This is a genomic window from Pseudomonas sp. PDM30, from assembly GCF_019218985.1.
Taxonomy (GTDB): Bacteria; Pseudomonadota; Gammaproteobacteria; order Pseudomonadales; family Pseudomonadaceae; genus Aquipseudomonas; species Aquipseudomonas jessenii.
Genome location: NZ_JAHUWM010000004.1, coordinates 288,358 through 346,028, shown reverse-complemented (window position 1 = coordinate 346,028; position 57,671 = coordinate 288,358). Strand labels below are relative to the sequence as shown.

The 57,671-nt window shown below is 61.0% G+C and carries 51 protein-coding genes and 1 pseudogene (2 of these 52 only partly in view); 33 read left to right on the top strand and 19 right to left on the bottom strand.

What is annotated here, in order from left to right; all coding sequences use genetic code 11:
- The 3 genes from KW840_RS12120 to KW840_RS12110 form a co-directional block, all read left to right on the top strand.
- Nucleotides 1–98 carry the final stretch of a polyhydroxyalkanoic acid system family protein gene (locus KW840_RS12120; RefSeq protein ID WP_150811973.1) on the top strand. It extends 178 nt beyond the left edge of the window, so the window shows 98 of its 276 coding nt (coding positions 179–276); its start codon lies beyond the left edge, outside the window; its stop codon occupies nt 96–98.
- Between the two features lie 245 nt (nt 99–343).
- Nucleotides 344–766, top strand: a complete 423-nt coding sequence (locus tag KW840_RS12115; protein WP_057712367.1) for a phasin family protein — start codon at nt 344–346, stop codon at nt 764–766.
- Between the two features lie 10 nt (nt 767–776).
- Entirely contained in the window at nt 777–1,613 is an 837-nt protein-coding gene (locus KW840_RS12110; RefSeq protein ID WP_090452655.1) for a phasin family protein, read from the top strand.
- Nucleotides 1,614–1,805: 192 nt separating this feature from the next.
- Here KW840_RS12110 and KW840_RS12105 read toward each other — a convergent pair whose 3' ends face one another.
- The 10 genes from KW840_RS12105 to KW840_RS12060 form a co-directional block, all read right to left on the bottom strand.
- Nucleotides 1,806–2,426 carry a TetR/AcrR family transcriptional regulator gene (locus KW840_RS12105; protein WP_218495254.1) on the bottom strand — a complete coding sequence of 207 codons (621 nt, stop codon included), beginning with the start codon at nt 2,424–2,426 and terminating at the stop codon, nt 1,806–1,808.
- 59 nt (nt 2,427–2,485) lie between these two features.
- A complete protein-coding gene (phaC, locus tag KW840_RS12100; RefSeq protein WP_090452657.1) occupies nt 2,486–4,168 on the bottom strand; it encodes a class II poly(R)-hydroxyalkanoic acid synthase in 1,683 nt (560 codons plus the stop codon).
- A gap of 115 nt (nt 4,169–4,283) precedes the next feature.
- Nucleotides 4,284–5,138 (bottom strand): poly(3-hydroxyalkanoate) depolymerase, encoded by an 855-nt coding sequence (phaZ, locus tag KW840_RS12095; RefSeq protein WP_057712363.1) that lies wholly within the window; start codon nt 5,136–5,138, stop codon nt 4,284–4,286.
- A gap of 157 nt (nt 5,139–5,295) precedes the next feature.
- Complete coding sequence (phaC, locus tag KW840_RS12090) at nt 5,296–6,975, bottom strand: class II poly(R)-hydroxyalkanoic acid synthase (RefSeq protein ID WP_057712362.1); 1,680 nt, start codon at nt 6,973–6,975, stop codon at nt 5,296–5,298.
- Between the two features lie 259 nt (nt 6,976–7,234).
- Nucleotides 7,235–7,606 (bottom strand): gamma-butyrobetaine hydroxylase-like domain-containing protein, encoded by a 372-nt coding sequence (locus KW840_RS12085; RefSeq protein WP_218495253.1) that lies wholly within the window; start codon nt 7,604–7,606, stop codon nt 7,235–7,237.
- Between the two features lie 213 nt (nt 7,607–7,819).
- The gene (gene hslU, locus KW840_RS12080) at nt 7,820–9,157 is read right to left on the bottom strand and encodes an HslU--HslV peptidase ATPase subunit (RefSeq protein ID WP_150811968.1); all 1,338 of its coding nucleotides are present in this window, start codon (nt 9,155–9,157) and stop codon (nt 7,820–7,822) included.
- Between the two features lie 54 nt (nt 9,158–9,211).
- Nucleotides 9,212–9,742 (bottom strand): ATP-dependent protease subunit HslV, encoded by a 531-nt coding sequence (hslV, locus tag KW840_RS12075; protein ID WP_007975582.1) that lies wholly within the window; start codon nt 9,740–9,742, stop codon nt 9,212–9,214.
- 286 nt (nt 9,743–10,028) lie between these two features.
- Nucleotides 10,029–10,736 carry an SPOR domain-containing protein gene (locus KW840_RS12070; protein ID WP_150726570.1) on the bottom strand — a complete coding sequence of 236 codons (708 nt, stop codon included), beginning with the start codon at nt 10,734–10,736 and terminating at the stop codon, nt 10,029–10,031.
- Between the two features lies 1 nt (nt 10,737).
- Nucleotides 10,738–12,474 (bottom strand): arginine--tRNA ligase, encoded by a 1,737-nt coding sequence (argS, locus tag KW840_RS12065; RefSeq protein WP_218495252.1) that lies wholly within the window; start codon nt 12,472–12,474, stop codon nt 10,738–10,740.
- Nucleotides 12,475–12,710: 236 nt separating this feature from the next.
- Nucleotides 12,711–14,930 (bottom strand): primosomal protein N', encoded by a 2,220-nt coding sequence (locus KW840_RS12060; RefSeq protein ID WP_090452665.1) that lies wholly within the window; start codon nt 14,928–14,930, stop codon nt 12,711–12,713.
- A 289-nt stretch (nt 14,931–15,219) separates the two neighbouring features.
- Here KW840_RS12060 and rpmE point away from each other — a divergent pair, with 289 nt between their 5' ends.
- The 3 genes from rpmE to KW840_RS12045 all read left to right on the top strand — a co-directional run bounded on the left by rpmE (nt 15,220) and on the right by KW840_RS12045 (nt 17,714).
- Nucleotides 15,220–15,438, top strand: coding sequence for a 50S ribosomal protein L31 (gene rpmE / locus KW840_RS12055; protein WP_008047849.1), 219 nt, complete (start codon nt 15,220–15,222; stop codon nt 15,436–15,438).
- 35 nt (nt 15,439–15,473) lie between these two features.
- Nucleotides 15,474–16,262: a thermonuclease family protein gene (locus tag KW840_RS12050; protein WP_218495251.1), complete on the top strand. Its 789-nt coding sequence runs from the start codon at nt 15,474–15,476 to the stop codon at nt 16,260–16,262.
- 183 nt (nt 16,263–16,445) lie between these two features.
- Complete coding sequence (locus KW840_RS12045; protein ID WP_008047852.1) at nt 16,446–17,714, top strand: malic enzyme-like NAD(P)-binding protein; 1,269 nt, start codon at nt 16,446–16,448, stop codon at nt 17,712–17,714.
- 230 nt (nt 17,715–17,944) lie between these two features.
- Here KW840_RS12045 and KW840_RS12040 read toward each other — a convergent pair whose 3' ends face one another.
- Nucleotides 17,945–20,383 carry a penicillin-binding protein 1A gene (locus tag KW840_RS12040; protein ID WP_371318462.1) on the bottom strand — a complete coding sequence of 813 codons (2,439 nt, stop codon included), beginning with the start codon at nt 20,381–20,383 and terminating at the stop codon, nt 17,945–17,947.
- Nucleotides 20,384–20,601: 218 nt separating this feature from the next.
- Here KW840_RS12040 and KW840_RS12035 point away from each other — a divergent pair, with 218 nt between their 5' ends.
- From KW840_RS12035 to gspM, 24 genes and pseudogenes are all read left to right on the top strand, one after another.
- Complete coding sequence (locus tag KW840_RS12035) at nt 20,602–21,666, top strand: pilus assembly protein PilM (RefSeq protein ID WP_218495249.1); 1,065 nt, start codon at nt 20,602–20,604, stop codon at nt 21,664–21,666.
- A complete protein-coding gene (locus KW840_RS12030; RefSeq protein ID WP_218495248.1) occupies nt 21,666–22,232 on the top strand; it encodes a PilN domain-containing protein in 567 nt (188 codons plus the stop codon). Before KW840_RS12035 ends, KW840_RS12030 begins: the two co-directional genes overlap by 1 nt.
- On the top strand, nt 22,229–22,852 hold the full coding sequence (locus KW840_RS12025) for a type 4a pilus biogenesis protein PilO (protein ID WP_218495247.1): 624 nt from the start codon (nt 22,229–22,231) through the stop codon (nt 22,850–22,852). Before KW840_RS12030 ends, KW840_RS12025 begins: the two co-directional genes overlap by 4 nt.
- Nucleotides 22,849–23,376 carry a pilus assembly protein PilP gene (locus KW840_RS12020; RefSeq protein WP_218495246.1) on the top strand — a complete coding sequence of 176 codons (528 nt, stop codon included), beginning with the start codon at nt 22,849–22,851 and terminating at the stop codon, nt 23,374–23,376. The genes KW840_RS12025 and KW840_RS12020 overlap by 4 nt, the downstream gene beginning before the upstream one ends.
- 13 nt (nt 23,377–23,389) lie before the next feature.
- The gene (gene pilQ, locus KW840_RS12015) at nt 23,390–25,459 is read left to right on the top strand and encodes a type IV pilus secretin PilQ (protein ID WP_218495245.1); all 2,070 of its coding nucleotides are present in this window, start codon (nt 23,390–23,392) and stop codon (nt 25,457–25,459) included.
- 4 nt (nt 25,460–25,463) lie between these two features.
- Complete coding sequence (gene aroK / locus KW840_RS12010; RefSeq protein ID WP_057712350.1) at nt 25,464–25,982, top strand: shikimate kinase AroK; 519 nt, start codon at nt 25,464–25,466, stop codon at nt 25,980–25,982.
- 151 nt (nt 25,983–26,133) lie between these two features.
- Nucleotides 26,134–27,234, top strand: a complete 1,101-nt coding sequence (gene aroB / locus KW840_RS12005) for a 3-dehydroquinate synthase (protein ID WP_218495244.1) — start codon at nt 26,134–26,136, stop codon at nt 27,232–27,234.
- 10 nt (nt 27,235–27,244) lie between these two features.
- Nucleotides 27,245–28,846 (top strand): AAA family ATPase, encoded by a 1,602-nt coding sequence (locus KW840_RS12000; protein WP_218495243.1) that lies wholly within the window; start codon nt 27,245–27,247, stop codon nt 28,844–28,846.
- A 349-nt stretch (nt 28,847–29,195) separates the two neighbouring features.
- On the top strand, nt 29,196–33,641 hold the full coding sequence (gltB, locus tag KW840_RS11995; protein ID WP_218495242.1) for a glutamate synthase large subunit: 4,446 nt from the start codon (nt 29,196–29,198) through the stop codon (nt 33,639–33,641).
- Nucleotides 33,642–33,673: 32 nt separating this feature from the next.
- On the top strand, nt 33,674–35,092 hold the full coding sequence (locus KW840_RS11990; protein WP_007997363.1) for an FAD-dependent oxidoreductase: 1,419 nt from the start codon (nt 33,674–33,676) through the stop codon (nt 35,090–35,092).
- Between the two features lie 253 nt (nt 35,093–35,345).
- Nucleotides 35,346–36,413 carry a uroporphyrinogen decarboxylase gene (gene hemE / locus KW840_RS11985; protein WP_057712346.1) on the top strand — a complete coding sequence of 356 codons (1,068 nt, stop codon included), beginning with the start codon at nt 35,346–35,348 and terminating at the stop codon, nt 36,411–36,413.
- 290 nt (nt 36,414–36,703) lie between these two features.
- On the top strand, nt 36,704–38,170 hold the full coding sequence (gene gbpA, locus KW840_RS11980; protein WP_057712345.1) for an N-acetylglucosamine-binding protein GbpA: 1,467 nt from the start codon (nt 36,704–36,706) through the stop codon (nt 38,168–38,170).
- Nucleotides 38,171–38,247: 77 nt separating this feature from the next.
- Nucleotides 38,248–38,796: a cytochrome b gene (locus KW840_RS11975; RefSeq protein ID WP_218495241.1), complete on the top strand. Its 549-nt coding sequence runs from the start codon at nt 38,248–38,250 to the stop codon at nt 38,794–38,796.
- Nucleotides 38,797–38,800: 4 nt separating this feature from the next.
- Entirely contained in the window at nt 38,801–39,343 is a 543-nt protein-coding gene (locus KW840_RS11970; protein WP_218495240.1) for a hypothetical protein, read from the top strand.
- 8 nt (nt 39,344–39,351) lie between these two features.
- A complete protein-coding gene (gspD, locus tag KW840_RS11965) occupies nt 39,352–41,271 on the top strand; it encodes a type II secretion system secretin GspD (RefSeq protein ID WP_218495239.1) in 1,920 nt (639 codons plus the stop codon).
- Nucleotides 41,272–41,275: 4 nt separating this feature from the next.
- A complete protein-coding gene (gene gspE, locus KW840_RS11960) occupies nt 41,276–42,748 on the top strand; it encodes a type II secretion system ATPase GspE (protein ID WP_218495238.1) in 1,473 nt (490 codons plus the stop codon).
- A 3-nt stretch (nt 42,749–42,751) separates the two neighbouring features.
- Nucleotides 42,752–43,956 (top strand): annotated as a pseudogene (gspF, locus tag KW840_RS11955) (type II secretion system inner membrane protein GspF).
- A 3-nt stretch (nt 43,957–43,959) separates the two neighbouring features.
- A complete protein-coding gene (gene gspG, locus KW840_RS11950) occupies nt 43,960–44,415 on the top strand; it encodes a type II secretion system major pseudopilin GspG (protein ID WP_057712339.1) in 456 nt (151 codons plus the stop codon).
- A 3-nt stretch (nt 44,416–44,418) separates the two neighbouring features.
- Nucleotides 44,419–44,886: a type II secretion system minor pseudopilin GspH gene (gspH, locus tag KW840_RS11945; RefSeq protein ID WP_154910322.1), complete on the top strand. Its 468-nt coding sequence runs from the start codon at nt 44,419–44,421 to the stop codon at nt 44,884–44,886.
- Entirely contained in the window at nt 44,879–45,262 is a 384-nt protein-coding gene (gene gspI, locus KW840_RS11940) for a type II secretion system minor pseudopilin GspI (RefSeq protein ID WP_057712337.1), read from the top strand. The genes gspH and gspI overlap by 8 nt, the downstream gene beginning before the upstream one ends.
- Nucleotides 45,255–45,797, top strand: a complete 543-nt coding sequence (locus tag KW840_RS11935; RefSeq protein ID WP_154910323.1) for a type II secretion system protein GspJ — start codon at nt 45,255–45,257, stop codon at nt 45,795–45,797. Before gspI ends, KW840_RS11935 begins: the two co-directional genes overlap by 8 nt.
- Nucleotides 45,794–46,645, top strand: coding sequence for a type II secretion system protein GspK (locus tag KW840_RS11930; protein WP_218495237.1), 852 nt, complete (start codon nt 45,794–45,796; stop codon nt 46,643–46,645). Before KW840_RS11935 ends, KW840_RS11930 begins: the two co-directional genes overlap by 4 nt.
- A complete protein-coding gene (gene gspL, locus KW840_RS11925) occupies nt 46,642–47,748 on the top strand; it encodes a type II secretion system protein GspL (protein ID WP_218495236.1) in 1,107 nt (368 codons plus the stop codon). The genes KW840_RS11930 and gspL overlap by 4 nt, the downstream gene beginning before the upstream one ends.
- On the top strand, nt 47,745–48,176 hold the full coding sequence (gene gspM / locus KW840_RS11920; protein ID WP_218495235.1) for a type II secretion system protein GspM: 432 nt from the start codon (nt 47,745–47,747) through the stop codon (nt 48,174–48,176). Before gspL ends, gspM begins: the two co-directional genes overlap by 4 nt.
- Here gspM and KW840_RS11915 read toward each other — a convergent pair.
- A complete protein-coding gene (locus KW840_RS11915; RefSeq protein ID WP_218495234.1) occupies nt 48,169–49,449 on the bottom strand; it encodes an MFS transporter in 1,281 nt (426 codons plus the stop codon). The two genes, gspM and KW840_RS11915, sit on opposite strands and share 8 nt — an antisense overlap.
- Nucleotides 49,450–49,567: 118 nt before the next feature.
- On the opposite strand from KW840_RS11915, the gene KW840_RS11910 reads away from it, so the two are divergent.
- From KW840_RS11910 to KW840_RS11900, 3 genes are all read left to right on the top strand, one after another.
- Entirely contained in the window at nt 49,568–50,470 is a 903-nt protein-coding gene (locus tag KW840_RS11910) for a LysR family transcriptional regulator (protein ID WP_218495233.1), read from the top strand.
- A gap of 98 nt (nt 50,471–50,568) precedes the next feature.
- Nucleotides 50,569–50,952, top strand: a complete 384-nt coding sequence (locus tag KW840_RS11905; protein ID WP_057712330.1) for a type II toxin-antitoxin system PemK/MazF family toxin — start codon at nt 50,569–50,571, stop codon at nt 50,950–50,952.
- A gap of 708 nt (nt 50,953–51,660) precedes the next feature.
- Nucleotides 51,661–51,924, top strand: coding sequence for a DUF6124 family protein (locus KW840_RS11900; protein WP_218495232.1), 264 nt, complete (start codon nt 51,661–51,663; stop codon nt 51,922–51,924).
- A gap of 110 nt (nt 51,925–52,034) precedes the next feature.
- Here the strand turns inward: KW840_RS11900 and KW840_RS11895 are convergent, their stop codons facing one another.
- The 7 genes in view from KW840_RS11895 to KW840_RS11865 are tightly spaced (each overlapping or abutting the next) and all read right to left on the bottom strand, a layout consistent with a single transcriptional unit that may run on beyond the window.
- The gene (locus KW840_RS11895; RefSeq protein WP_154861171.1) at nt 52,035–53,261 is read right to left on the bottom strand and encodes a beta-ketoacyl-ACP synthase; all 1,227 of its coding nucleotides are present in this window, start codon (nt 53,259–53,261) and stop codon (nt 52,035–52,037) included.
- Nucleotides 53,261–53,989, bottom strand: a complete 729-nt coding sequence (gene fabG, locus KW840_RS11890) for a 3-oxoacyl-ACP reductase FabG (RefSeq protein ID WP_102671137.1) — start codon at nt 53,987–53,989, stop codon at nt 53,261–53,263. The genes KW840_RS11895 and fabG overlap by 1 nt, the downstream gene beginning before the upstream one ends.
- Nucleotides 53,989–54,447, bottom strand: a complete 459-nt coding sequence (locus KW840_RS11885; RefSeq protein WP_057712326.1) for a hotdog family protein — start codon at nt 54,445–54,447, stop codon at nt 53,989–53,991. Before KW840_RS11885 ends, fabG begins: the two co-directional genes overlap by 1 nt.
- Nucleotides 54,444–55,640 carry a beta-ketoacyl-[acyl-carrier-protein] synthase family protein gene (locus tag KW840_RS11880; RefSeq protein ID WP_218495231.1) on the bottom strand — a complete coding sequence of 399 codons (1,197 nt, stop codon included), beginning with the start codon at nt 55,638–55,640 and terminating at the stop codon, nt 54,444–54,446. The genes KW840_RS11885 and KW840_RS11880 overlap by 4 nt, the downstream gene beginning before the upstream one ends.
- Complete coding sequence (locus KW840_RS11875) at nt 55,637–56,254, bottom strand: hypothetical protein (protein ID WP_218495230.1); 618 nt, start codon at nt 56,252–56,254, stop codon at nt 55,637–55,639. Before KW840_RS11875 ends, KW840_RS11880 begins: the two co-directional genes overlap by 4 nt.
- Nucleotides 56,254–56,979: a class I SAM-dependent methyltransferase gene (locus KW840_RS11870; protein ID WP_090452726.1), complete on the bottom strand. Its 726-nt coding sequence runs from the start codon at nt 56,977–56,979 to the stop codon at nt 56,254–56,256. The genes KW840_RS11875 and KW840_RS11870 overlap by 1 nt, the downstream gene beginning before the upstream one ends.
- Nucleotides 56,976–57,671: the 3' portion of an NAD(P)/FAD-dependent oxidoreductase gene (locus KW840_RS11865; protein ID WP_218495229.1), read on the bottom strand. It continues 552 nt past the right edge of the window; only the last 696 of its 1,248 coding nucleotides appear in the window; the start codon falls outside the window, past its right edge — the gene reads right to left on this strand; its stop codon occupies nt 56,976–56,978. Before KW840_RS11865 ends, KW840_RS11870 begins: the two co-directional genes overlap by 4 nt.

The following is a 57,671-nucleotide window of genomic DNA, read 5'->3' as shown; positions in this document are numbered from 1 at the left end:
CGATCAAGGTCGACGTGGAGCTGGGCCTGATGATGTCGGCCATGAGCGGCATGATCAAAGCGGAAATCGAAAAGGCGCTCGACAAGGCCCTGGCCTGATTTCCAGCTGTAATGAGATCCCCTGTGGGAGCGAGCTTGCTCGCGATGGCGCAGTGTCAGTCGACATTAATTTTGACTGATGAATCGCTATCGCGAGCAAGCTCGCTCCCACAGTTTTTTGCGTGGCGCTCTCAAAGGTTTATGTCATTTGTTAGGGTGCCGTTTCTAATTTTTCTCCCTATTTTGTGCCAGAGCCCGACACTTACCCGGGCAGTTCCTCAAACCTTCTGCGCGTGAGGTGCACCATGGCCAAAGTTATTTTGAAGAAAAAAATCGACCCGTCGACCGGCACGCTGGGCGACGTCAAATCCTATGCCCGCAAGATCTGGCTGGCAGGCCTGGGTGCCTACGCCAAGGTCGGCCAAGAGGGCAGCGAGTACTTTCAGGAGCTGATCAAGGCTGGTCAGGTTGTTGAAAAGAAAGGCAAAAAAGTAGTCGCTGAGAAGCTTGAAGCGGCCAATGCCGAGATCGATGAAGCCAAGAGTGAAGTCAGCACTTTCAAAGGCAAGGTCGAGGTTCAACTCGACAAGGTCGAGAAGGCGTTCGACACGCGTGTCGCAAGTACCTTGAATCGTATCGGTATTCCGTCTAAACATGACGTTGAGACACTCTCTGCTAAGCTCGATGAGCTGACGGCATTGCTCGAACGTGTCGCGCGTAAATCTTAAGGAGAACGGGATGGCTGTTAAAAAGAAAACCGAAAAAGAAGGCAGCTCGTGGATCGGGAAGGTTGAAGATTACTCCCGAAAAATCTGGCTGGCTGGTTTAGGCGTGTACTCGAAGATCGACACTGACGGCAGCAAACTCTTCGATGCATTGGTTAAGGACGGCGAGAAAGCCGAGAAGCTCACCAAGAGCGCTGTTGGCAAGACTGTCGACGCCGCCAAGGACTCCGCTTCTTCGGCCAAGTCGCGCATCAGCGGCGTGAAAGATCGCGCACTGGGCAAGTGGGATGAGCTGGAAGGTGCTTTCGACAAGCGTCTGAACAGCGCCATTTCGCGTCTGGGCGTACCGAGCCGCAACGAGGTCAAGGCACTGCACAGCAAGGTCGAAACCCTGACCAAGCAAATCGAAAAACTGACCGGTGCCAAGGTTGCGCCTGTTGCGGCGAAAACCGCGGCAGCCAAGCCTGCTGCCAAAACCGCAGCCAAGCCACTGGCAAAAGCAGCGGCTAAACCTGCTGCCAAGCCTGCGGCTAAAACTGCAGCCGCCAAACCGGCCGCAGCCAAACCTGCAGCCAAGCCGGTGGCTGCAAAAGCCGCCGCCAAACCAGCGGCTAAACCGGCCGCCAAGCCTGCAGCGAAAACTGCAGCGGCCAAACCCGCTGCGGCGAAAAAACCAGCGGTGAAAAAGCCTGCAGTTCCAAAGGCCGTCGCGCCAAAACCAGCAGTGGCAGCTGCCAAACCGGCAACGCCGGCAGCTCCGGTCAGCGCTTCGAACTCCGCTACCGCACCGACCCCTGCGGTCACCCCGACTGTCGCGCCAGCTCCATCGACGCCAACCAGTCAGTCCTGATTTTCAGGGCTCAAGAAAACGCCCGGCCTGTGAAGGTCGGGCGTTTTTGTTTGTGTGCGAATCTCTGACCGACACAAGCCCAATGTGGGAGCGAGCTTGCTCGCGATGAGGCCATCACATTCAATATTGATGTTGGCTGATCCGCCGCCATCGCGAGCAAGCTCGCTCCCACAGGTTTGGTGGGTGTCAGGGTTATTCGTGGTCTTCCAGGTACTCCATCGCCATCTGTTCGGTCGCGGCCTTCATCGATGGCAGCAGGTGCGGCGCCACCAGCATCATGATCTGGTAAACCACCAATCGCACTTCGCCCTGACGATCAAGAATCCGCTGATAGTCCAGTGAGAAAAGCAGCGTCATGGTGATCTGCTCCACCAGTTGCCCCAGTGCCTGGGTATCGCTGACCAGCAGCCCTTGCGCCTTCAACCGTGCCAGCAGCGACGCCAGTGTGCGCTTGAGTGCATTGAGCAGGTTGCGAATGCCCTTGGCCAGTTTCGGCAGGCGCCCGGCGAGGTTCGACAGATCCTGGAACAGGAACCGGTAGTGGGACAGGCGTTCGACGATCAGGTGCAGGAACAGCCAGTATTCTTCGGGTGCCAGTTCGGCATCGGCCGGTGGATCGAGCAAGGGGGCCAGTTCGACCTGGAAACGCTCGAACAGCCCGAGAATCAGAGGCTCCTTGCCGTGGAAGTGGTAGTAGAGGTTGCCCGGGCTGATGCCCATCTCATTGGCAACTTCCATGGTGGAGACATTCGGTTCGCCCTTCTGATTGAACAACTGCAGGGCACATTCGAGGATCCGGTCGCGGGTTTTCATCCAGTCTTCTTAATGATCGGGTCTTGCCACGGCCGACAGTGGCCGTGGCTCGTTGAACGTCAGCGCACGCGCACGTAAGTACCGGGTGCTGCCTCCATCGGTGGATAGTTCTGGTTGCCGAGCGCCATGTGGGTTTCCTTCTGCGCGCCGGAGCGTTCCTGAATCCAGCCAAGCCATTGGGTCCACCAACTGCCATCGACACGCTTGGCGTCGTAGTACCAGGCCCGTGGGTCGCTGCTGAATTTGCCGTTCTCGACGTAGTTGGCTTTCGGGTTGCTCGGCGGGTTGAGGATGCTCTGCACATGGCCGCTGTTGGACAGCACGAAGCGCCGCTCGCCACCGAGCAACAGCGTCGAGCGATACACCGCGTCCCACGGCGTGATGTGATCGTTGATGCCGGCGACGCTGAAGCTGTCGACGGTGACCTTCTGCAAGTCGATCGGCGTGCCACACACTTCCAGGCCGCCCGGGTGAGTCAGCGGGTTGTGCTTGAAGAAGTCCAGCAGGTCACCATGCAGGGCGGCCGGCAGGCGCGTGTTGTCGTTGTTCCAGTAGAGAATGTCGAACGCCGGTGGCTCCTTGCCCAACAGGTAGTTGTTGACGAAGTAGCTCCAGATCAAATCGTTCGGGCGCATCCAGGCGAAGACCTTGGCCATGTCACGGCCGTCCAGTACACCTTTCTGATAGGAGCGGCGTTTGGCGGCTTCCAGAGTCTGTTCGTCGGCGAACAGCGTTGCGGGGCTGTCCATCTGGCTGTCGAGCAGGCTCACCAGGTAAGTTGCGCTGGACACCCTGCGCAGCTGCCGTTTGGCCTGCAGGTGTCCTTGCAGCGCGGCAATGGTCAGACCGCCGGCGCAAGCGCCCATCAGGTTGACCTCCCGTGCGCCCGTGATCGCCCGGCAGACATTCATGGCCTCTTCTACCGCTTCCACGTAGGTCGAGAGCCCCCATTCGCGGTGACGCACATCCGGGTTGCGCCAGCTGATCATGAAGGTTTGCAGGCCGTTTTTCAGCGCGTACTGGACGAAGCTGTTGTGGGGACTCAGGTCGAAAATGTAGTACTTGTTGATTTGCGGCGGCACCACCAGCAGGGGCTTGGAATACTGCTTTTCGCTCATCGGTTTGTACTGGATCAACTCCAGCAGTTCGTTGCGAAACACCACGGCTCCGGTGGAGGTGGCGACCGTCTTGCCAACCTCGAATGCTTGCTTGGTGACTTGCCGGGGCAGGCCGTCGTTGTGCAGCAGATCGTCCACCAAATGGCTGATGCCACGCACCAGGCTGTTACCGCCGGAATTGAAGAGCTCCTTGACCGCCAGTGGATTGAGCAGGGTGTTGGAGGGTGATACGGCGTCGTTGAGCAAGGTGAACGCAAAGTGGGCACGGGCGCGGTCGTCCGGGCTCATGTCGCTCTCGTCGATCCAGCTCTTGACCTGTTTCTGCCAGCTAAGATAGGCCTGCAGGCTGCGCCGATAAAACGGGTTGAGGCTCCATGCCGGATCGGTGAAACGGGTGTCCTGCGGGTTGGTCGGGTGCAGGGTTTCGCCCAGCAGCACACGACCAAGCTGGCCGCCGAGTTTGAGGGCATGTCGGGCACTGTGCACCGGATTGCGCAAGCCATGGGCGGCCACACTACGCAGGGTCGATAACAGATCCCGACCGCGCAGGCCGGTAATCGCACTCTGTGCATTGATGAACGCGGCGGGAGTCGGTAAGGAATCCCTCGCTGGTTTCTCGCGCATGAGTCAACACTCCTTCGTCTTCAGGCTAAAAACAAACACACCGAACCAGAACACCATAGACGCTGTAACGGGTTGTTGCGCGGCGTGGCGTCCTGCCGGCCGCTGATGCAGCGGTTTAGCTGCCCAATGGCGCCGGACGCGGATGCATCACCGCGCGCTGGCGCTCCTCTTCCAGGAATTTCATGATGATCGGGGCCACCGCTTCGGCCCGGGTAATCAGGAACAAATGCCCGTCATCGATGATGTGCAACTGGGCGTTGGGGATCCGCCAGGCCAGCAAGCGCATGTTGACCAACGGGATCAGCGGGTCATCGTCGCCGGCCAGTACCAGGGTCGGCTGGCGGATCTTGTGCAACCAGTGGATGCTGGTCCAGCCGAGGCCGGCGAACAGCTGCCAGTAGTATCCGAGCTTGCCCGCTGAACGCACCTTGGCCGCATGGCTCGCGGCCAGCGTCGGGTCGCGACGGAAAGCGCCGCCGTAGATCATCGGCGCAATGCGGATCACGTGGGACGGTTGGATGTAGCGTCGCGGGCTGGCCATCATCCACAGCACTTTCGGCTTGCCCGGTACCATCACCGCACCCGCCGCCGTTGCCGCCAGCACGAGTTTCTTGCAGCGCTCCGGATAGTCGTAGGCGAACTGTTGGGCCAGGGCGCCCCCCCAGGACACGCCGATGACGTTGACCTGCCCGTAGTCGAGATAGTCGAGCATCCGCGCCGTGAGCTTCGCAAGGCTCGGAAAACGGTACGGCCGGTTTGGTGTCGACGAACCGCCGACGCCGGGTACGTCGAAGGCGATGACTTCCAGGTCCGGGTCCAGTGCCGCGATGAACGGGAACACCAGCTCCAGGTTGGCGCCGATGCCGTTGAATATCAGCAGGGGCGTCAAGTGAGGCTTGCCGGGGCGTACCGCCGTGCGGAGTGTCTGGCCATCCAGATCGACGGTACGGAATATGAAGGGTTGCGGCATGCTTCTGGCCCTGTGGGTCGCTTTCTCAAATTCTTCCTCGACCCCTTTGTGGGAGCGAGCTTGCTCGCGATAGCGGAGTGTCAGTCAGCGCATATGCCAAACCTGCCACCGTCATCGCGAGCAAGCTCGCTCCCACAGGGAAGTCGAGGTGTGTCAGTTACCGCTCATGCACATAGGTGCCTGGCGCGGCTTCACCCGCGGGATAGGCCTTGTTGCCCAATTTCAGCGGAGCTTTTTTCAGGTTGCCCGAACGCTGTGCCTGCCACGCCTGCCAGTGCAGCCACCAGGAGTCGGCGTGCTTGGTCGACTCTTCCTGCCAGTCATCGGCATTGGCGGGCATTTCAGTGCTGGTCATGTAGCGCGATTTCGGATTGCCCGGCGGGTTCAGAATGCTCTGGATGTGTCCGCTGCTGGACAGCACGAATTCAACGTTGCCGCCGAACAGTTGCGCCGACTTGTAGCAGGAGCGCCACGGGGTAATGTGGTCGCTGGTGCCGGCCAGCGAGAAGATGTCGGCGGTGACCTTCTTCAGATCGATCGGCGTACCGCACACTTCCAGTGCATCGGCACGGGTCAACGGGTTACTTTTGAACATCTCGATCAGGTCGCCATGGAACGCGGCGGGCAACCGGGTGGTGTCGTTGTTCCAGAACAGAATGTCGAATACCGGCGGCTCGTTGCCCAACAGGTAGTTGTTGACCCAGTAGTTCCAGATCAGGTCGTTGGGGCGCATCCAGGCGAAGACTTTCGCCATGTCGCGGCCTTCGAGTACACCGGCCTGGTACGACTGGCGCTTGGCGGCTTCCAGGGTTTGCTCGTCGACGAACAGGGCCACGTCGCTGTCCAGGGTGGTGTCGAGCACGCTGACCAGCAGGGTCAGGGCGTTGACCTTGTTCTCGCCGATTGCCGCGTAGTGGCCCAGCAGCGCGGTGCAGGTGATGCCGCCGGAGCAGGCACCGAGCATGTTCACGTCTTTGCTGCCGGTGATGGCGGTGACCACATCAACCGCTTCTTTGAGCGCTTCGATGTAGGTCGACAGGCCCCACTCGCGCTGCTCCTTGGTCGGGTTGCGCCAGCTGACGATGAAGGTCTGCATGTTGTTGCGCAGGCAGAACCGCGCCAGGCTCTTTTCCGGGCTCAGGTCGAAAACGTAGAACTTGTTGATCTGCGGCGGTACCACCAGCAGTGGGCGCTCATGCACCTGCTCGGTGATCGGCTTGTACTGGATCAGCTCCAGCACGTCGTTGCGAAAGACCACCGCGCCCTCGGTCACACCAAGGGTCTTGCCGACCTCGAATGCACCCATGTTGACCTGGCTCGGCATGCCGCCGTTATGCACCAGGTCCTTGGCCAGGTGCGAGAGGCCGTCGAGCAGGCTCTTGCCACCGGTTTCGAAGAAGCGCTTGACCGCTGCCGGGTTGGCCGCCGTGTTGGTCGGGGCGAAGGCCTCGGTCATGAGGTTGATCACGAAGTGCCCGCGGCTGACGTCCTTGGCCGGCAGGTTGCTGTCGTCGATCCAGTCGTGGAGTTCCTTGCGCCACGCCAGGTAGGTTTGCAGATAACGTTTGTAGAGCGGGTTCTGGCTCCAGGCCGGATCCGCGAAACGACGGTCATCGCTGGTCGGCAGCAGCTCGGATTTGCCGAGCAGCACGTTCTTGAGTTCAAGGCCGAAATGAGCGACATGCCTGGCGCTGTGAATCGGTTGCTTGATGGCCTGCCTGAGCACCATTCGAGCAGAAGCCAGTAGATCCTTTCCACGCAGTCCAACGACAGGATTCAGCCCCAAGGTGTTTTCCGAGGCTTGACTCTTCAAGTCATCGTTATTCTTGTTACTCATCTACGACGCTCCATTGTCCTGAGACGAGTACCGGGTCCTGCTGTGTAGTCACACAGCCAATGCCAGGTACTACTGCTCGGGGTGACCGTTAATACTGCATCGCTGCCTTTTTAATGCAGAGAGCACTGCAGGGAACTTGCCAGTTCCATTGGTTACCCGAGTTTAATTTTTTTCGCAAGCAGGCCAATCGGCGGCCCTGGAGCGGAGCATTCAAACAGATGAAATTAGAAAATGCCCTCTAAAGAGCAAGAGGCTCGGATTAGAGCATCAGCCTGACGACGGATTCGTTCGGATCGCGGGTTTTTCCGGCGGCTTTGAGCTCGGCCAGATAATCTTCCCAGAGTGCGTCATAACGTCGCCCCAGCTCGTACAGATATTCCCAGGTGAACAAGCCGCTGTCGTGGCCGTCATCGAAGGTCAATTTCAGTGCGTACTGACCGGCGGGTTCTACCTTGCTCAGTCCTACGTTGATCTTGCCAAATTGCAGGATGGGTTTGCCGTGGCCCTGGACCTCGGCGGAAGGAGAGTGCACGCGCAAGAACTCGGCGGGCAGGGTGTACTCCTCGCCGGACGCGTATTTGAGCGTCAGGGTTTTCGAGGCTTTGTGCAGCTTGATGTCGGTGGGGATCATGGCCAGATGTCCGTCTTGTGCAGAACCTTGTGGGAGCGAGCCTGTGGCGAGGGGGCTTGCCCCCGTTCGACTGCGAAGCAGTCGTAAAACCGATCACCGCATTCTGATTCAGGATCGCGGTGGCTGGTTTTAGGTGCGCTTCGCGCCCCAACGGGGGCAAGCCCCCTCGCCACAGGCTCGCTCCCACAGGATCTCTATCGCTGTAAGTATGGCTTACAGGATATAACGGGAAAGGTCTTCGTTCTGTGCCAATTCACCCAGGTGGCTGTTGACGTAGTCGGCGTCGATCTGGATCACCTTGTCGTCATGGGCGCTGGCCAGGTCGCCGGCGCTGAACGACACCTCTTCGAGCAGGCGCTCGAGCAGGGTGTGCAGGCGACGGGCACCGATGTTTTCGGTTTTCTCGTTGACCTGCCAGGCGATCTCCGCGATGCGCTTGATGCCGCTCGGCTGGAACTCGATGCCCAGGCCTTCGGTTTTCAGCAGAGCGCAGTATTGCTCGGTGAGCGAGGCGTGAGGCTCGCTGAGGATGCGTTCGAAATCCTCAGGGGTCAGGGCCTTGAGTTCGACACGGATCGGCAGACGGCCTTGTAGCTCTGGCACCAGGTCGCTCGGCTTGCTCAGGTGGAACGCACCCGAAGCAATGAACAGGATGTGGTCGGTCTTGACCATGCCCAGCTTGGTGTTGACGGTGCAGCCTTCGATCAGCGGCAGCAGGTCGCGCTGCACGCCTTCGCGGGACACATCGACGCCGCCGGAGTTGCCACGCTTGGCGACCTTGTCGATTTCGTCGATGAACACGATGCCGTGCTGCTCGACCGCTTCCAGGGCCTTGGCCTTCAACTCTTCATCGTTGACCAGGCGACCGGCTTCTTCGTCGCGCACCAGCTTGAGCGCTTCCTTGACCTTGAGCTTGCGGGCTTTCTTCTTGCCCTTGCCCATGTTGGCAAACAGGCTTTGCAACTGGTTGGTCATTTCTTCCATGCCCGGTGGCGCGGAGATATCGACGCCGGTCATTTCGGCGACCTCGATTTCGATCTCCTTGTCATCCAGCTGACCTTCACGCAGGCGCTTGCGGAACAGTTGACGGGTGTTGGAGTCGGCAGTCGGGGCGTCGTCGCTGCTGAAGCCCATGCGCGCCGGTGGCAGCAATGCATCGAGGATGCGCTCTTCGGCGGCGTCTTCGGCGCGGTGGCGAACCTTGACGATTTCCTGTTCGCGCAGCAGCTTGATCGCGGCATCGGCCAGGTCACGAATGATCGATTCGACGTCGCGGCCGACATAGCCGACTTCAGTGAACTTGGTCGCTTCGACCTTGATGAACGGCGCATTGGCAAGTTTGGCCAGGCGACGGGCGATCTCGGTTTTACCGACACCGGTCGGGCCAATCATCAGGATGTTCTTTGGCGTTACTTCAACGCGCAGCTCTTCGGGCAGTTGCATGCGGCGCCAGCGGTTGCGCAGGGCAATGGCGACGGCGCGCTTGGCATCGTCCTGGCCGATGATGTGGCGGTTGAGTTCGTGGACGATTTCACGGGGAGTCATGGACATAATATTCAGTGGACCTCAAGCAAGAATGAGCCGTGGTGCGATGGCTGCACGGGCTTACTCGGCGCAGTCCTGCTCCTCAATGGTCTGGGTGTGGTTGGTGAATACACAGATGTCGCCGGCGATACCGAGGGCGGTTTCGACGATTTCCCGGGCTGACAGGTCGGTCTTTTTCAGCAGCGCGCTGGCCGCGGCCTGGGCGTAGGCGCCACCGGAACCCATGGCGATCAGGCCGTCTTCGGGCTCAACCACATCGCCGTTGCCGGTGATGATCAGGGAGGCGTCCTTGTTGGCGACCGCGAGCATGGCTTCAAGGCGGCTCAGGGAACGGTCGGTGCGCCATTCTTTGGCGAGTTCGACGGCGGCGCGCACCAGGTGACCCTGGTGTTTTTCAAGCTGGCCTTCGAAGCGTTCGAAGAGGGTAAAGGCGTCAGCGGTGGCACCGGCAAAACCGGCGATGACCTGACCGTGGTACAGGCGGCGAACTTTTTTCGCGTTGCCTTTCATCACGGTATTACCAAGGGAAACCTGGCCGTCGCCGCCCATGACGACTTTGCCGTGGCGGCGAACTGAAACGATGGTGGTCAAGGGAAGAGTCTCCACGCAGCGGGGCGAAAATGCCTTATGCCCATTCATATGGGGGTGGTGGAGAGGATTTCAACTGAAGGAAGCGGCGGGGGACGAATGGCGTGCAATAACTGTGGCGAGGGGGCTCGCCCCCGTTCGGTCGCGCAGCGGCCGTAAAACCGGTATCCCGGATTTGTCTGAAGCAACGTGGTGTCCGGGTTTGGGGGCGCTTCGCACCCCAGCGGGGGCAAGCCCCCTCGCCACAGGGGTTGTGGGCGACCTCAAGCAAGGTGCCCACGGGGAGGAATCAGCGGCTCTGGCGTTGTTGTAACAACAAATTGCTGAAGCCTGCGCCCGCCAATTGTTTCTGCGCGGTGGTCAGTTGCTCGCGGTTGCTGAACGGACCGACCAGAACCCGATACCAGGTTTCGTCTTTCACCGTGCCGGACTCAACCGCCACGGCCTGGCCCAGCAGGATGATCTGCGCCCGCACCTTGTCCGCATCAGTCTCTTTGCGGAACGAGCCAGCCTGCAGGAAAAACTTCGTCACAGGCGCAGCCTTGACCGGTGGTGCAGGAGGCGGAGTAATCCCGGCCAAGGCAGCCTGGGCCCGTGCGGTGTCGATCTTCGCCGCTTCGGCCGGGGTGACCGGCGTGGTCGGGATGGCCGGCACTTGCGGCGTCGGCAGGGTTTTTTCCGGCACGGCATCCGGCGGCACGATGACTTCCGATTCCGGCAGCAAGGTGTAGAAGTCGTACTTCGGCTTCACCGGTTGCGTCGGGCTCGGCGGGGTCTTGTTGGCCTCGGCGATCTTGCTGGCTTTCTGCTGTTGCTCGACCTTTTCACGCTTGACCGTGTCGCTGCCCTTGCCCGGCTCCAGTTTCATCAAGAACACAAGGAACGCACCGACCGTGAGGCCGATGACCATCCACAACCAACCCGGAATCGGTTGCTTTGCAGGAGCTTGGTAACGGCTGGCGCCACGCTTGGGTGCAGGTTTTTTCTTGGCAGCCAACTTACATACGCTCCAGAGTTTCCAGGCCCAAGAGTTCCAGGCCTTGCTTGAGGGTGCGTCCGGTCAGCGCGGCGAGGCGCAGGCGGCTCTGCATTTGTGCCGGGGTATCGGCGGCGAGGATCGGGCAGTTCTCGTAGAAGCTGGAGAACAGGCCGGCGACGTCGTACAGGTAAGTGCAAAGGATGTGCGGGGTGCCTTTTTCGGACACGTTGTTCAGGATTTCGCCAAACTGCGCGAGCTTCGCCGCCAGTTCATGTTCGTGCGCCGCTTCGAGGACGATCTGGCCGTCGACTTCACTGAAGTCCTTGCCGAGCTTGCGGAACACGCCGGCCACGCGGGTGTAGGCGTACAGCAGGTACGGTGCGGTGTTGCCTTCGAAGTTGAGCATCAGGTCGAAGTTGAAGCTGTAGTCACTGGTGCGATGCTTGGACAGGTCGGCGTACTTCACTGCGCCGATGCCCACCACCTTGGCGATGTTGCGCAACTCGGCTTCGGCAAGTTCCGGGTTCTTGTCCTTGACCAGGGTGTAGGCGCGCTCCTGGGCTTCGGTCAGCAGGTCGATCAGCTTCACGGTGCCGCCATCACGGGTTTTGAACGGACGACCGTCCGCGCCGTTCATGGTGCCGAAGCCCATGTGTTCCATTTCCATCGGATGGGTCACGAAACCGGCCTTGCGCGCCACGGCGAACACTTGCTGGAAGTGCAGGGCCTGACGCTGGTCGACGAAGTACAGCGCACGATCGGCCTTGAGCTTGCCGCTGCGGTAGCGCACGGCCGCCAGGTCGGTGGTGGCGTAGAGGTAGCCGCCGTCAGCCTTGACGATGATCACCGGCAGCGGGTCGCCGTCGGCGTTCTTGAACTCGTCGAGGAACACGCACTGGGCGCCGTTGCTCTCGACCAGCATGCCTGCGGCCTTCAAGTCGTTGACCACGTTGATCAGGTCGTCGTTGTAGGCGCTTTCGCCCATCACGTCGGCCATGGTCAGTTTAACGTTGAGCAGTTCGTAGATCTTCTGGCAGTGGGACAGCGAGATGTCCTTGAACTTGGTCCACAGGGCCAGGCAATCGGCGTCGCCGGCCTGCAACTTGACCACCAGGCCACGGGCACGGTCGGCGAACTCTTCGGATTCGTCGAAGCGTTGCTTGGCGGCGCGGTAGAAGTTCTCCAGGTCCGACAGCTCGTCGCTGGTGATCGGGTTTTCCTGCAGGTAAGCCATCAGCATGCCGAACTGGGTGCCCCAGTCGCCGACGTGGTTCTGACGGATCACGGTGTCGCCGAGGAACTCCAGCACGCGGGCCACGCCGTCGCCGATGATGGTCGAGCGCAGGTGACCGACGTGCATCTCCTTGGCCAGGTTCGGTGCCGACAGGTCGACCACGGTGCGCTGCACCGGGCCGGCCTTGCGTACGCCGATGTGGGTGTCGGCCAGGGCCGCGTCCAGGCGCGAGGCCAGGGCGTCGGTGTTCTGGAAGAAGTTCAGGAAGCCCGGGCCGGCGATTTCGGTCTTGGCGACATTTTCGTCAGCCGGCAGGGCGGCGATGATTTTTTCCGCCAGGTCGCGGGGCTTCATGCCGGCGGGCTTGGCCAGCATCATGGCGATGTTGCTGGCGAAATCGCCGTTCTTCTTGTCGCGGGAGTTTTCCACCTGGATCGCCGGCGACAGGCCTTCAGGCAACACACCTTCGTTGACGAGTTGGGTGATGGCTTGTTGGATCAGCTGGCGAATGGTGTCTTTCATGGTCTTCTCTTTCGACCGCAGGCGCGGCGGCGCATCATGCGCTGGTGGAAAAACTGGGCATTATCCGTTGCGAAGACGGGCTTGCCAACCTTAGCAGGCAGGATGTGGATGTGTGGTGACAATTAGGGCCCCATCGCGAGCAAGCTCGCTCCCACAGGTTTTGAGGTGGATACAAAATTTAGTTCCACCCGAGAACCACTGTGGGAGCGGGCTTGCTCGCGAAAGCGATCTCAAAATCAATATAGATCTACGGGGTCGACATCCAAGGACCAACGCACCGCCCGCCCGCTCGGCATCTGCTCCAGCACCAGCAACCAACTGGCCAGCAATCGATGCAAGGGTGCTCGCGCCGTAGCCTGTACCAACAGTTGCGCACGGTAACGCCCGGCCCGGCGCTCCATCGGTGCCGGGACCGGTCCCAATAACTCGATCCCGGTCAGATTCTGCTCGGCCAGCAAACGCTCCGCCTCGCTGCAAGCCTCATCCAGGAAGCCTTCGGCCTGACCCGGTTTATGCGCCTCGGCCCGCAGCAGCGCCAGGTGCGCAAACGGCGGCAGACCGGCCGCGCGGCGTTCGCTCAAGGCCTGTTCGGCAAAGGCGAAATAGCCTTGCTCGGTCAATTGCACCAGCAACGGATGGTCGGCCAGGTGCGTCTGGATAATCACCTTGCCCGGCTCTTCGGCGCGACCTGCGCGGCCGGCGACCTGCACGATCAATTGAGCCATGCGCTCGCTGGCGCGGAAGTCGCCGGAGAACAGGCCGCCGTCGGCGTCGAGGATCGACACCAGCGTCACCCGTGGAAAGTGGTGACCTTTGGCAAGCATCTGCGTGCCGATCAGGATGCACGGCTGGCCTTTTTGAATGGTCGCGAACAACTGGTTCATCGCATCCTTGCGCGATGTGCTGTCGCGGTCGACCCGCAGCACCGGATAGTCCGGGAACAGAATCGCCAGGCGCTCCTCGGCCCGTTCGGTACCGGCGCCAACGGGGCGCAGATCGACCTTGTTGCACTTCGGGCACTGGCGCGGCACACGTTCGACGTAGCCGCAATGGTGGCAGCGCAACTCTCCGTAACGCTGGTGCACGGTCATTCGCGCATCACAGCGCTGGCACTCGGACATCCAGCCACAGTCATGACACAGCAGGGTCGGGGCGAAGCCGCGGCGGTTGAGGAACACCAGGACTTGCTGTCCGGCGGCCAGAGTCTGGCCGATGGCTTGTTGCATCGGCCCGGAAATGCCGCTGTCCAGCGGGCGGCTTTTCACGTCCAGACGCAGAAAGCGCGGCTGTTTGGCGCCGCCGGCTCGCTCGTTCAAGCGCAGCAGCCCGTAGCGGCCGGTGTAGGCGTTGTGCAGGCTTTCCAGCGAAGGGGTGGCGGAGCCGAGGACAATCGGAATGTTTTCCTGTCGCGCCCGCACCAATGCCAGATCGCGGGCGTGGTAGCGCAAACCTTCCTGCTGTTTATAGGAGCCGTCGTGCTCTTCGTCGATGATGATCAGACCGGGGTTCTTCATCGGAGTGAACAGGGCCGAGCGGGTGCCGATAATGATGTCGGCCTCACCGTCCCGCGCGGCCAGCCAGGCCTCGAGGCGTTCGCGGTCATTGACCGCCGAATGGATCAGCGCGATACGGGCATTGAAACGCTGTTCGAAGCGCGCCAGGGTCTGCGGGCCGAGGTTGATTTCCGGGATCAGTACCAGCGCCTGCTTACCGGCCTCGAGGGTTTCGCGGATCAACTGCAGATAGACTTCGGTCTTGCCGCTGCCGGTGACGCCGGCCAGCAGGAACGCGTGATAACTGTCGAAGCCGGCGCGAATCGCCTCATAGGCGGCGCGCTGCTCCGGGTTTAGGGGGAGTTCCGGTTGCGCCAGCCAGTGTTCGTGGCGTGCGCCCGGGGCGTGCCGGCGGATCTCGACCTGCACCAGGTCCTTGGCCAGCAGCAAATCCAGGCTGTCCTTGCTCAGCATCAGTTTGCTCAGCAATTGATGGGCGACGCCATGGGGATGTTGGGCCAGCGTGGCCAGGGCTTCACGCTGGCGCGGGGCGCGGGCGATGCGCGGATCGTCGAGGCTGGCCCCCGGCGCGGCGGACCAGAAGCGCTCCTGGCGTGCTTCGGCTAATTCACCCTGGCGCAGCAAAACCGGCAGCGCCCAGCTCAAGGTGTCGCCGAGGCTGTGCTGGTAATACTGGGACGTCCACAGGCACAGCTTGAACAGCGCGGGTGGCAGCGGTGGCGTAGCGTCGAGCAGGGCCAGGGCCGGCTTGAGTTTCTCGACCGGCACTTCGCTGGTGTCGGTGACTTCCACCAGAATACCGATCATCTCCCGTCGGCCGAACGGTACCCGCAGGCGCATGCCGGGGTGCAACTGGGCGCGCAGGACGCCGGCCGGAGCGCGGTAGTCGAACAGGCGGCGCAGCGGCGAAGGCAGGGCGAGGCGCAAAATGGCGTCGGGCACGCGGGGGATCTCGATCAGCGGAAGATAAAAGCGGGGTTGCATGTCCCCCTGTGGGAGCGAGCTTGCTCGCGATAGCGCCGTGTCAGGCAACGCATATGCCGAATGACACACCCTCATCGCGAGCAAGCTCGCCCCCACAGGGATCGCGTATTGGGCCGGGAGCCTAGCAGACGGTCGGTCTCAGGGACAGCTTGCGTGATTGGCATTGTCTGGTAGAATCCGCGGCCTAATTACGTGCGGTATTCAACAATAGTGTTGGGTGGCGGCACGCTAGCCTGAGGAAGACACCATGAAAGCTGATATCCATCCAGAATACCCAGCAGTTGCTGTTACCTGCAGCTGCGGCAACAAGTTCGAAACCCGTTCGACCTTCGGCAAAGCCCTGGCGATCGACGTTTGCAACGAATGCCACCCGTTCTACACCGGTAAGCAGAAGACTCTGGACACTGGCGGCCGCGTACAGCGCTTCGCCGACCGTTTCGGTGCTTTCGGCGCGAAAAAGGCCTAAGGCCAATCAACTTGGGAAGCCGTTCCGGTTTTTCCATGCTGATGAAAAAGGCGTCCCTCGCGGGCGCCTTTTTTATGTCCGCGATTTGGCTATCCGGCGCCCAGGCGTTTTGCCCGGCACCCAGCGGCCTGGCGCCCGTCGCGGTACAGCGGGTGGTGGACGGCGACACCCTGCGCCTGAGCGATGGCCGCAGTGTGCGCATGATCGGCTTGAACACGCCGGAGCTGGGCAAGAATGGCCGTTCCGACGAACCGTTCGCCGTGGTCGCGCGCAAGCGACTCGAAGCCCTGGTGGCGGCTAGCGACGGGCAGGTTGGTTTGCTGCCTGGCAAAGAAGGCAAGGACCATTACGGCCGCACCCTGGCTCATGTCTACGGTGCCAATGGCGCCAACCTCGAAGCGCAAATGCTCGCCGAAGGCCTGGGTTTTCAGGTGGCCGTGGCGCCGAATGTCGATCTGGTCATCTGTCAGCAAGCTGCAGAAACCAGCGCTCGACAGGCCGGGCTCGGTGTATGGCGCCAGTCGCCTGTACTGAAGGCGGAGCAGATCAGCACTTCCGGTTTCGCCGTGCTCAGCGGTCGTGTGAGCAAGGTTCAACGCAATCGTGGCGGGGTTTGGATCGAGTTACAGGATTCGGTTGTATTGCGCGTTGCACCCAATCTGCTGGGGCGGTTTGATACGGCCTTGCTGGAAAGGCTCGAAGGCAAGCAGATCGAGGCGCGCGGTTGGGTGCTGGATCGTTCGCGACGTGGCGGACTGAAAGAAGGTCAGGCGCGCTGGATGTTGCCCTTGACCGACCCGGCGATGTTTCAAGTCGTGCAGTGATAAAAAATTGTAGACATTTTTTTCGCTGATTGTGAACAGTCTAACCCTTGTCTGCCGTGGCTCTTGGCCCAAAGTCGTAGGGCCGGGCGCTTGACAGGGGTGACCAGTCAGTCTTGTGGGGACTTTGCGAGGCGCGTATCCTCGCTGACCAGTCTGTCCAACAGTAAAAAGCGGAATGCCAAAATGTCTGATCTGAAAACTGCCGCTCTCGAATATCACGCCAATCCTCGTCCAGGGAAGCTGAGTGTCGAGCTCACCAAGGCCACTGCTACCGCTCGCGACCTGTCGCTGGCCTACAGCCCGGGCGTAGCCGAACCAGTACGCGAGATCGCCCGCGATCCTGAACTGGCCTACAAGTACACCGGCAAAGGCAACCTGGTTGCAGTCATTTCCGATGGCACCGCGATTCTCGGTCTGGGTAACCTCGGCCCATTGGCTTCCAAGCCAGTGATGGAAGGCAAGGGCGTACTGTTCAAGCGCTTCGCCGGCATCGACGTTTTCGACATCGAAGTCGACTCCGAAAGCCCGCAAGCCTTCATCGACACCGTCAAGCGCATCTCCATCACCTTCGGTGGCATCAACCTGGAAGACATCAAGGCACCAGAGTGCTTTGAAATCGAGCGCGCTCTGATCGAGCAGTGCGATATTCCGGTATTCCACGATGACCAGCACGGCACCGCTATCGTGACCGCCGCCGGCATGATCAACGCCCTGGAAATCGCTGGCAAAACCCTGCCGGAAGCCAAGATCGTCTGCCTGGGTGCCGGCGCTGCCGCCATCTCCTGCATGAAGTTGCTGGTGAGCATGGGCGCCAACATCGAAAACATCTACATGGTCGACCGCACCGGCGTGATCCACTCCGGCCGTGACGACCTGAACCAGTACAAGGCTGTGTTCGCTCACGCGACCGACAAGCGCACCCTGGCTGACGCCCTGCAAGGCGCCGATGTGTTCGTTGGTCTGTCCGGCCCGAACCTGCTGAGTGCTGAAGGCCTGCTGTCGATGGCGCCTAACCCGATCGTGTTCGCCTGCTCGAACCCTGATCCGGAAATCTCCCCGGAGCTGGCGCACGCTACCCGTAGCGACGTGATCATGGCCACCGGTCGTTCCGACTACCCGAACCAGGTCAACAACGTACTGGGCTTCCCGTTCATCTTCCGCGGTGCCCTGGACGTTCGCGCCAAGCGCATCAACGAAGAAATGAAAGTGGCTGCGGCCAACGCCCTGCGTGAACTGGCCAAGCTGCCGGTACCTCAGGAAGTGTGCGACGCCTACGGCGGCATCAAGCTGGAATTCGGTCGTGAGTACATCATTCCGAAGCCAATGGATGCCCGTCTGATCACCCTGATCTCCGATGCCGTGGCCAAAGCTGCCATCGAGACCGGTGTGGCGACCCTGCCGTATCCGAAGAACTACCCGCTCAAAAGCGTGGATGACGTGTTCAACGGCTAAGCCGTTGTAGCGCTTCAACGAAAAGCCCCGGCTTGTGAGAGTCGGGGCTTTTTTGTGCCTGAAGGTTTTGTGGGGTTTCTGATGGCCTCTTCGCGAGCAAGCCCGCTCCCACATTGGAATGCGTACCCCTGTGGGAGCGAGCTTGCTCGCGATGGCGATATGACAGGAAACCCGGATGCAAAAAAGCCCCGCCTTCTACAGAAGAGCGGGGCTTTATGTTGGTCCTGCAATCAGAACAAATCGATCGGCGCCGCTTCATCCGCCGGCAGCGGGCTGCCAGGTGCCAGACCGTTGCCCAGCTCGTTCCCGGACGGTGGCGTATCTTCGACCTTGAACAGTTCAAAGTAGGCCCCCGGGGTGCCCGGGCTGGCCGCGCGACCGCTGATCGGATCGACTCGCAGACTGAGGATGCCTTCGGGCTCCGGTTGAGTATGCGGTGGTTTGCCTTTGAGCGCGGCGCCCATGTAGTTCATCCAGATCGGCAGCGCGACGGTGCCGCCGAATTCCTTGCGACCCAGGCTTTCCGGTTGATCGAAGCCGGTCCACACGGTCGTCACGTAATCGGCGTTGTAGCCGGAGAACCAGGCGTCCTTGGATTCGTTGGTCGTACCGGTCTTGCCGGCAATGTCAGGGCGGCCCAGGGCGAGCGCGCGGCGACCGGTGCCGAGCTTGATCACATCCTCAAGCATGCTGTTGAGGATGTACGTGGTGCGCCCATCAACGATGCGTTCGGCCACGGCGGGTGCTTGTGGTGTCGGCGTAGTGCCCGGTGCCTCGCCCGGCGTTGCGTTGACCGTGAAGGCTTGGGCGGTTGGCACGGCAATGCCATCGCTGGCCGCGCCGCCCTGAGGCACGCTCGGCGGGTTGGCGACGAACAGTGTGTCGCCGTTGCGGCTTTCGATCTTGTCGATGATGTACGGGGTGATCTTGTAGCCGCCGTTGGCGAAGGCGCTCCAGCCGGTGGCGATTTCCATTGGCGTCAGGGTCGCAGTGCCCAGTGCCAGGGACAGGTTGGGTGGCAGGTCCTGTTTGTTGAAGCCGAAGCGCGTGATGTAGTCGATGGTCTTGCCGACGCCCATCGCTTGCAGCAAGCGGATCGACACCAGGTTGCGCGACTTGTACAGCGCTTCACGCAGGCGAATCGGGCCGAGGAAGGTGTTGGTGTCGTTCTTCGGGCGCCAGACCTTGTCCAGGTACTCGTCGACGAACACGATCGGTGCGTCGTTCACCAGGCTGGAGGCGGTGTAGCCGCTATCCAGTGCGGCGGCGTAGACGAACGGTTTGAAACTCGAGCCCGGCTGGCGCTTGGCCTGCAATGCGCGGTTGTAGTTGCTCTGCTCGAAGGCGAAGCCGCCGACCAGCGAACGAATGGCGCCGTTCTGCGGGTCCAGGGACACCAGAGCGCCCTGGGCCTGCGGGATCTGGCTGAACTTCAGCGAATTGTCCGGCTGACGCTGCACGCGAATCAGATCGCCGACCTGGGCCACGTCCGAGGGTTGTTTCGGGTTGGCGCCCATGCTGTTGGTGTTCAGGAACGGCCGGGCCCACTTCATGGTGTCCCAGTTCACGTGTTCCTGGCCGGTGCGGGTCAGCACCTGCAGGCCGGTCTTGTCGACTTGGGTCACGATGGCCGGTTCCAGGCCGCTGATGATGCGTTGTTTGGTCAGCTCGGTTGCCCAGGCCTCGCGGGTCTTGCCCGGCAGCCGCGACTCTGGCCCGCGATAGCCGTGACGCTGATCGTAGGTCATCAGGCCTTCGTGGACCGCGGTGTTGGCCAGCTCCTGGAGGTCGCTCGGTACCGTGGTCGTGACGCGGAAGCCTTCGGTATACGCGTCGCTACCGTAACGCCCGACCATTTCGGCACGGGCCATTTCGGCGATGTACGGGGCGTTCACTTCCGGGGTCGGCACGTGATAGCTGGCGTTCAGTGGTTCGTTGACTGCAGCGGTGTAGTCGGCTTCGCTGATTTTTCCGAGCTTGTACATGCGCCCCAGGATCCAGTCGCGACGCTCCTTGCTGCGCGCCGGGTTGGCCAGCGGGTTGAAGCGCGACGGCGCCTTGGGCAGGCCGGCGATCATCGCCATCTGCGCCAGGCTGACATCGCGAATCGATTTGCCGTAATAGACCTGCGCCGCCGCCTCGATGCCGTAGGCGCGGTTACCCAGATAGATCTTGTTGACGTACAGCTCGAGGATCTCGTCCTTGGTCAGCTGCTGTTCGATCTGCAGGGCCAGCAGGATCTCGGTGGTCTTGCGTGAAAAGCTGCGTTCGCTGGTCAGGAAGAAGTTCTTCGCCACCTGCATGGTGATCGTGCTGCCGCCGGACTGGATGTGTCCGCTTTTGATCAGTTGGGTCGCGGCACGCATCAGGCTGCTCGGATCGACGCCGTAGTGGTTGGCGAAATTGTCGTCTTCAGCACTTAGTAACGCATTGATGAAATTGGGGGGAATGTCGGCGAAACGGATCGGTGTACGGCGCATTTCGCCAAACTCTGCGATCAACTTGTTATCGCTGCTGTAGACCCGCAAAGGGATCTGCAACTGGATGCTTCTCAGCGCCTCCACGGACGGTAGTCCGGGACTAAGGTAAAGGTACGCCCCGCTCAGACCCAGAAGGAGTCCGCAGAAAACCGCGACGATGGACCAACCGAAAAACTTCAGCAGACGAATCAAGGCTTTTGGATATCCAGGGTAAAAAATGAATTGGGCAACAGGGTTCAGGCTAAACGAGAACGACCCGCGCTTGAGCAAAAGCGGAAAAAAAACGCTGGGCATTATAAGCATTTTTCTGATCGGGAGCGTGGCTGGCGCTGCTGTCAAGACGGGTGGATTGAACGCAATGGACATTGCAGAGTCCGTAACTCACGGAAAGTCATAGGGAATTGGTAGTGCCAGGACTCTTCAACAAAAAATCCAATACGCTGCTGGGAATCGACATCAGTTCCACCTCGGTGAAACTTCTTGAGTTGAGCCGTCAGGGTGAGCGCTATCGGGTCGAGGCCTATGCGGTCGAGCCATTGCCGGTCGGCGCGGTGATCGAAAAGAATATTGCCGAGCTCGAAGGTGTGGGGCTGGCCATCACTCGCGCGCTGGCCAAGGCCAGAACCGCCCTCAAGAACGTGGCCGTGGCCGTGGCGGGCTCAGCGGTGATCACCAAGACCATCGAGATGGATGCCGGTCTTTGCGAAGACGAAATGGAAAGCCAGCTGAAAATCGAGGCTGACCAGTACATTCCTTATCCCCTGGACGAAGTCGCGATCGACTTTGAAGTCCAGGGCACCTCCGGGCGTAATCCCGAGCGCGTCAACGTGCTGCTCGCCGCTTGTCGCAAGGAAAACGTCGAAGTCCGAGAGGCCGCCCTGGCCCTGGCGGGGCTGACCGCCCGCGTGGTCGATGTCGAGGCCTACGCGCTGGAGCGTTCATTCGAACTTCTGGCCAGTCGACTCGCGGTTTCCGAGAAACCTTTGACGGTCGCAGTGGTGGACATCGGCGCCACCATGACCACCCTGAGCGTGCTGCACAACGGGCGGATTATCTACACCCGCGAACAACTGTTCGGCGGTCGGCAACTGACCGAGGAAATCCAGCGTCGCTACGGCCTGACGCTGGAGCAGGCGGGGCTGGCGCAAAAGAAGGGCGGGTTGCCGGATGACTATGCCGCTGAGGTCTTGCAGCCATTTCGAGAGGCGCTGGTGCAGCAGGTGTCGCGCTCGTTGCACTTCTTCCTTGCTTCCGGCCAGTACAGCGCCGTCGACCATGTCCTGCTGGCCGGCGGTACGGCGTCGATCCCGGGGCTGGACCGTTTGATCGAGCAGCAATTGGGCACGCCGACCCAGGTCGCGAACCCGTTTTGCGAAATGACTCTGGGCAGCAAGGTCAATGGCGCTGCCCTGGCGAGTGATGCCCCGGCGTTGATGATCGCCTGCGGTCTGGCCCTCAGGAGCTTCGACTGATGGCACGGATCAACCTTTTACCCTGGCGCGAGGAGCGGCGTGAAGTCCGCCGCAAGCGCTTCCTGCTGATCCTGGTGACGGCAATGGTGGGCGCGATGGGTGCGGTGCTGGTCGCGAACCGGGTCATTAGCGGTGCCATCGACCAGCAAGTCGCCCGTAACGATTACATCGGCAAGCAAGTCGCCGTGGTCGATGATCGAATCAGCCAGATCAATGATCTCAAGGCGCGCCGTCAGCAATTGGTCGAGCGCATGGCTGTCATCCAGGGCCTGCAAGGCAATCGCCAAATCAGCGGGCGAATATTTGACCAGTTGGCGAGAGCCCTGCCCGACGGCGTGTATTTCACCGAAGTGAAAATGACCGCAAAGACCTTGTCCATCACCGGTGCCGCGCAATCCAACAACCGCGTTTCAGAATTGATGCGCAACCTCGAGGCATCAGACTGGTTCGATGCGCCGAGCCTGACCGAAGTCAAGGCCATGGCTGCCGGCCAGTTGGAGCAGGCAAACGTCTTCCAGTTGACCGTCCGCCAGACTCAACCCGCAACACCGGAGGGGGGCAAATGAGTCTGTCCGAATGGTTCGAAGGGCTGCGCAAGATCGACATCAATGATCTGGATACCAGCAACATGGGCGCCTGGCCGCCGGCGATCAAGTGTCTGGTGGCTGCTTTGCTCGTGCTTCTGGTGCTGGCCTTTAGCTATAACTTTTCCACCCGCGACCTTGTGAGCCAGCTCGATCTCAAGCGCGAGGAAGAGTCGACACTCAAGGGGCAGTTCGCCAGCAAGGCCCGCATGGCGGCGAACCTGGATCTCTATACCCGGCAGTTGAAAGAGATGGAGAACACCTTCGTCGTGCTGTTGCGGCAACTGCCCAGCGATACCGAAGTGCCCGGCTTGCTCGAAGACATCACGCGTACGGGCCTCGGCAGTGGCCTGGAGTTCGAAGAGATCAAGTTGCTGCCGGAGGTGGCCCAGCCGTTCTACATCGAACTGCCGATCCAGATCACGGTCACCGGGGATTACCACGACCTGGCCACCTTCGTCAGTGGTGTGGCCGGGTTGCCGCGAATCGTTACCTTGCACGATTTCGATCTTGCTCCTGTCAGCCCTGAGGGTGGTCCGAAACTGCGCTTGACCATCCTCGCCAAGACCTACCGCTACAACGACAAGGGACAGCATCAATGAGCCCGGCACGTAGTTTTTCGGTGGTGGTATTGCTGTCTGCCCTGTCCGGTTGTGGCGGGGGCGATGACTACACCGATCTGGACGCGTACATGAACGAAATGCGCCTGCACGGGCCGGGGAAGATTGAACCAACGCCAGTATTCCAGTCTTACCCTGCATTCACTTACAACGCGGCGAATCTGCGCAGCCCGTTTTCGCCACAGATCAGCACTGATCTGGCGGCCCGGCGGCGGGGTTCGGGTAACGTCAAACCCGACCCGGGTCGGGTCAAGCAATACCTCGAAGGCTTCAACATCGAGCAGTTTGAAATGGTCGGCACCCTTTCCAATGCAACGGGCTCCTATGCCCTGCTGCGCGGGGCGGGTGGGGTGCACCGGCTGAAAGTCGGCGATTACCTGGGGCGTAACCACGGACGGATCGTTGCGATCAGTGGCTCTCAAGTCGATATGGTTGAAATTGTCTCTGATGGTCAGGGTGCGTGGCTGGAGCGTCCCCGGACCATCCCTTTGAAAGAGCACTCATAGTGGAACTCCAATAATGAACAGGATTCTTTCCACCGTCGGCCTTTCGCTATGGATAGCGTTGTTGTCGCCGATGGTACAAGCGGCCAATCTCAAGGCGCTGGATGTCGCAGCGCTGCCGGGTGACCGTGTCGAGTTGAAGTTGTCGTTCGATGCGCCGCCCCCGGTGCCCCACGGCTACACGACGGATTCGCCAGCCCGGATTGCCCTGGATTTGCCGGGTGTCGCCAGTCAGCTGGCGAGCAAGACTCACGATCTGGGCAGTGGAAATGCCCGAAGTGCGACGGTGGTGGAAGCCCGGGACCGTACGCGATTGATCATCAACCTGACCCAGCCTGCCCCGTACGACTCGCGAATAGAAGGTAACAATCTGCTGGTTGTAGTCGGGCAGGGAGTCAAACCGTCGACATCCAGGCCAGCGGCCGCAGCAACGCCGGTTCCGGCACGAGCCGTCGCGACGGCGGGCAAGGCCATTCGGGGTGTGGATTTCCAGAGGGGGACCCAGGGCGAAGGCAACGTGGTGATCGACTTGTCGGATCCATCGATTGCGCCCGACATACAAGAGCGCGAAGGCAGGATCATCGTCGGATTTGCCAAGACCTTATTGCCCGAGCGATTGCGCGTGCGCCTGGACGTGAAGGATTTCGCCACGCCCGTGCAGTTCGTCAATGCCAGCGCGAGCGGCGATCGAGCCACCATCAGCATTGAGCCCGGCGGCACGTTCGATTACTCGACCTATCAGACTGACAATAAGCTCACGGTCAGCGTTCGCCCGGCGACGGTCGACGAACTGCAAAAACGCAATGCCGGGCAACAGGCCTACAGCGGCGAGAAGCTATCGCTGAACTTCCAGGACATCGATGTGCGCTCGGTGCTGCAACTGATCGCCGATTTCACCAACCTCAATCTGGTGGCCAGCGACACGGTCCAGGGGGGAATTACCCTGCGCTTGCAGAACGTGCCGTGGGATCAGGCGCTGGATCTGGTGCTGAAAACCAAGGGGCTGGACAAGCGCAAGGTCGGCAATGTCCTGCTGGTTGCGCCGGCCGATGAAATTGCTGCCCGTGAGCGTCAGGAGCTCGAATCGCAGAAGCAGATTGCCGATCTGGCACCGTTGCGTCGGGAGCTGTTGCAGGTCAATTACGCCAAGGCGGCGGATATCGCCAAGCTCTTCCAGTCGGTGACCAGTGCCGAAGCGAAACCCGACGAACGGGGATCAATCACCGTCGATGAACGCACCAACAACATCATTGCCTACCAGACCCAGGACCGGCTGGATGAGCTGCGCAGGATCGTCACGCAGCTGGATATTCCTGTGCGTCAGGTGATGATCGAGGCGCGCATTGTCGAAGCCAACGTCGACTATGACAAAAGCCTCGGGGTGCGTTGGGGTGGTTCGATACAGAACAAGGGCAACTGGAACACCTCCGGTGTCAGCAATGGACTCAATGGGTCATCGACCATTGGCACGCCAGGCAGTACCAGCACCAACTCACCGTTCGTCGACATGGGCGTAGCCAACAACACCTCGGGAATCGGCATCGCCTTCATCACCGATAACGTCTTGCTGGACCTGGAGCTGACGGCTATGGAGAAAACCGGCAACGGGGAAATCGTCTCGCAGCCCAAGGTGGTCACGTCCGACAAGGAAACCGCCAAAATCCTCAAGGGCACGGAAATTCCCTATCAGGAAGCCAGCTCCAGTGGCGCGACTTCGGTGTCGTTCAAGGAGGCTTCGCTGTCGCTGGAAGTGACGCCGCAGATCACGCCCGACAACCGGATCATCATGGAAGTCAAGGTGACCAAGGACGAACCGGACTACCTGAACAAGGTTCAGGATGTACCCCCCATCAAGAAAAACGAAGTCAACGCCAAGGTCCTGGTCAACGATGGCGAGACCATCGTCATTGGTGGTGTTTTCTCAAATACTCAGAGCAAGGTTGTAGATAAGGTGCCATTTCTTGGCGATGTGCCGTATCTTGGCCGCCTTTTCCGGCGTGATGTGGTTTCGGAGAAAAAATCCGAGCTGTTGGTATTCCTCACTCCGCGTATCATGAATAATCGGGCGATTGCTGTGAGTCATTGATTCTGTGCGAAATTTGATTCTTGTTGGACCGATGGGTGCTGGAAAAAGCACCATCGGCCGGTTGCTGGCCAAAGAGCTGCGCCTGCCATTCAAAGATTCCGATAAGGAAATTGAATTGCGCACGGGCGCCAATATCCCTTGGATCTTCGATAAGGAAGGCGAACCGGGTTTTCGTGATCGTGAGCAGGCAATGATTGCCGAGCTGTGCGATTGCGACGGTGTGGTGCTGGCGACAGGCGGGGGCGCGGTCATGCGCGAAGCCAATCGTCGGGCACTGCATGCCGGTGGGCGGGTGGTTTATCTGCATGCGTCAGTCGAGCAGCAGGTCGGCCGCACGTCCCGCGACCGTAATCGGCCATTGCTGCGCACCGCCGATCCGGCCAAGACCCTGCGGGATCTGCTGGCGATCCGCGATCCGCTTTATCGGGAAATTGCCGACCTGGTGGTCGAAACCGATGAGCGACCGCCACGAATGGTCGTACTCGACATTCTAGAGCGTCTGCAGCAGTTGCCACCCCGTTAAAGCGCCGCGCGAAATGCGCTATCCTCGGCGTCCCGCCATGGCCGTTCGAGGTTGTGGCGGATGGCTACCGAACGGCGTCACACCAGCAGAGGCCGTGGATATTCGTTAACTCAAGGCAGTACGCCTGATTCCATCTTCACTGTGGGGACACATGCAGACACTCAAGGTCGATCTAGGCGAGCGCAGCTACCCGATTCATATTGGCGAAGGTTTGTTGGATCAGCCCGAGCTGCTGGCCCCGCACATTCGCGGACGGCAAGTAGCGATCATCTCCAACGAGACTGTTGCGCCGCTCTATCTCGAGCGTCTGACCCGCAGCCTGGCGCAGTTCTCGGTGATTTCCGTGGTACTGCCCGACGGCGAAGCCTTCAAGACCTGGGAAACCCTGCAACTGATTTTCGACGGTCTGCTGACCGCCCGGCATGACCGCCGCACCACGGTGATCGCCCTTGGCGGCGGTGTGATCGGTGACATGGCCGGCTTTGCCGCCGCCTGCTACCAGCGCGGCGTCGATTTCATCCAGGTTCCGACCACGCTGCTGTCGCAAGTCGACTCCTCGGTGGGCGGCAAGACCGGGATCAACCATCCGCTGGGCAAGAACATGGTCGGCGCCTTCTATCAGCCGAACGTGGTGCTGATCGATACCGCCAGCCTCAATACCCTGCCGGCGCGCGAGTTGTCCGCCGGGCTGGCCGAAGTCATCAAGTACGGGCTGATCTGCGATGAGCCGTTCCTGACCTGGCTCGAAGACAACGTCGATCGCCTGCGTAATCTGGACCAGCAAGCCCTGACCTATGCCATCGAGCGTTCCTGTGCGGCCAAGGCGGCAGTGGTCGGTGCCGATGAGAAAGAGACAGGCGTGCGTGCCACCCTGAACCTGGGCCACACTTTTGGCCACGCCATTGAAACCCACATGGGCTATGGTGTGTGGCTTCATGGTGAGGCTGTGGCTGCTGGCAGCGTAATGGCGCTGGAAATGTCCACGCGGCTGGGCTGGATCAGCGAGCAAGAGCGTGATCGCGGCATTCGTCTGTTCCAGCGTGCGGGGCTGCCGGTCGTTCCGCCAGAAGAAATGACAGAAGCCGATTTCCTCGAACATATGTCCATTGACAAAAAAGTGATCGACGGTCGTTTACGCCTGGTGCTGCTGCGCCACATGGGTGAAGCGGTGGTGACCGACGATTATCCGAAAGAGGTTCTACAGGCCACGCTGGGGGCAGACTACCGCGCCCTGGCTCAGCTTAAAGGTTAATAAGAACACAATGACTAGTTTGCATGCCGACGAGGCCTTCCTCGGCCATTACCAGTTGAGTCATGACCCTTTTGCTCCACGGGTGCCTGGCTTCAAATTTTTCCCGGCCCAGCGCAAACCCGTGCTGGGACAACTACATCACCTGGCCCGTTACAGTCAGTTGCTGCTAGTGGTCACTGGCCCAGAAGGCAGTGGCAAGACCCTGTTGCGTCAGGCTCTGGTCGCCAGCACCAACAAGCAATCGGTCCAAAGCGTGGTGGTTTCTGCCCGCGGCGCCGGCGATGCGGCCGGGGTATTGCGTCAGGTGGCCCAGGCGTTGAACGTCGGCCAGGCTGATGCCGACGCTATTCTGGCCCAGGTGGTGCAGCTTGCACTGACCGGGCAGGAAGTCTATCTGCTGGTCGATGACGCCGAACAACTCGACGAGTCCGCCCTTGAGGCTCTGATGGTCCTGGCTGCCGGTGCGCCGGAAGGCCGCCCGCATGTGTTCCTGTTCGGTGAGACCTCGCTGATTGCTCAGCTTGAGGCTTTGCATCTCGAGGAAGAGCGTTTCCACGTCATCGAGCTGCAGCCCTACACCGAAGAGGAAACCCGCGAATATCTGGAGCAGCGGCTCGAAGGCGCTGGTCGCGGTATCGAACTTTTCACCGCGGATCAGATCTCTGATATTCACGAAAGCTCCGAAGGTTGGCCTGGCAGCATCAATCAGGTCGCCCGCGATGCAATGATCGAAGCCATGATCGCCAGCCGCTCAGCGGTCAAGCGTCCAAAAATGGGGTTCAATATGCCGAAGAAACACGTGTTGGCGATTTCCGCCGTGGTCGTGGTCGCGGTAGCTGCCGCCTGGTTGATTCCAGGTCGCAACAAGGCACCGACCGCCGGTGCGCCGGCCAATGAACAGGCGCAACTGCCGCTTGGCCAGGGTCAGCCAACAGCGAATGGCGGCGCTCCGGCCGTAGAATTCGCTGGCAACACGCAGCCGATGCCATTGCCGTTGGTCGGTAACTCGCAACCGGTGATGCGCGGTCCGCTGGCTGAAGCGGCAGGTGGCATTACCGAAGGTGACGACGGCGTGCCGGTTGAAGGCTCCAGCGCCACTCCGCCGACCGTGACCACCACTGCGCCGCCTGTGGGCGTTCCTGCCGGCCCTTCGCCGACACCAGCGGCCAAGCCGACGCCTGCGCCGACTCAGGTCGCCACCGCCAAGCCAGCGCCTGTACCAGCGCCTGCTCCAGTGGCCAAGCCTGCACCAGCGCCAGCCAAGCCAGCCGTTGCCGCGGCGGCCAAGCCTGCCGAGAAACCGGCTCCGGCGGCCAAGGCCGCTGGCGGCACCTGGTATGCCGGTCAGGCACCGGGTAACTACGTGGTGCAAATCCTCGGCACCAGCTCCGAAACTGCCGCACAAAGCTTCGTCAAGGAGCAGGGCGGCGAGTACCGTTATTTCAAGAAAGTCCTCAATGGCAAGCCGCTCTACGTGATCACCTACGGCAACTTCGCCAATCGTGATGCAGCCGTTTCCGCCATCAAGGCCTTGCCAGCGAAGGTTCAGGCTGGTAAACCTTGGCCTCGCACTGTCGCCAGCGTCCAACAGGAACTGGCAACAACTCGCTGAAGATTCGGCGGCCTTACCCAGGCCGCCTCTCCAAGCACCTCAAAATTTCTACAAGTGCGCGCAACCTTCCGGGCTGCGTGCCTTGTGGTGTCTGCGTCACAGTAGTCTTTGAGTCGTTGCGGTCAGAATTAAAAAAAGTTTTGACTAGCACAGCAGATCGCTTTAAACCTTTCACAAATGCGACATAGATTTGCGAAATTTCGTCGTCAAATTTGTGAGCCTCTGTGTCGGTGTGTACAATGACCTCCCTTTTGCCCCCGCAAAGCTGGCGTACGTTCGGCGCGGTTGGTAAGTGGTTGAATTGAAAAGAAATTTGCTTCGCGAGAAGCAGCCTGGTGAGAAAGTGTCTATGAAAGCAGGTCTGTACCAACCAGATGAATTCAAGGATAACTGCGGTTTCGGCCTGATTGCCCATATGCAGGGCGAGCCCAGTCATACCCTTTTGCAAACGGCCATCGAGGCCCTGACCTGCATGACCCACCGCGGTGGGATTAATGCCGACGGCAAGACCGGTGACGGTTGCGGTCTGCTGATTCAAAAGCCGGACGTGTTCCTGCGAGCCATCGCCCAGGAAACCTTCGGCGTCGAAATGCCCAAGCAATACGCTGTGGGCATGGTTTTCTTCAACCAGGACCCGGTCAAGGCCGAAGCCGCTCGCGAGAACATGAACCGCGAGATCCTGGCCGCCGGTCTGCAACTGGTTGGCTGGCGCAAAGTGCCGATCGACACCAGCGTCCTCGGTCGCCTCGCCCTTGAGCGCCTGCCGCAGATCGAGCAAGTGTTCATCGGTGGTGAAGGCCTGAGCGATCAGGACATGGCCGTCAAGCTGTTCACCTCCCGTCGTCGCTCGTCCGTGGCCAATGCCGCCGACACCGACCACTACGTCTGCAGCTTTTCCCACAAGACCATCATTTACAAAGGCCTGATGATGCCGGCGGACTTGACCGCCTTCTATCCGGACCTGAGCGATGAGCGCCTGCAAACCTCGATTTGCGTGTTCCACCAGCGCTTCTCCACCAACACCCTGCCGAAATGGCCACTGGCTCAACCGTTCCGCTTCCTGGCGCACAACGGCGAGATCAATACCATCACCGGCAACCGCAACTGGGCCGTGGCCCGTCGCACCAAGTTCACCAACGACTTGATGGACCTGGAAGAACTCGGCCCGCTGGTCAACCGCGTCGGTTCCGACTCCTCGAGCATGGACAACATGCTGGAGCTGATGGTCACCGGTGGCATCGACCTGTTCCGTGGCGTGCGGATGATCATTCCGCCTGCGTGGCAGAACGTCGAGACCATGGACCCGGATCTGCGTGCGTTCTACGAATACAACTCGATGCACATGGAACCGTGGGACGGCCCGGCCGGCGTGGTAATGACCGACGGTCGCTACGCGGTGTGCCTGCTCGACCGTAACGGTCTGCGTCCGGCGCGTTGGGTCACCACCAAGAACGGTTTCATCACCCTGGCTTCGGAAATCGGCGTCTGGAACTACCAGCCTGAAGACGTGATCGCCAAGGGCCGTGTGGGCCCGGGCCAGATCTTTGCCGTGGACACCGAAACCGGTCAGATCCTCGACACCGATGCGATCGACAACCGCCTGAAGTCCCGTCACCCGTACAAGCAATGGCTGCGCAAGAATGCCCTGCGCATCCAGGCGACCATGGAAGACAACGACCACGGTTCGGCGTTCTACGACGTCGATCAGCTCAAGCAATACATGAAGATGTACCAGGTCACGTTCGAAGAGCGCGACCAGGTGCTGCGTCCGCTCGGCGAGCAGGGCTACGAAGCCGTGGGCTCGATGGGCGACGATACGCCGATGGCCGTGCTGTCCCAGCGCGTGCGCACGCCGTACGACTATTTCCGCCAGCAGTTCGCGCAGGTCACCAACCCGCCGATCGACCCGCTGCGTGAAGCCATCGTCATGTCGCTGGAAATCTGCCTCGGTGCCGAGCGCAACATCTTCCAGGAGTCGCCGGAACACGCTTCGCGCGTGATCCTCAGCTCGCCGGTCATTTCCCCGGCCAAGTGGCGCTCGCTGATGAACCTCGATCGTCCGGGCTTCGAGCGGGCGATTATCGACCTCAACTACGACGAAAGCGTCGGTCTGGAAGCGGCGATCCGCAACGTGGCCGATCAGGCTGAAGAAGCCGTGCGCGCCGGTCGTACCCAGGTCGTGCTGAGTGACCGTCACATCGCCCCGGGCAAGTTACCGATCCACGCCTCTCTGGCTACCGGCGCGGTGCACCACCGTCTGACCGAAAAAGGCCTGCGTTGCGATTCCAACATCCTGGTGGAAACCGCGACCGCTCGCGATCCGCACCACTTCGCCGTGTTGATCGGTTTCGGCGCCTCTGCCGTTTACCCGTTCCTGGCCTACGAAGTGCTGGGCGACCTGATCCGTACCGGTGAAGTGCTGGGCGACCTCTATGAGGTGTTCAAGAACTACCGTAAAGGCATCACCAAGGGCCTGCTCAAGATCCTGTCGAAGATGGGCATCTCGACCATCACCTCCTATCGCGGAGCACAACTGTTCGAAGCGATCGGCCTGTCCGAGGAAGTCTGCAACCTGAGCTTCAAGGGCGTGCCGAGCCGCATCAAGGGTGCGCGTTTCGTCGACATCGAAGCCGAGCAGAAAGCCCTGGCCACCGAAGCCTGGAGCCCGCGCAAGCCGATCCAGCAGGGTGGTTTGCTGAAGTTCGTCCACGGTGGCGAGTACCACGCCTACAACCCGGATGTGGTCAACACCCTGCAAGCCGCTGTGCAGCAGGGCGACTACAGCAAGTTCAAGGAATACACGTCGCTGGTGGACAACCGTCCGGTGTCGATGATCCGCGACCTGCTGAAAGTCAAAACCCTCGACACTCCACTGGATATGAGCGAAATCGAACCGCTGGAGTCGGTGCTCAAGCGCTTCGACTCCGCCGGTATCTCGCTGGGCGCCCTGTCGCCGGAAGCTCACGAAGCCCTGGCCGAAGCCATGAACCGCCTCGGTGCGCGTTCCAACTCCGGCGAAGGCGGCGAAGACCCGGCGCGCTACGGCACCATCAAGAGCTCGAAAATCAAGCAGGTGGCGACCGGCCGTTTCGGTGTAACCCCGGAATACCTGGTCAACGCTGAAGTGCTGCAGATCAAGGTTGCCCAAGGCGCCAAGCCAGGCGAGGGCGGTCAACTGCCAGGCGGCAAGGTCAATGGCCTGATCGCCAAGCTGCGTTATGCAGTGCCGGGCGTGACCCTGATTTCGCCGCCGCCGCACCACGACATCTACTCGATCGAAGACTTGTCGCAGCTGATTTTCGACCTGAAACAAGTCAACCCGCAGGCGCTGGTCTCGGTGAAGCTGGTAGCGGAAGCGGGCGTCGGCACCATCGCCGCCGGCGTGGCCAAGGCCTACGCGGACTTGATCACCATCTCCGGCTACGACGGCGGTACCGGTGCATCGCCGCTGACCTCGATCAAATACGCGGGCGCTCCGTGGGAACTCGGCCTGGCCGAAACCCACCAGACCCTGCGTGGCAACGACCTGCGCGGCAAAGTCCGGGTACAGACCGACGGCGGCCTGAAAACCGGCCTCGACGTGATCAAGGCTGCGATCCTCGGCGCTGAAAGCTTCGGCTTCGGCACCGCGCCAATGATTGCCCTGGGCTGCAAATACCTGCGCATCTGCCACCTGAACAACTGCGCCACCGGCGTCGCGACCCAGAACGAGAAGCTGCGCAAGGATCACTACATCGGTACCGTCGACATGGTGGTGAACTTCTTCACCTACGTCGCCGAAGAAACCCGTGAGTGGCTGGCCAAGCTGGGCGTGCGCTCCCTCGAAGAGCTGATCGGCCGTACCGATCTGCTGGATGTCCTCGAAGGTCAGACCGCCAAGCAGCATCACCTGGACCTGACTCCGTTGCTGGGCAGCGACCACGTGCCGGCGGACAAGCCGCAGTTCTGTGGCGTTGAACGCAACCCGCCGTTCGACAAGGGCCTGCTGGCCGAGAAAATGGTCGACATGGCCACCTCGGCGATCAACGACCTGAGCGGCGCTGAATTCGACCTGGATATCTGCAACTGCGACCGTTCCATCGGCGCACGGATCTCCGGCGAAATCGCGCGCAAGCACGGCAACCAGGGCATGGCCAACGCGCCGGTCACGTTCCGCTTCAAAGGCACGGCCGGGCAGAGCTTCGGCGTGTGGAACGCTGGCGGCCTGCACATGTACCTCGAAGGCGACGCCAACGACTACGTCGGCAAGGGCATGACCGGCGGCAAGCTGGTGATCGTGCCGCCGAAGGGTAGCGTCTACCGCACCCAGGACAGTGCCATCATCGGCAACACCTGCCTGTACGGCGCCACTGGCGGCAAGCTGTTTGCCGCCGGCACCGCGGGCGAGCGTTTCGCCGTGCGTAACTCCGGTGCCCACACCGTCGTGGAAGGCACTGGCGATCACTGCTGCGAGTACATGACCGGTGGTTTCGTCTGCGTATTGGGCAAGACCGGTTACAACTTCGGCTCTGGCATGACCGGCGGTTTCGCCTACGTGCTCGACCAGGACAACACCTTCGTTGACCGGGTCAACCACGAACTGGTGGAAATCCAGCGGATCAGCGGCGAGGCGATGGAAGCCTACCGTAGCCACCTGCAACGCGTGCTGAACGAGTATGTCGAGGAAACCGACAGCGAGTGGGGTCGTGAACTCGCCGAGAACCTCGATGATTACCTGCGCCGTTTCTGGTTGGTCAAGCCGAAGGCTGCCAGCTTGAAAACGTTGCTTTCCAGCACCCGTGCCAACCCGCAGTGATATGCGCCTGAAGAGTTTGATGAGGTTTTAAAATGGCTGAACGTCTGAATAATGACTTCCAGTTCATCGAGGTCGGGCGCAAGGATCCGAAGAAGAAACTGTTGCGTCAACGCAAGAAAGAGTTCGTGGAAATCTACGAACCCTTCAAACCCCAGCAGTCGGCCGACCAGGCCCACCGCTGCCTGGGTTGCGGTAACCCGTATTGCGAATGGAAGTGCCCGGTGCACAACTTCATTCCCAACTGGCTGAAACTGGTGGCCGAGGGCAACATCCTCCAGGCCGCCGAGCTGTCGCACCAGACCAACACCCTGCCGGAAGTCTGCGGCCGGGTGTGCCCGCAGGACCGTCTGTGCGAAGGTGCCTGCACCCTCAACGACGGCTTCGGCGCGGTGACCATCGGTTCGGTGGAGAAGTACATCACCGACACCGCATTCGCCATGGGCTGGCGCCCGGACATGTCCAAGGTCAAGCCGACCGGCAAGCGTGTCGCGATCATCGGTGCGGGCCCGGCGGGCCTGGGTTGTGCCGACGTGCTGGTGCGCGGTGGCGTGACCCCGGTGGTGTTCGACAAGAACCCGGAAATCGGCGGTCTGCTGACCTTCGGTATCCCCGAGTTCAAGCTGGAAAAGACCGTGCTGAGCAATCGTCGCGAAGTTTTCAGCGGCATGGGCATCGAGTTCCGCCTCAACACCGAGGTGGGCAAGGACGTGACCATGGAGCAACTGCTCGAAGAATACGATGCCGTATTCATGGGCATGGGCACCTACACCTACATGAAGGGCGGTTTTGCCGGTGAAGACCTGCCGGGCGTGTACGACGCACTGGACTTCCTGATCGCCAACGTCAACCGCAACCTTGGCTTTGAAAAGTCGCCGGAAGATTTCGTCGACATGAAAGGCAAGAAGGTTGTGGTACTCGGCGGCGGCGACACGGCGATGGACTGCAACCGTACTTCGATTCGTCAGGGCGCCAAGTCGGTGACCTGCGCCTATCGTCGTGACGAAGCGAACATGCCGGGCTCGCGCAAAGAGGTGAAGAACGCCAAGGAAGAAGGCGTGAAGTTCCTCTACAACCGCCAGCCGATCGCCATTGTCGGTGAAGACAAGGTCGAAGGCGTGAAGGTGGTCGAGACCCGTCTCGGCGAGCCGGATGCCCGTGGCCGTCGCAGCCCCGAGCCGATCCCGGGCTCCGAAGAGATCATCCCGGCCGACGCCGTGGTTATCGCCTTCGGTTTCCGTCCGAGCCCGGCGCCGTGGTTCGAACAGTTCGAAATCCAGACCGACAGCCAGGGCCGCGTGGTGGCACCGGAGCAAGGTCAGTACAAGCACCAGACCAGCAACCCGAAAATCTTCGCCGGTGGCGACATGGTTCGCGGTTCTGACCTGGTAGTGACGGCGATCTTCGAAGGCCGCAATGCGGCTGAAGGGATCCTGGATTACCTGGGCGTCTAAAACCCGATTTCAATTTGAAATGGGATCAAATGTGGGAGCGAGCTTGCTCGCGATAGCGGTGGATCAGTTGACAGAAATGTTGAATGTGACACCGCCATCGCGAGCAAGCTCGCTCCCACAGTTGTTTCGTGGTGTAACGAATACTGCGTTTACATTGCGACAAATTGACCCGATAGACAAAAGGCTGACCTGCAACCGTGCCTTTTGCGCCCGGCTCTGAGAAAATGCCCTCACTTTTTTTCCGGATGCCGACATGACTGCCCTGAAGAACGACCGTTTCCTGCGCGCCCTGCTCAAGCAACCCGTAGACGTCACCCCCGTGTGGATGATGCGTCAGGCCGGTCGCTACCTGCCTGAATACCGCGCCAGCCGTGCCAAGGCCGGTGATTTCATGAGCCTGTGCATGAACCCGGCGTTCGCTTGCGAAGTCACGATGCAGCCGCTCGACCGCTATCCACAACTGGACGCGGCGATCCTCTTCTCCGATATCCTGACCATCCCCGATGCCATGGGCCAAGGCCTGTACTTCGAAACCGGTGAAGGTCCGCGCTTCAAGAAAGTCGTCAGCACCCTGGCCGACATCGAGGCCCTGCCGATTCCTGATCCGCACAAAGACCTTGGCTATGTGATGGACGCGGTCAGCACCATCCGCCGCGAACTGAACGGCCGTGTGCCGCTGATCGGCTTCTCCGGCAGCCCATGGACACTGGCCACCTACATGGTCGAAGGCGGTTCGTCGAAAGACTACCGCAAGACTAAAACCATGCTCTACGACAATCCGCAAGCCCTGCACCTGCTGCTGGACAAGCTCGCGCAGACGGTCACCAGCTACCTCAACGGCCAGATCATGGCCGGTGCGCAAGCGGTGCAGATCTTCGACAGCTGGGGCGGCGCCCTCTCGGCGGCGGCGTACCAGGAGTTCTCCCTGGCCTACATGAAGAAAATCGTCAGCGGCCTGATCCGCGAGCACGAAGGCCGCAAGGTGCCGGTGATCCTGTTCACCAAGAGCGGCGGTCTGTGGCTGGAAAGCATCGCCGACGCTGGTGCTGATGCACTGGGCCTGGACTGGACCTGCGACATCGGCAGCGCCCGCGCCCGTGTCGGCGACAAGGTCGCCCTGCAAGGCAACATGGACCCGACCGTGCTCTACGCCAAGCCGGAAGCGATTCGCGCGGAAGTCGGGCGCATCCTGGCCAGCTACGGCAAAGGCAGCGGCCACGTGTTCAACCTCGGCCATGGCATCACGCCGGAAGTCGATCCGGAACATGCTGGCGCGTTCCTGCGTGCGGTACATGAGCTGTCGGCGCAGTATCACGAATAGCGATTGCCCGTTTCGACAAAGCCTGTCCCGCCTCGTGCCGGACAGGTTTTTTTGTGCCGTTCAAAAGCTCAATCGATAAAGCATCACTTGTTGTAAGAATGTTTTCTTTCTTTGTCGGATCGAGGAATGGAGAGACTGTTCCTGCCTCGTGCGGCGATTACTCCTACATAGAATTTTCTTCCATCCCCGTAAGGTTCCAGGCCCTTGTCCGGCGTATCGCCGAACAATCACGAAGCGAACAGGGGCGCCCACAAGGCGCCCTGTTTTCGATAAGCAGTCTGGAATACATCATGAAAATCAAGTTTGAAAAGAGAAGTGCATTAACCGCCTGCACTTCATCGATGATCCTGTTATCGGCAATGCTGGCCTCTCAAACCGTTTCCGCCCATGGCTATCTGGAAGTGCCGCCTTCGCGCGCGCTGGCTTGCCAGAAAGGCTTGAACACCAACTGCGGTGGCGCCCAGTACGAGCCGCAGAGTGTTGGTGAAACCTTCAAAGGCTTTCCGGCCGGCGTCGGCGGTGCTCCCTTGCAGGGACCGGTCGATGGCAAGATCGCCAGCGGTGGTCACTCGCTGTTCTCTGCCATGGACGCACAGTCCGCCACTCGCTGGCACCTGACAGAAATCAAGGATCGCAACATTGATTTCCAATGGCATTACAAGGCAGTTCATCCGGCCACCAAACACGAGTACTTCATCAGCCGCAACGGCTGGAATCCGAACGAATCGCTCAAGCGCGCCACCTTCGAAAGTACCCCGTTCTGCACCGTCGATGGCGGCAATAAAATGCCGTCTAACAGCGACAAGCACAACTGCACTATCCCGGCAGATAAATCCGGCCAGCATGTCATCCTGGCGATCTGGACCGTCGGTGATACCGATGCAGCGTTTTATAACGCCGCCGACGTGAACATTCTCGCTGAACCGGCGCTACCGGGTGGCTGGTCTTCCGTAGGCAGTATTTCCGCCGCGACCGAGCTGCTGGTCGGCGACAAGGTCAAGGCCCGCGCATTCTCCGCCAATGGCGAGAACCCGGATTACAGCGTCGAAATCAGCATCGACAACGCTGAGGAAGGCTCGCCGCAAGACTGGTCCTTCAAGCTGGCGGAAAAAATCAACGCGACCCACAAGCTCATCCGCGCCGGTATTCGTGATGAAAACGGCAACATCGAGCCGATCCGGGGCAACAACACGCTGTACGCACAAAAAGAAAGCGGTGTAACCCGCTACGAAGTGCAACTGGACATGAAGGAAGACACCGCAGCGCGCATGTCGGTGGCCTCGCAGCAAGCCGAATACGTTCTGGATAAAGGCCGGGCAAAGGTCGAGTTCAGCATGATCTCGAACCGTCCGATGAACGTCGAAGCGACCTTGCTCGACCAGAACAACAAACCGGTAGGCACCACGTCGGCACAAGTGGCCAGCGGCTCCACCTGGCTGTCCATGGATGTACGCAGCAACCCGGGTGCGCACACCCTGACCCTGGTCGGCACCACCCTGGATGGCCGCACCACCCGTCAGGACACTCAGACCACCCAACTGACTGGCGAAGGCGCCGGCGTCGAATACGATTTCGTGTTCCCTGAAGGCCTCGGCGACTACACCGCCGGTACCAAGGTTCTGCAACCGAAGACCAACGAAGTCTTTGAGTGCAAGCCATTCCCCGAGTCGGGTTACTGCAAGCAGTACAGCCCCACTGCCAACGGTTTTGAACCAGGTGTCGGTGCTCACTGGCACATGGCGTGGAACAAGTTGTAAGTCCCCCTTGTAGCACTTCAGGCGATCGGTAGCCGATCGCCTGAAGCTTTATTCTTCTGACGTTGATCGAGTTGAAAATGACTGTTTCGGGTTATTCCAGACAGCGCGTGCTGCTGCATTGGTTGTCTGCCGCGGTGATCCTGTGGACCTTGCTGTCTGGTTTTCTTGTGGCCGGTTTCGAGGTGTCAGCGCACATCAAGGAGTCGGTTGCGTTCTTCAATGTTTCGCTGACGACAGTGTTCATACCGTTTTACCTGTGGCGCCTGTTTCTGTTTTTCACTCATACCCGTTTTTCGGGCATGAAGTCGTTGTCGCTTGTCGAAGTGCTCGCATTGTTTGCCCACGCATTGATTTACCTCTTCGTCGGTGCCGTTCTGGTGACCGGCGTGTTGATGATGGATCGCCCGATCGATGTATTCGGGGTGATCGAGATCGATCAGCCGTTAAGCGATCCACAACTGATCGCTCTGTTCGTCACGGTTCACACGTGGGTATGTGTGGTGCTGTCGCTGCTGCTGGTCGCGCACATCGGCGCCGTCATCGTGCATGAGGCCTGCAACCACCGGGTGCTGCGACGGATGTCTTTGCGCCTGTGTGGCAAGCCTCGGTCCGGGCGACTTGAGTGAGGCCATGGTGATGTTTTCGCGCGAACGCTTGACCGGACTTGCCTTGCTTTTGAGCAAGGCGAGCCTGCTGGTTGTACCGCTGGCCTATGGGGCGTTCCTGGGCTGGCAGGAGTGGCGCTATCGCGAACAGTTGGTGCTGCCAGCACCGGTCGAAACCTCGCGAACCGCTCCCGCACTCCGTCAAGCACTCGACGCAACGGCGGTTGCAACGGTGCTCGGTCTGACGACGGGTGCCGAATTGCTGCCGAGCGCGGAACCGCTGACCTTGAAGGCAAGCTTCGTCGTCACTCACGGCTTGTCCCGGGTGTTGCTGGCAGACTCGCAAGGCGCGCGCATCTACCAGGTCGGCGAGCGCCTGCCCGGTGGCAGCATCTTGCGTCGCGTTGAGCCCGATCACGCGGTGTTGTGGAGCAAGGGCCGAGAGGCATTGTTGACGCTCCAGCCTCCCGTCACGGGTTTTCTGCAACGGCTCGCCCCCCACGGCAAGCCGCAAGTGCCGAACGTTTCTCCGCGTTTTTTTAGCCCGCTTGCCGGGCCGACAGAGTGATCAACTTCATGAATAGCTTTCTCGGTGCACAAGCACTGCGGCCGGTGCTTTTTTTCGTCGCCATGGCGCTAACGCTTTCCCACGGCACACTTCAGGCCGAGGAAGAAAAATGGCAACTGGCGATGAACAACGCAGAGCTGCGCGACATCGTCGAAGAGATCTCCAACATTCTCGGGACCACCGTGGTACTGGACCCCAAAGTCTCCGGTCGAATCACCGTCATGTCCCGGCAGGCCCTCGATCGTGAAGGGGTGCGCCGGTTGTTCTATTCGGTGCTCGACGCTCACAACTTTACGGTGATCGATGAGGGCGACCGGATCCTCATCACCCCGGTTGCCGAGGCCAAGACCCGGGCCGGCCAGGGCACGGTAAAAACCACCACGGCGTCGCAGTTCGTGACCGAGGTCATCGCGTTGAACACCGGTAGCGCCACCGATATTGCCGGGTTGGTGCGGCCATTGGTCTCTGCCAATGGTTATGTCGGCCCCTCGGTGTCGGCCAACGCGTTGGTGCTGACCGATACGGCCGCCAATGTTAAGCGCATCGCCCGGGTGATCCGCGAACTGGACTCCGGACAGAACAACCTGCACGTGGTGGTCCAGCTCAAGCATGCCTTGGCGGGCGATGTCGCGCCGGTAATCGAGGCCTCCATGGGCAAGCGCAATGCCGAGTCAGCCATACAGGTGCTGGCCGACACCAGGACCAATCGCCTGATTTTCATTGGTCCGCCGGTCGTCCGCCAGCGCTTGATCGAACTGGCCCGGGGTCTCGATACGCCGGCCACCACAACCCTCGACAATGCCCGGGTGATTCGCCTGCGCCACAGCGATGCCAAGCAGTTGGCCGAGATTCTGGAGTCGATGGGGCAGGGCAGAAAGCAGACTTCCGCCGTCGGCAGCGCCAAGGACACGTCTGGCGGTGCGGCCTTCATGATCAAGGCCGACGAAAGCCAGAACGCGCTGGTGCTGATCGCCGAACCCGCGCAGGTGCGGACCATCGAAAACATCGTGCGTCAGCTGGACCAGCCACGGGCCCAGGTGTTGATCCATGCCGCAATCGTCGAAATCTCCGGCGACATCGCCGAGGCCGTCGGCGTGCAGTGGAACCTCAACACGGGTGACGCCAAGGGCTTCATCAACTTTCCCGGCACCGACATTCCGATCATCGGCGGGCTGAAGTTCGACGAGAAAAGATCGGCGCCGGAAGGGGCGATCCTGCAACTGGGCGGCGACCGCTTCGGTGCGCTGGTTTCGGCCCTGGCCAGCAACACCCACAGCAACCTGCTGTCCACGCCAAGCCTGTTGACCCTGGACAATCAGGAAGCCGAAATCATCGTCGGCCAGAACGTGCCGTTCAAGACCGGCTCCTATGCCACCAACAGCAACGGCGCGGAGAATCCGTTCACCACCGTCGAGCGCAAGGACGTCGGCATCAGCCTGAAGATCAAGCCTTACATCAACGAAGGCTCGACGTTACGCCTGGAGGTCGAGCAGGAGGTGTCGGACATCGCGCCTTCGGTGTCGGGCATTGATTCCTCGGACCTGATCACCAACAAGCGAGCGCTCAAGAGCACCATCCTCGCCGACGATGGCGAAATCATCGTGATCGGCGGCCTGATCAGGGACAGCGTGCGTACCCAGAAAAGCGGCGTGCCGCTGTTGAGGGACATTCCCTACCTCGGCGCTATCTTCCGCTGGAATCGTGACACCCAGACCAAAAGCAACCTGATGGTGTTCTTGCGCCCGACCATCGTGCGCAGCAAGGAAGACCTGTCCCAGGTCAGCCAGCAGCGTTACAACGCGCTGCGTGACTTGAGCAAATCAGGGGCGGGGGAAAACAACTCGTTGTTGCTGCCGTCCGAGGCGCGCGGGTTGTTCGAACCGGCCACCGACGCGCCAGTGTTCGATTTGCGCGGCAAGGCGAAATGAATCCATGAGCGAACTCTGCGAGCAATTGCCCTTCGGCTTCGCCCGGCGTTTTGGTGTGTTGCTGGAGCATGACGGCGACGACCTGCGCCTTGCCCTGCGTAGTGATGCGCCGCTCACCGCATTGGCGGAAGCGCGCCGGGTGTGCGGACGGGCGTTGCCGTTTCAAATCGTCGGGGCCGATGAGTACGCCTCGCGCCTGGCGGTGGCCTATCGCGAGGGGCGCAGTGCGGTGGAGCAAGTTGCCCAAGGGCTGGACGAAGAACTGGACTTGCTCAGCCTGGTCGATCAGGTCCCGCAAACCGCCGACCTGCTGGAGCAACAGGGCGATGCGCCGATCATTCGCCTGATCAACGCGTTGCTCGGTGAAGCGGTGCGTGAGCATGCCTCGGATGTGCACCTGGAAACCTTCGAACAGTACCTGTCGGTGCGTATGCGGGTGGATGGCCAACTGCGTGAAATGCTCAGGCCCAAGCGCGAACTGGCGACACTGCTGGTGTCGCGGATCAAGGTCATGGCGCGCCTGGACATCGCGGAAAAACGCGTACCCCAGGATGGGCGAATGGCCTTGCGCCTGGCCGGGCATGAAGTCGATGTGCGGGTCTCGACGCTGCCTTCGGCCCACGGCGAACGGGTGGTGCTGCGTTTGCTCGACAAGCAGGCCGGGCGCCTGGAACTGCAACGGCTGGGCATGCCGGACGATATCCTCGCGGCCCTGCGCCATCTTTTGGGCAAGCCCCACGGTATTGTGCTGGTGACCGGGCCGACCGGTTCCGGCAAGACCACCAGCCTGTACGCCGCCCTGAGCAGCCTGAACGACCAGACCCGCAACATCCTCACGGTCGAAGACCCGATCGAATACCACCTGCCGGGGGTCGGCCAGATGCCGGTCAATCCGAAGGTCGACATGACCTTCGCCCGGGGCCTGCGGGCGATCTTGCGCCAGGACCCGGACGTGGTGATGGTTGGCGAAATCCGTGACCGCGAAACCGCCGAAATCGCTGTCCAGGCGTCCTTGACCGGGCATCTGGTGCTCTCGACCTTGCACACCAACAGCGCGGCCGGCGCGGTCACGCGGCTGGTAGACATGGGCGTCGATGCCTATCTGCTGGCGTCCTCGCTGGTGGGCGTTCTGGCCCAGCGTCTGTTGCGCACCTTGTGCCCCCATTGCAAGGTTTCGTACCTCGCCGATGCGGCGGCCTGCCAGCGTCTTGGGCTCGACACGAGCACGCCGCACACCCTGTTCAAGGCCTCGGGCTGTGAACAGTGCCAGCACGGCTATCGCGGCCGCATTGGCATTTACGAGCTGATCAGCGTGACACCCGCCGTCTCGGCGCTGATCCATCAGGGCGCCAGCGAGCAAATCCTCGTCGACGAAACGCGCAAGGTCTCGCGCAGCCTGTTCCAGGACGGGCGCCAGCGGGTGCTGGAAGGATTGACCAGTCTCGATGAGTTGCTGCGTGTGACCCAGGAGAACTGACCGGTGCCGACCTTCGACTACCGCGCCCGCGATGCCCGGAAACGATCCTGCAAGGGACGGCTGGAGGCCGATGGGCCCCGCCATGGGCGACAGTTGTTGCGTGAACGTGGTTTGTGGCCGCGTGTCTTGACCGAGGTCAGGGGCGGCGGTGCGGGTCAGCAGTCGCGAGGTGGACGCCTGAGTGCTGCTGATCTGGCGTTGTTGACGTTGCAACTGTCAACGCTGGTTCAGGCCGGACTGCCCCTGGAGGAAGCGCTCGATGCGGTGGCGAAGCAGAGCTCGAAGCGCAAGGTTGCGAGCTTGCTCTGGGCGGTCAGGAGCCGGGTGATGGAAGGCCACGCACTGGCCTCGGCATTGGGGCAGTTTCCCAGGGCCTTCCCCGAGTTGTTCCGCGCCACCGTGGCCGCCGGGGAACGCTCGGGGCATCTGGGCCATGTGCTGGAGCAACTGGCGGCCTACACCCAGGCCCGCCAGGCCTCGCGGCAAAAGATCCAGATGGCCCTGGTGTACCCGTTGATCCTGATGTTGGCCAGCCTGGCAATCGTCGGTTTTCTTCTCGGATATGTGGTGCCGGATGTGGTGAAGATCTTCGTCGACAGCGGCCAGCCGTTGCCCTGGCTGACCCGGGCGCTGATTGGCGTGAGCAACGGCCTGCGCAACCATTTCCTGTTGTTGATGAGCGTGCTGGCGACGCTGTTCGGCCTGTGGCGCTGGAGCTGGCAGCAGCCGCAGTGGCGCCTGCGCTGGATCGTTGGGTGCTGAATGCGCCAGTCCTCGGTGAAGTGCTGCGTGCCATGGAAGCCGCACGGTTTGCCAGCACCCTGGCAATCCTCGGCAAAAGTGCCGTGCCGTTGGTGGACGCCCTGGAAATTGCAGCCGCGGTCATCGGCAACCTGACCATCCGCACGCGGATGGTCGATGTCGCCCGCTCGGTCCGCGAAGGCGCAACGCTGACCCGTGGCCTGGAGCTGAGCGGTGACATCCCGCCGATGATGCTGCACATGATCGCCAGCGGCGAACGTGCCGGCGAACTCGACCGCATGCTGGCCCGGGCCGCCGAACAACAGGAAAACAGCCTCGCCGCGCGCATTGCGCTGGTGGTGGGCCTCTTCGAGCCGGCCATGCTGGTGTTGATGGGCGGCGTCGTGCTGCTGATCGTCATGGCCATCCTGCTCCCGATTCTCAGCCTCAACCAATTGGTGAATTGATCCATGCAACCTGTCCGCAAAAACCTTTCCCGCGCGCAACGCGGTTTTACCCTGATCGAAATCATGGTGGTGGTAGTCATCATCGGCGTGCTGGGGGCTATCGTGGTGCCACAGTTCATGAGTCGCCCCGATCAAGCCAAGGTCACTGCCGCCAGAATCGATATTCAGGCCATCGCCACAGCCCTGGAAATGTATCGCCTCGACAACGCCCATTACCCATCGACTCAGCAAGGCCTGGAAGCGCTGGTCAAGCGCCCCTCCGGACTGCCCGTGGCGCGTGGCTGGAACCCTCAGGGCTACCTCAAGAGCATGCCGGTCGACCCGTGGAATACGCCTTATCAGTACCTCAACCCGGGTGTACGGTCGGTAGACGGCACTTACGACCTGTATTCCCTTGGCGCCGATGGCGTAGCGGGCGGTGAAGGGTTTGCCGCCGAAATCGGCAATTGGGGCCATTGATCCGTGGGCTACCGCTGTCGGGGGTTTACGTTATTGGAGCTGATGATCGTGATTGTCGTGGTTGGCGTCTTGCTGGGCATGGTGAGCTTTGTCGGTGGGGGCAGTCCCGCGCGCGAAGTCAGGCAGGAAGCCGAGGCGATGGTTCAGGTGATTCATCAGTTGCGTGAGCGTGCGGTGTTCGAAGGCCAGGAATATGGCCTGCGGCTGAGCGCCCGTGGCTACCGGCTGATGCATCTGGGAGTTCGTGGGTGGGAGCCGGTGAAGGAACTGACTGACTGGCCCCTGAGCGTGCGAGTACGTTTGCAGCAGGACGGCTATGCGGTAGGGCTGGACGCCGAAGAAGGCCCGCCGCAGTTGCTGTTGCTCAGCAACGATGAAACCAGTGCCTTCACGCTGACATTCGAGTCCGGCAACAGGACCTGGTTGAGCCTGTCCGGCGATGGCATCGGCGAGGTGGCGATCGATGGCTAGCCGGTCATCCTTGTCGTCCATGGGCGGCTTCACGCTGCTGGAAATCATGGTGGCCCTGGCGGTCTTCGCGACACTGGCGGCAGCCGTGCTGTCGGCCAGTCAATATGCGGTGAAGCAGCGCAACGCCGTCGAGACACGGCTGTTCGCCGCGTGGCTGGCGGATAACCGGTTGAACGAGCTACGCCTGCAATCCGGCCTGACGGCCGGCCAGCAACAACAGGTCGTGTCCATGGATCAGCGCGACTGGGTGCTGCAACAGCACATCAGCGTCACCCGCGATCTGCGTTTACTCCAGGTCGACATTCAGGTCAGCCCGGCGAACAGTGCGCACGCGTTGTATCGTGCCAGCGGCTGGATACCCGCGAGCCATGAGTAGGCAGTGTGGGTTCACCTTGCTGGAGCTGGTCATCGCCATGGCCATCTTCGCCGTGCTGGGGCTGGCCAGTTGGGGCTTGTTCGATAGCGTGCTGCGAGTGCAACAGGGCACGGCGGCCCACGAGCGAGAGCTGAGGAACCTGCAACGAGCGATGGCGGTGATCGAGCGGGATCTGCTGCACGTCGCTGCGCAGCCGATGGTGCTCGCACCGCCGCTTTTTCAGTTCCAGCGCAGTCACTGGCGCAATCCTCTGGACCAACCGCGCAGTGAGCGCCAGATACTGACCTATCGACTCGAAGGCAGCGTGCTGTGGCGTGAAAGCCAGGGCGAAGGTACGGAGTTCGTGCAACGGCAAAGACTGCTCGAAGGCGTTCGTGAGTTGCGCTGGCGTTTGTTCGACAGCCAGTCCGGCTGGGTCGCTCATTGGTCGGCCGGGCAGGATACGAAGGCGCTCATGGCGCTGGAGGTGCAAATCTCGGCCGGGCGCTTCAAATCGATTCGTCGGGTGTTGCCGATGCCGGGTGCATTGCCATGAACGGGCGCCAACGCGGCATTGCGTTGATCAGTGTATTGCTGGTCATGAGCCTGGCGCTGCTGATCACCGGCGGCTTGTTGCGCAGCCATCACCTTTCGCTGCAAAGCAGTGGGCAACAGTTGCTGCAGATGCAGCTGCGGCAGCTCGCATCGGACGGGGAAACCTGGGCGTTGTTGCTGTTGCGCGACGCGTTACAGGACGCGGAAAAACCCGTCGAGCGGTTTCAAGGCTGGACGGCCATGGCGCCGGGTTTCGACGTTGAAGATGCGCAGATCCGAATCGATATCGATGACCTCGCCGGGCGCTTCAATCTCAATGCGTTGTTACGCCAGGGGCAGGTGGATCAGGTCACCCTCAACCGTTGGGCGCGCCTGCTCGAACTGCTCGAACTGCCTCCTCTGAAACTGAGCCAGGTGGGACCGCTGGAGGAACTGAGCCAGCTGCGCTTGCTGCCTGGCATTGACGCTCGCCTGCTGCAGCGGCTGGAGCCCTGGGTGGCGCTGCTGCCAACCGACACCGCCTTGAACATCAACACCGCACCGGCGCTGCTGTTGAGAACACTCGGCGAGGTGGACGCCGCGACCGCCGATGCGCTGGCGCGTCAGGCGGCAACCACGCCCTGGGCGAGCGTCCAGGCGTTTACCCAGGACCCGCTGCTCTCCGGGCAGGGCCTGAGCAATCACGGACTTGGTACCCAAAGCCGCTGGTATCGGATAAAGGTGCAGGTGACCCGGGACGGGCGCGAACTGCACCTGGCCACGGATGTCGGACACGACCCCAAGGCTCGACAACTGACGGTGCTGCAACGACGTTTTCTTCCCATGAGTAGCCACGAGAGACCGCGATGAACACTTGGCTTTACCTGACCGCCGAGGGGCAGGACGCGTCATCCGGCCTCTGGCCCTGCGTCCTGTGGTCGCCAACCTGTCAACGTCAGCCAATGCCACTGAATCAGGCGGCCTCGGCATTGCAGGGGCAGGCGGTTGATGTGCTGCTGCCCATGGAACTGTGCAGTTGGGTTCGCAGCGAGCCATGGCCTTCGCGACGCAGACCCGAAGCTCAGGCCATGGCCTACGCCGTGGAAGATCAACTGAGTGAAGCGCTGGAAGTTGTGCATTTGAGCGTTGGCGCTCGTGATCGTGACGGCTGCTACCCGGTCATGGTCATTGGCCGCGAGCGGTTGGCCACCGTGCTCGACTTGCTGCGCGAAGCGGGTATTGAGGTGCGCGGGGTGTTCGTCGATGCCGATCTGTTGTCCGGCGATCAGCCGTGCGGCGCCTGGTGGTTCGGGCGCTGGTTGTTGGGTGCAGGCCTGTCGGCGCGCCTGGCGATGTCGCAAGACGACCTGACGCTGCTCACTCCGTCATTGCCCAACGACATGCAATGGCTGGATGAGCGTGAGTCCCCCGCCGTCATCGACCAATGCCTGACTCAGCGCCCGACCCGGGCCATCAACCTGCTGCAAGGCGCATTCGCCCCACGGGGCAAGCGTCTACCCTGGCGTGCCGGCGGGTGGGCGCTGTTGATGCTGGCGCTGTTGACCTGGGGTGCCAGCGAAACGCGGATTCGCTTCCTCGACAGCGAAGCCAGCCGCCTTGCAGTCCAGAATGAACTGCGATTCAAGACGCTCTACCCGGAGCAAAGCCGCATCGTCGACATGGCCGCGCAACTCAAGGCCCTGCAAAGCCAGCCTGTCGAATCGCAAAACACCCGCATTGCCGGGCTGGTCCGGTTGATTGAGCAGGTGATTGGCGCCAGCCCGGTCGAGGTCCAGCGCGTCGAGTTTCGAGCAGGCGAAGGCTGGAAAATCCAGCTGACCGCCAGCGGCTTTACCGAGCTGGAGCAGTTGCGGGAGCGCGGACGACAACAAGGCATGCCCGTGAAGCTCGATAGCGCGAACAAAGCCGCTGACCGGGTGCACGCCACCCTCACCGTGGAGGACGAGGCATGAAGCAGGCATGGCGGCGCATTTCCGTGCGCGAACAGCGGCTGTTGCAGGTATCGGGGACTTTTTTGTTGGCGGTTGTGGCTTTCAGCCTGATCTGGCAACCGACCCGGCAGCGGCTGGAAACAGTCGAGCGACAGCATCAACAGCAGGCGGGGCTGGCCGCGCAATTGCAACGGGCGTTACCGCGCAGCCATGTCCCCGTCGACACCGATCAACCGCTGTCACTGCGTATCAGCGAAAGCGCCACGGCGGCGGGGCTGGAAATCCGTCAGATGGAGAGTGAAAGCGATCTGCTGCGCGTGACCCTCAATGGCAACGCGCAACCCTTGATGCAGTGGCTCGATGGGATCGAGCGCGATGGCGTCGCGCTACAATCCCTGACGCTGGAGAAGCGTGACGATGCCCTCGAGGCGCGGGTGGTGCTCAAGTAGCCGAGGTGTTCTGCGGTAACAACGGCAACTTCGCCAGCTTCAACGCGATCAGCAGCGCAATCACCAGCAGCGTGCCGATGAACAACCCGATCCCGTTCCAGCCGCCCAGGTGCCAGAACACGCCACCCACCGTACCGGCGATGCTTCCCCCGGCGTAGTAGCTGAACAGGTACAAGGACGATGCTTGCCCCTTGGCCCTGGTGGCGCGGCGGCCGATCCAGCTGCTGGCCACCGAGTGGGCGCCGAAGAAGCCGAAGGTAAAGATCAGCATGCCGATGATCACCACCGGCAATGGCGTAAACATCGTCAGGGCGAGACCACCGATCATCAGCGCGATGGTGCTCCAGAGCACTTTGCGGCGGCCGAGTTGGTCGGCCAGCGAGCCGATTTTCGCTGAGCTGTAGATGCCGGACAGGTACACCACCGACAGCAACCCGACGAAGGCCTGTTCCATGTGGTACGGCGCGGCCAGCAGGCGGTAGCCGATGTAGTTGAACAGCGTGACGAACGCGCCCATCAGCACAAAGGCTTCTAGAAACAGCAGCGGCAGGCCGGCGTCGCGAAAGTGCATGGTGAAACCGTCGAGCAGGCTGCGCGGGTGCAGCGAGCGGGCGCGGAAGTTGCGCGATTCGGGGAGGATTTTCCAGAACACCGCCGCGGCAATCAGCGCCAGGCCACCGATCACCAGCATCGCCGTGTGCCAGCTGACGAAGTCGATCAATACTCCGGTGATCAAGCGTCCGCTCATCCCGCCAATCGCGTTGCCACCGATGTACAAACCCATGGCGAGGCCGATGTGCTGTGGGTGGATCTCTTCGCTCAGGTAGGTCATGGCGACCGCCGCCAGACCGCTCAACGACAATCCAATCAGCGCACGCATCAGCAGCACACCGTGCCAGCTCGGCATCATTGCACTGGCCATGGTGCACAGCGCAGCGGCGAACAGAGCTGCCACCATCACCGGTTTACGTCCGATACGGTCGGAAATCGGGCCAGTGATCAGCAGGCCGATGGCAAGCATGCCGGTGGCGATAGACAGGATCAGGCTGCTTTGCGCCGCGTTGATGGAGTACTCGTCGGACAGCAGCGGCATCATCGGCTGCACGCAGTAGAGCAGGGCGAAAGTTGCGAAGCCGCCGCAGAACAACGCCAGCACCGTGCGCATGAACGCCGGGGTGCCTTTTTCGATGTAGATCTCCGCCAGCTCAGCGGCGATAGCGTCCGGCGCTGAAGGTGAAACTTCATGGGCGAGTGGGGCGACAGCAGTTTTCACGTGGGACCTCGGAGGGCGCAGCCGGTCAGGCAGTGAAAAAAGCATATAGCTGGCTAATGATTCAATCCAATATATTGTTCGACCTATTTGATAGCTTTTACGACCTAATGGGGTTTCCATGGAATTGCGTCATCTGCGCTACTTCATCGCCGTCGCCGAAGAACTGCATTTCGGCCGCGCCGCACAAGTGCTGGGTATCTCCCAGCCACCGCTGAGCCAGCAAATTCAGGCGCTGGAACAGGAAGTCGGCGCCCGGTTGTTCGAACGTACCAATCGTCGGGTCGAGCTGAGCGAGGCCGGTCGGCTGTTCCTTCAAGAGGCGCGGCTGGTGCTGGAGCAGGTCGACAAAGCGGCGGATGTCGCGCGACGGGCGCAACTGGGCGAGTTGGGTGAGCTGAAAATCGGCTTCACCTCGTCGGCACCCTTCAACTCGACCATTCCCCAGGCGATTTTCTCTTTCCGCCAGCGCTTCCCCGCGGTGCATCTGAACCTGCGGGAAATGAGCAGCACCCAGGTGGCCGATGCGCTGGTGGACGAGTCGATTGAAGTCGGGATCATGCGCCCGCTCGGGCTGCCGGATTGCCTCAGCGTGGTCGAACTGATGCGCGAGCCACTGGTCGCGGTGCTCAGTTCCAAGCACCCCTTGGTAGAGGGCAGCGAGGAGGGCTTGTTCCTGTCTGCCCTGGCGCTTGAGCCCTTTGTGTTTTTTCCACGCAGCTACGGCAGTGGCCTGTATGCGCAGCTGCTCAGCCTGGCCCGGGACTCCGGCTTCAGCCCGCACTTCGCCCAGGAGGCCGGCGAGGCGATGACCATCATCGGGCTGGTGGCGGCGGGGCTTGGTGTGTCGGTGCTGCCGGCGTCTTATCAGCGGATGCGCATTGATGGCGTGGTCTATCGGCCCTTGCTCGATCCGGCGGCGGTGTCGGCGGTGTGGCTGGTGCAGCGCAAGGATCAGAAGTCGCCGATGGCGCGGGCGTTTGTGGAGTTGTTGACGAGGAAGGTTGAAGGCGTGGCGGCGTGAGAAACTGATCATTACGCAGGACATTTAAAGTAATGGATCGAGCTTAGTGGTTTTCCGGAAACTTGCGCAGAATCGATCTTTTTAGCCGAGTGCCATGGATGCCACTTCTATATCAACCAAAGGAAGGCAGCGTGCTGATTTGTGATTTCAGGGGCTATGAGATTCCTGAAATGGTCAAGATCAGACCGGTCATTGTGATTCGCAAACACAGGACCAACAGCTTGTTGGTTACGGTCGTGCCGCTGAGTACCACCGCTCCGGACTGTATTCTTGAACACCATTTGGAGCTACCCAGTTATTTACAAGGAGCGTCCCCGACCTGTTGGGCAAAATGCGATATGGTCGCGACAGTGAGTCTCTCCAGGCTTGACCGAATCAAGAGTCGAGATCGAAGGGGAAATCGTGTTTACGTCATTTCACAGCTTGAAACAGATGAGTTCCACGCAATCAAAGTCGCGGTGCGCAGGGCGCTGGGGCTGTGATGGCAGCGGAATTGACACAGACAGGCGAGTTGCCACCTGTTGTCTACGATGCCCATTCGGGCAATACTGCCAATGTTCCCGAAAGGGGCTTGTGAGACTCTGAGGATCCTGGGCAACCAGCCATCGCAGAGCCAGGCAGGTACAGGGCGATGACAAGCCGACCTGTCTGTGAAGGGGCGCCGAAAGGCGCCCTTTGTCGTTTCTGGTGTTTCTGAAAACGTTGAATACAAGGAAGGTGAGTCACTGTAGGAGCGAGCCTGCTCGCGATGAACTAAAGAGCACCGCGGTTAGCCAGGAAACACGCGTCATCGTTAACGACCATCGCGAGCGAGCTCGCTCCTACAGAGGATCAGAAGCTTTACCACTGCTTGTGGGACATTTCTGAACTATCCCAGAGAGGCTACAGCGCCTTGCGGCTCTGCCTACAACTACTCCAGAATCCGCCGGCTTGTGCGCTTTGAGGGCTATCGCTAACTTGATTCGCGTCACTGATGGTCAGTGATCGGGTTTAGTAGCCCGTAGTAAACCGAAGCGCATATGCGTTCCTGATAGGCAGGTATGTCCATACCTGCCTTTGATGGTGGCTGTGCGCAGGGCGCCTTCGGGCGCGCCGGTTTTCGGTTTGCCCGGTCTACTAACCTGCGTACAGCTGCCACCCTTTTGATCCGTCGTGATTCGGTGTGGCCGCCACTTTCAGGACGCTGAATCATGACCAAGACGCCAAAGTCACCGGACACCGATCCGGACGGGCCACGCCAACCCGGCACGATCTTCCTCATTGCCCCCGATATCGACAACCACACGCTGCTGGAATACGCCTGCGTGTCGCTGGCATCAGCCAATGTCATGGCGAGTGATTTCGCGAGGAGTCTGAACGTAGCGCAGAGCAATACATTATTGGGGATTCAGCAGTCGATCATGCTGGGGGAGTTGGCGGTGAATCGGGTGTTGGATAACCTTGATCCACCGTAAACCTTTGTAGGAGCGAGCTTGCTCGCGAAAAACGTCCGGGCAACGCGTTCATTCAGGCAGCCCGCGTTATCGTTGACGTCCATCGCGAGCAAGCTCGCTCCTACAGAGGTTTATGGCCAGCGCTTGAAAATCAGCGACGTATTAACCCCGCCAAACGCAAAGTTATTGTTCATCACGTACTGGTTGCTCATCTGCCGAAACTCGCCGCGCAGGTAATCGAGCTTGCCGCAGTGCGGGTCGACTTCGTCGAGGTTGAAGGTGTGGGCGTACAGGTCGCGGTTCATCATTTCAATGCTGAACCAGGACTCCAGCGCACCGCAGGCGCCGAGGGTGTGGCCGAGGAAGCTTTTCTGCGAGCTGATCGGCATGTGCTCGCCGAACAGGCTGCTGGTGGCCAGGGTTTCGGCAATGTCGCCCTGTTCGGTGGCTGTGCCGTGGCCGTTGACGTAGCCGATGTCCGAAGGTTCCAGCCCGGCGTCCTCCAGGGCCAGTTCCATGGCCCGGCGCATGGTGATTTGTTCGGGACGGGTGGTGTGCTGGCCGTCGGCGTTGCTGCCGAAACCGACGATCTCGGCATGGATGCGGGCGCCACGGGCCAGGGCGTGTTCCAGTTCTTCGAGCACCAGCATACCGCCGCCTTCGCCGATCACCAGGCCGTCGCGTGCGGTGTCGTAGGGGCGCGGGCTGCGTTGCGGGGTGTCGTTCTTCAGGCTGGTGGCGTAGAGCGCATCGAAGACCATGGCTTCGGTCGGGCACAGTTCCTCGGCACCGCCGGCGAGCATCAGCGGCAAGCGCCCGAACTTGATCGCCTCGTAGGCATAGCCAATGCCCTGGCTGCCGCTGGTGCAGGCGCTGGACGTCGGGATCAAGCGACCGGTGAGGCCGAAGAAGATGCTGATATTGGCCGCGGTGGTGTGCGGCATCATCCGCACGTAGGAGTTGGCGTTCAGGCCTTCGGCCACTGAGTTGAGCAGCATGTTGCCGAACGCCTTGATCTCGTCGGTGCTGCCGGTGGAGGAGCCACAGGCGACGCCCATGCGCCCGTCCTTGATCGATTCGTCGCCCAGCAGGCCGGCATCGGCCAGCGCCATCTCCGCCGCACCCACGGCAAGCCGCGAAACCCGGCCCATGCTGCGCAGTTGCTTGCGGGTCCAGTGGCTCGGCACCTTGAAGTCATCGATGGGGCCAGCCAGACGCGTGTTGAGTTCGGTAAAACGATCCCACTCGTCCATCCGGCGGATGCCGCTGCGGTTGGCCGCGAAGTTGCCGGCGATGGTGTCCCAGTCGCTGCCCAGTGAGGTGATGCCGGCCATGCCGGTGACGACGACGCGCTTCATCAGCACAGGCCTCCGTTGACGGCCAGAACCTGCCGGGTGATGTACGAGGCTTCCGCCGACATCAGGAAATTCACCGCGCCGGCCACCTCTTCAGGGGTGCCCATGCGTTGTGCGGGGATCATTTTCATCAGTTCTTCCACCGGCACGTTTTCGTCGAGCATGGCTGTGTCGATCAGGCCGGGTGCGACACAGTTAACGGTGATTTTGCGCTTGCCCAGCTCGATCGCCAATGCCTTGGCCGCGCCGATCAAGCCGGCCTTGGAGGCGCTGTAGTTGACCTGGCCACGGTTGCCGATCAAACCCGACACCGAGGTGATGCAGACAATCCGCCCGGCGGCGCGACGACGGATCATCGGCATCATCACCGGGTGCAGCACGTTGTAGAAACCGTCGAGGTTGGTGCGCATCACCACATCCCAATCCTCCTCGCTAAGGGCGGGAAAGGCACCGTCGCGGGTCAGGCCGGCATTGAGCACCACGCCGTAATAAGCGCCATGGGTTTCCACGTCGGCTTCGAGAATTTCCTTGCAACGGGCGCGGTCGGCCACGTCGAACTGCAGGATGCGCGCACGACGGCCCAAGGCCTCGACTTCGGCCTTGACGGCTTCGGCGTCCGCCAGGCCGCTGCGGCAATGCAACACGATGTCATGCCCGGCCTGGGCCAGGCGCAAGGCGATGGCGCGGCCGATGCCACGGCTGGAACCGGTGACCAGTACGGATTCAGTCATCACTGGACTCCTTCGGGTTCATGGAGATATTGAGCGGCCTGGGGTGGGCGGAACACATTCAGACGGGCGGTAACGTGAATGCCAGGGGCGTTGATGTGGCATTCGAACACGCCCATGCCGTTATCGTCTTCCAGGGAGCGAATACCGTGGATGGTCAACTCGGTGCCGGCCGGAAAACTTTCGACGTTGCATTCGAATTTTCGACTGCCGAGCAGGAAGCCCAATTCCACCTCATCACCGCGCTGGCGCGCATGGCAACCGGCGAAGGCGGCCACGCTCTGGGCCATCAGTTCGATGCCGACCCAGGCCGGCAGGCTGCCGTCGGGGAGGTTGAACAGGCCATCGGGCTTGACGGTCAGGCGCGTGTGAATCTGCTCTTCATCGAACGCCAGGATCTGATCGATAAGAATCATGTCACCCGCGTGGGGCAGCAGTTCGGCGATCGGCCAGTCAATCATGGGGCGTCTCCGATAATCAGGCTGACGTTGTTGCCACCGAAGGCAAAGGAATTGCTCATCAGGTAGCGGGGTGCAATGGACGTCAGGCGAGTGGCCGGGGTCACCCATTGCAGCGGCGGCAATTCGGGATCGGGCTGTCCGTCCCAGACGTGGGGTGGCAGGGCATGCTCGCGATTGTCCGGGCTCAGGCTCAACCAGCAGAACGCCGCTTCCAGCGCCCCGGCGGCACCGAGGGTGTGACCGGTCATGGGTTTGCTCGACGAACAGGGTACGCCAGCCGGGAACAGGGTCGCCACGGCCTGGCTTTCCATGGCGTCGTTGTGCTGGGTGGCGGTGCCGTGCAGGTTCAGATAAGCGATCTGCTCCGGTTGCAGGTTGGCGCGGCCCAGGGCTTTGCGCATCGCTTGCAGGGCGCCACGACCAGTCGGCTCCGGGGCGGAGATGTGATGCGCATCGGAACTGGCGCCGCTGCCGAGCAAGGCAATCGCCTGGCTGTCGGCTGCACGTCTGGTCATCAGGAACAGCACCGCCGCTTCGCCAATGTTGATGCCATTGCGGTTCACCGAAAACGGATTGCAGCGTTGTTCCGAGACCGCTTCGAGCGCCGAGAAACCGTTGAGTGTCAGCTTGCACAAGGTGTCGACACCGCCACACAGCACCGCGTCGCACATGCCAAGGTCCAACAGGCGCTGGGCGCTCATCAAGGCCCGGGCGCTGGAGGTGCAGGCCGTGGAAATGACATAGGTCGGCCCGCTCAATTGCAGCCACTCGGCGAGGAAGTTCGCCGGCGCCCCGAGTTCCTGTTGCTGATAGTCGTACTCGGCAGGGAACTGCTTTTCACGCAGGTAATGCGCCAGGCCCTGGCTGGCCTCGTCGATACCCGAGGTGCTGGTGCCCAGCACGACACCGATGCGGTCGCGGCCGTAGGTCTGGATCGCGCTGTCGATGTCCGCGCGGATCTGCAGCGTGGCCTCCAGCAACAACTGATTGTTGCGACTGTGATGGCGCGACATGTCGGCCGGAATGCTTGCCAGTTTGCCCAGGACCGCACCGACCGGCAGCGTGCGTTGCGGCACCCACCCGGTTTGTTCGCACATGCCGCCGCAGTCGCCGGCAAACAGGTTGCGGGCGACTTCCTGCCTGTCACGGCCCAGCGCGCAGACCAGTCCGAGGGCATTGAGGTAAGCCGTCATGGCGTTTCACCGCTCAGGGGCGTGACTTGATAGCTCGGACCATGCGGTAGCTTCAATTCAAAATTCTGCGGTTGTGCGTAGCGAATGTCCCAGCGCTCGGGCAGGGACCGTTGTCTGCCGTACTGCCAGGCACCGGGATAGTTGGCCGCCAGTTCTTCTTGCGGCGTCAGCGCAAACAGTAGCGCCGCGAACAGTTCCCGGGCTTGCGGATTGGGCGGCAGGAAACCATCGGACTCCCAGGTTTTATCGATCAATTTCTGGCGGGCCTGGGGAATGCCCAACAGGTCCATCATCGACCAGCGAATACCCGTCTCTTCACGCTGGATCACCAGCACCCAGTCCTGGCGGTCGTCGGGCTGCAAGAGCTGGATGTGCAGTTGCAGCGGCAACGGCAGATCCGGGTTTTGCTCGGGCAGCGGCGCCCGGCCGGCGCAGGCACCCAAAAGCAGGGCTACGGCAAGTAACAGAAGTCGCATAACGCCGGTTACCCCTGTGGGAGCGAGCTTGCTCGCGATGGCGGCGATACATTCAACATTGATATTGACTGACCCACCGCTATCGCGAGCGAGCCCGCTCCCACAGGTTTGGTGTTTCAAGCGGTTGGCAATGAACATCACACAGTTCCTTCAAACGGTTTGCGCGCCACCACATTGACCAGGGTTTCTTCCCGTTGGCCAAAGGGTTTTGGCTTGCACACACCCAAATATTCGAGCAGGCCGAAATCCTTGGCGCGACTCCACCACAGATACGGATAAGACACGTTTTGCGCGGTAAATTCGAAACCCTGCCGGCGAATCATTTGCAGGTACTGCGCAGCGCTTTTCTGCACGTGCATGGGGTGGCGAAACAACCAGCGGATCACCCAGGTATCAATGTAAGCCTCGGTGGATTCGGCGAACAGCAGATAACCGCCGGGTTTGAGTACGCGGTAGAACTCGGCCAGTGCCTGTTCCTGCTCCACCAGGTGATGGAAGGTCTGGTGACAGAACAGCAGGTCGATACTGGCGTCCGGCAGGTTCAGGCTGGCGCAGTCGCCGCCGATCAACTCCACTTCCATGCCTTGGCGGGCCGCTTCTTCGCGGCTCTGGATCAGGCTTTGTGGATCAGCATCGACGCCAATCAGACGACCGGGCGCAAAGGCCTGGCGCAGCAGCGGGAATGACTTGCCCTGGCCGCAACCGGCATCCAGCAGCACCGGGCTGACAGGCAGCGCTTCGCTGAACAGGTTGTGCAAGTCGTTGATCGCCAACCGCAGCACATAGTGTTGCCAGATCTGGCTGCGCAGGAACCACAAACCGAAACGGGTTTCTTCGACGTAGTTGTCGCTCAAGTAGTTCATGACGCATCCCTTGCACAGAATTCCGAAATCGCCTTCAACCGGCGCCTGGCTTCGCTGACGAACGGATTGCGTCGGTCCCAGGCATATCCGGCAAGAATGGAACTGATCATCCCGCGGATTTCCGGTGAGCTGCTCTCATGGAAAATCACGTCCTGGAATGTCCCCGCGTACCAGCCTTCGACATAGCAGCGGAACGTGTCGACGCCGCGCTTGAGCGGTTCGGCGAACTCGGTTTGCCAGTCGACGACTTCGCCTTGCAGCTGACGGTGCAATACCCCAGCGGCCATGCTCGCCGAACGCATGGCGATGGTCACTCCGGAGGAAAACACCGGGTCGAGGAATTCCGCGGCATTGCCCAGCAGCGCGAAGCCCGGGCCGTGCAGGGTTTTGACGTTGGCCGAGTAACCGCCGATGGTTCGGGCCTCGGTGTCCCACTGCGCATTTTGCAACACGCGGGCCAGGCTTGGCGTCTCGGCGATAAAGCCGCGCAGGCACTCGTCCAGATTGTCGCTGCGGCCTGCGAAACGCTCCTCTGCGGCGACCACGCCGACCGAGCAGCGCCCGTTGCTGAACGGGATGGTCCAGAACCAAACATCGCGCTGGGTCGGATGAGTGGTCACGAGGATTTTGCTGCGGTCGAAGCCCGGGTGGTCGATACGGTCTTCGACGTGAGTGAACACGGCCTGGCGCAC

Excerpts from the sequence above, each read along its gene's own strand:
- KW840_RS12115 (WP_057712367.1), top strand. The coding sequence starts at position 344 with ATGGCCAAAGTTATTTTGAAGAAAAAAATCGACCCGTCGACCGGCACG.
- KW840_RS12110 (WP_090452655.1), top strand. The coding sequence starts at position 777 with ATGGCTGTTAAAAAGAAAACCGAAAAAGAAGGCAGCTCGTGGATCGGG.
- KW840_RS12105 (WP_218495254.1), bottom strand. The coding sequence starts at position 2,426 with ATGAAAACCCGCGACCGGATCCTCGAATGTGCCCTGCAGTTGTTCAAT.
- phaC (WP_090452657.1), bottom strand. The coding sequence starts at position 4,168 with ATGCGCGAGAAACCAGCGAGGGATTCCTTACCGACTCCCGCCGCGTTC.
- phaZ (WP_057712363.1), bottom strand. The coding sequence starts at position 5,138 with ATGCCGCAACCCTTCATATTCCGTACCGTCGATCTGGATGGCCAGACA.
- phaC (WP_057712362.1), bottom strand. The coding sequence starts at position 6,975 with ATGAGTAACAAGAATAACGATGACTTGAAGAGTCAAGCCTCGGAAAAC.
- KW840_RS12085 (WP_218495253.1), bottom strand. The coding sequence starts at position 7,606 with ATGATCCCCACCGACATCAAGCTGCACAAAGCCTCGAAAACCCTGACG.
- hslU (WP_150811968.1), bottom strand. The coding sequence starts at position 9,157 with ATGTCCATGACTCCCCGTGAAATCGTCCACGAACTCAACCGCCACATC.
- argS (WP_218495252.1), bottom strand. The coding sequence starts at position 12,474 with ATGAAAGACACCATTCGCCAGCTGATCCAACAAGCCATCACCCAACTC.
- rpmE (WP_008047849.1), top strand. The coding sequence starts at position 15,220 with ATGAAAGCTGATATCCATCCAGAATACCCAGCAGTTGCTGTTACCTGC.
- KW840_RS12050 (WP_218495251.1), top strand. The coding sequence starts at position 15,474 with ATGCTGATGAAAAAGGCGTCCCTCGCGGGCGCCTTTTTTATGTCCGCG.
- KW840_RS12045 (WP_008047852.1), top strand. The coding sequence starts at position 16,446 with ATGTCTGATCTGAAAACTGCCGCTCTCGAATATCACGCCAATCCTCGT.
- KW840_RS12030 (WP_218495248.1), top strand. The coding sequence starts at position 21,666 with ATGGCACGGATCAACCTTTTACCCTGGCGCGAGGAGCGGCGTGAAGTC.
- KW840_RS12025 (WP_218495247.1), top strand. The coding sequence starts at position 22,229 with ATGAGTCTGTCCGAATGGTTCGAAGGGCTGCGCAAGATCGACATCAAT.
- KW840_RS12020 (WP_218495246.1), top strand. The coding sequence starts at position 22,849 with ATGAGCCCGGCACGTAGTTTTTCGGTGGTGGTATTGCTGTCTGCCCTG.
- pilQ (WP_218495245.1), top strand. The coding sequence starts at position 23,390 with ATGAACAGGATTCTTTCCACCGTCGGCCTTTCGCTATGGATAGCGTTG.
- aroB (WP_218495244.1), top strand. The coding sequence starts at position 26,134 with ATGCAGACACTCAAGGTCGATCTAGGCGAGCGCAGCTACCCGATTCAT.
- KW840_RS12000 (WP_218495243.1), top strand. The coding sequence starts at position 27,245 with ATGACTAGTTTGCATGCCGACGAGGCCTTCCTCGGCCATTACCAGTTG.
- gltB (WP_218495242.1), top strand. The coding sequence starts at position 29,196 with ATGAAAGCAGGTCTGTACCAACCAGATGAATTCAAGGATAACTGCGGT.
- KW840_RS11990 (WP_007997363.1), top strand. The coding sequence starts at position 33,674 with ATGGCTGAACGTCTGAATAATGACTTCCAGTTCATCGAGGTCGGGCGC.
- hemE (WP_057712346.1), top strand. The coding sequence starts at position 35,346 with ATGACTGCCCTGAAGAACGACCGTTTCCTGCGCGCCCTGCTCAAGCAA.
- gbpA (WP_057712345.1), top strand. The coding sequence starts at position 36,704 with ATGAAAATCAAGTTTGAAAAGAGAAGTGCATTAACCGCCTGCACTTCA.
- KW840_RS11975 (WP_218495241.1), top strand. The coding sequence starts at position 38,248 with ATGACTGTTTCGGGTTATTCCAGACAGCGCGTGCTGCTGCATTGGTTG.
- KW840_RS11970 (WP_218495240.1), top strand. The coding sequence starts at position 38,801 with ATGGTGATGTTTTCGCGCGAACGCTTGACCGGACTTGCCTTGCTTTTG.
- gspD (WP_218495239.1), top strand. The coding sequence starts at position 39,352 with ATGAATAGCTTTCTCGGTGCACAAGCACTGCGGCCGGTGCTTTTTTTC.
- gspE (WP_218495238.1), top strand. The coding sequence starts at position 41,276 with ATGAGCGAACTCTGCGAGCAATTGCCCTTCGGCTTCGCCCGGCGTTTT.
- gspG (WP_057712339.1), top strand. The coding sequence starts at position 43,960 with ATGCAACCTGTCCGCAAAAACCTTTCCCGCGCGCAACGCGGTTTTACC.
- gspI (WP_057712337.1), top strand. The coding sequence starts at position 44,879 with ATGGCTAGCCGGTCATCCTTGTCGTCCATGGGCGGCTTCACGCTGCTG.
- KW840_RS11935 (WP_154910323.1), top strand. The coding sequence starts at position 45,255 with ATGAGTAGGCAGTGTGGGTTCACCTTGCTGGAGCTGGTCATCGCCATG.
- KW840_RS11930 (WP_218495237.1), top strand. The coding sequence starts at position 45,794 with ATGAACGGGCGCCAACGCGGCATTGCGTTGATCAGTGTATTGCTGGTC.
- gspL (WP_218495236.1), top strand. The coding sequence starts at position 46,642 with ATGAACACTTGGCTTTACCTGACCGCCGAGGGGCAGGACGCGTCATCC.
- gspM (WP_218495235.1), top strand. The coding sequence starts at position 47,745 with ATGAAGCAGGCATGGCGGCGCATTTCCGTGCGCGAACAGCGGCTGTTG.
- KW840_RS11910 (WP_218495233.1), top strand. The coding sequence starts at position 49,568 with ATGGAATTGCGTCATCTGCGCTACTTCATCGCCGTCGCCGAAGAACTG.
- KW840_RS11905 (WP_057712330.1), top strand. The coding sequence starts at position 50,569 with ATGCCACTTCTATATCAACCAAAGGAAGGCAGCGTGCTGATTTGTGAT.
- KW840_RS11900 (WP_218495232.1), top strand. The coding sequence starts at position 51,661 with ATGACCAAGACGCCAAAGTCACCGGACACCGATCCGGACGGGCCACGC.
- KW840_RS11895 (WP_154861171.1), bottom strand. The coding sequence starts at position 53,261 with ATGAAGCGCGTCGTCGTCACCGGCATGGCCGGCATCACCTCACTGGGC.
- fabG (WP_102671137.1), bottom strand. The coding sequence starts at position 53,989 with ATGACTGAATCCGTACTGGTCACCGGTTCCAGCCGTGGCATCGGCCGC.
- KW840_RS11885 (WP_057712326.1), bottom strand. The coding sequence starts at position 54,447 with ATGATTGACTGGCCGATCGCCGAACTGCTGCCCCACGCGGGTGACATG.
- KW840_RS11880 (WP_218495231.1), bottom strand. The coding sequence starts at position 55,640 with ATGACGGCTTACCTCAATGCCCTCGGACTGGTCTGCGCGCTGGGCCGT.
- KW840_RS11875 (WP_218495230.1), bottom strand. The coding sequence starts at position 56,254 with ATGTTCATTGCCAACCGCTTGAAACACCAAACCTGTGGGAGCGGGCTC.
- KW840_RS11870 (WP_090452726.1), bottom strand. The coding sequence starts at position 56,979 with ATGAACTACTTGAGCGACAACTACGTCGAAGAAACCCGTTTCGGTTTG.